48 protein-coding genes and 1 pseudogene (1 of these 49 running past the window's edge) are annotated in these 57,671 nt (G+C 31.5%); 2 read left to right on the forward strand and 47 right to left on the reverse strand.

What is annotated here, in order from left to right; all coding sequences use genetic code 11:
- The 18 genes and pseudogenes from B5D16_RS10240 to B5D16_RS10320 all read right to left on the reverse strand — a co-directional run.
- Positions 1-215: pseudogene (locus B5D16_RS10240) on the reverse strand (hypothetical protein); the annotation flags it as partial.
- Positions 216-300: 85 nt separating this feature from the next.
- Positions 301-1,434: an RNA polymerase sigma factor RpoD gene (gene rpoD, locus B5D16_RS10245; protein ID WP_078766894.1), complete on the reverse strand. Its 1,134-nt coding sequence runs from the start codon at positions 1,432-1,434 to the stop codon at positions 301-303.
- 135 nt (positions 1,435-1,569) lie between these two features.
- The gene (locus tag B5D16_RS10250; protein ID WP_078766895.1) at positions 1,570-2,454 is read right to left on the reverse strand and encodes a diacylglycerol/lipid kinase family protein; all 885 of its coding nucleotides are present in this window, start codon (positions 2,452-2,454) and stop codon (positions 1,570-1,572) included.
- 14 nt (positions 2,455-2,468) lie between these two features.
- Positions 2,469-4,307, reverse strand: a complete 1,839-nt coding sequence (locus B5D16_RS10255; protein WP_078766896.1) for an aminopeptidase P family protein — start codon at positions 4,305-4,307, stop codon at positions 2,469-2,471.
- Positions 4,304-7,285: an Fn3-like domain-containing protein gene (locus B5D16_RS10260; RefSeq protein WP_078766897.1), complete on the reverse strand. Its 2,982-nt coding sequence runs from the start codon at positions 7,283-7,285 to the stop codon at positions 4,304-4,306. The genes B5D16_RS10255 and B5D16_RS10260 overlap by 4 nt, the downstream gene beginning before the upstream one ends.
- 14 nt (positions 7,286-7,299) lie before the next feature.
- Positions 7,300-9,027 carry an ABC transporter ATP-binding protein gene (locus B5D16_RS10265; RefSeq protein WP_341465212.1) on the reverse strand — a complete coding sequence of 576 codons (1,728 nt, stop codon included), beginning with the start codon at positions 9,025-9,027 and terminating at the stop codon, positions 7,300-7,302.
- Positions 9,020-10,750: an ABC transporter ATP-binding protein gene (locus B5D16_RS10270; RefSeq protein WP_078766960.1), complete on the reverse strand. Its 1,731-nt coding sequence runs from the start codon at positions 10,748-10,750 to the stop codon at positions 9,020-9,022. Before B5D16_RS10270 ends, B5D16_RS10265 begins: the two co-directional genes overlap by 8 nt.
- A gap of 18 nt (positions 10,751-10,768) precedes the next feature.
- Positions 10,769-12,238, reverse strand: a complete 1,470-nt coding sequence (locus B5D16_RS10275) for an N-acetylmuramoyl-L-alanine amidase family protein (RefSeq protein ID WP_078766898.1) — start codon at positions 12,236-12,238, stop codon at positions 10,769-10,771.
- A 102-nt stretch (positions 12,239-12,340) separates the two neighbouring features.
- The gene (locus tag B5D16_RS12585; protein ID WP_200803982.1) at positions 12,341-12,514 is read right to left on the reverse strand and encodes a DUF6472 family protein; all 174 of its coding nucleotides are present in this window, start codon (positions 12,512-12,514) and stop codon (positions 12,341-12,343) included.
- 14 nt (positions 12,515-12,528) lie between these two features.
- Positions 12,529-13,791 carry an alpha-amylase family glycosyl hydrolase gene (locus tag B5D16_RS10280; RefSeq protein WP_078766899.1) on the reverse strand — a complete coding sequence of 421 codons (1,263 nt, stop codon included), beginning with the start codon at positions 13,789-13,791 and terminating at the stop codon, positions 12,529-12,531.
- Between the two features lie 46 nt (positions 13,792-13,837).
- Entirely contained in the window at positions 13,838-15,388 is a 1,551-nt protein-coding gene (gene clpX / locus B5D16_RS10285; RefSeq protein WP_078766900.1) for an ATP-dependent Clp protease ATP-binding subunit ClpX, read from the reverse strand.
- A gap of 216 nt (positions 15,389-15,604) precedes the next feature.
- Positions 15,605-17,389, reverse strand: coding sequence for a S1C family serine protease (locus tag B5D16_RS10290; protein WP_078766901.1), 1,785 nt, complete (start codon positions 17,387-17,389; stop codon positions 15,605-15,607).
- A 252-nt stretch (positions 17,390-17,641) separates the two neighbouring features.
- Positions 17,642-19,042, reverse strand: a complete 1,401-nt coding sequence (locus B5D16_RS10295; protein WP_078766902.1) for an LCP family protein — start codon at positions 19,040-19,042, stop codon at positions 17,642-17,644.
- A gap of 49 nt (positions 19,043-19,091) precedes the next feature.
- A complete protein-coding gene (galE, locus tag B5D16_RS10300; RefSeq protein WP_078766903.1) occupies positions 19,092-20,108 on the reverse strand; it encodes a UDP-glucose 4-epimerase GalE in 1,017 nt (338 codons plus the stop codon).
- A gap of 22 nt (positions 20,109-20,130) precedes the next feature.
- Entirely contained in the window at positions 20,131-21,447 is a 1,317-nt protein-coding gene (locus B5D16_RS10305) for a CdaR family protein (protein ID WP_078766904.1), read from the reverse strand.
- A 1-nt stretch (position 21,448) separates the two neighbouring features.
- Positions 21,449-22,309, reverse strand: a complete 861-nt coding sequence (cdaA, locus tag B5D16_RS10310) for a diadenylate cyclase CdaA (protein WP_078766905.1) — start codon at positions 22,307-22,309, stop codon at positions 21,449-21,451.
- A 46-nt stretch (positions 22,310-22,355) separates the two neighbouring features.
- Entirely contained in the window at positions 22,356-23,765 is a 1,410-nt protein-coding gene (locus B5D16_RS10315) for a hypothetical protein (RefSeq protein ID WP_078766906.1), read from the reverse strand.
- Complete coding sequence (locus B5D16_RS10320; protein ID WP_078766907.1) at positions 23,740-24,183, reverse strand: hypothetical protein; 444 nt, start codon at positions 24,181-24,183, stop codon at positions 23,740-23,742. The genes B5D16_RS10315 and B5D16_RS10320 overlap by 26 nt, the downstream gene beginning before the upstream one ends.
- Positions 24,184-24,470: 287 nt before the next feature.
- On the opposite strand from B5D16_RS10320, the gene mscL reads away from it, so the two are divergent.
- Entirely contained in the window at positions 24,471-24,875 is a 405-nt protein-coding gene (gene mscL, locus B5D16_RS10325) for a large conductance mechanosensitive channel protein MscL (RefSeq protein ID WP_078766908.1), read from the forward strand.
- A gap of 54 nt (positions 24,876-24,929) precedes the next feature.
- On the opposite strand, the gene B5D16_RS10330 is transcribed toward mscL, so the two are convergent.
- From B5D16_RS10330 to B5D16_RS10415, 18 genes are all read right to left on the reverse strand, one after another.
- Positions 24,930-25,901 (reverse strand): hypothetical protein, encoded by a 972-nt coding sequence (locus B5D16_RS10330; RefSeq protein WP_078766909.1) that lies wholly within the window; start codon positions 25,899-25,901, stop codon positions 24,930-24,932.
- A gap of 19 nt (positions 25,902-25,920) precedes the next feature.
- Positions 25,921-27,108 (reverse strand): chymotrypsin family serine protease, encoded by a 1,188-nt coding sequence (locus B5D16_RS10335; RefSeq protein ID WP_143405107.1) that lies wholly within the window; start codon positions 27,106-27,108, stop codon positions 25,921-25,923.
- Positions 27,109-27,123: 15 nt separating this feature from the next.
- A complete protein-coding gene (locus B5D16_RS10340; RefSeq protein WP_159444368.1) occupies positions 27,124-28,167 on the reverse strand; it encodes a trigger factor in 1,044 nt (347 codons plus the stop codon).
- The gene (gene atpC, locus B5D16_RS10345) at positions 28,145-28,567 is read right to left on the reverse strand and encodes an ATP synthase F1 subunit epsilon (RefSeq protein WP_200803984.1); all 423 of its coding nucleotides are present in this window, start codon (positions 28,565-28,567) and stop codon (positions 28,145-28,147) included. The genes B5D16_RS10340 and atpC overlap by 23 nt, the downstream gene beginning before the upstream one ends.
- Before the next feature lie 47 nt (positions 28,568-28,614).
- Positions 28,615-30,006 carry a F0F1 ATP synthase subunit beta gene (gene atpD, locus B5D16_RS10350; protein WP_078766913.1) on the reverse strand — a complete coding sequence of 464 codons (1,392 nt, stop codon included), beginning with the start codon at positions 30,004-30,006 and terminating at the stop codon, positions 28,615-28,617.
- 6 nt (positions 30,007-30,012) lie between these two features.
- Positions 30,013-30,939, reverse strand: a complete 927-nt coding sequence (gene atpG / locus B5D16_RS10355; protein WP_078766914.1) for an ATP synthase F1 subunit gamma — start codon at positions 30,937-30,939, stop codon at positions 30,013-30,015.
- 3 nt (positions 30,940-30,942) lie between these two features.
- The gene (atpA, locus tag B5D16_RS10360; RefSeq protein ID WP_078766915.1) at positions 30,943-33,213 is read right to left on the reverse strand and encodes a F0F1 ATP synthase subunit alpha; all 2,271 of its coding nucleotides are present in this window, start codon (positions 33,211-33,213) and stop codon (positions 30,943-30,945) included.
- 2 nt (positions 33,214-33,215) lie between these two features.
- Positions 33,216-33,698, reverse strand: a complete 483-nt coding sequence (locus tag B5D16_RS10365) for an ATP synthase F0 subunit B (protein WP_078766916.1) — start codon at positions 33,696-33,698, stop codon at positions 33,216-33,218.
- A 37-nt stretch (positions 33,699-33,735) separates the two neighbouring features.
- Entirely contained in the window at positions 33,736-33,969 is a 234-nt protein-coding gene (atpE, locus tag B5D16_RS10370; RefSeq protein ID WP_078766917.1) for an ATP synthase F0 subunit C, read from the reverse strand.
- Between the two features lie 46 nt (positions 33,970-34,015).
- Positions 34,016-34,705 (reverse strand): F0F1 ATP synthase subunit A, encoded by a 690-nt coding sequence (locus B5D16_RS10375; protein ID WP_078766918.1) that lies wholly within the window; start codon positions 34,703-34,705, stop codon positions 34,016-34,018.
- 212 nt (positions 34,706-34,917) lie between these two features.
- The gene (locus tag B5D16_RS10380; protein WP_078766919.1) at positions 34,918-36,519 is read right to left on the reverse strand and encodes a fibronectin type III domain-containing protein; all 1,602 of its coding nucleotides are present in this window, start codon (positions 36,517-36,519) and stop codon (positions 34,918-34,920) included.
- Between the two features lie 122 nt (positions 36,520-36,641).
- On the reverse strand, positions 36,642-37,979 hold the full coding sequence (locus B5D16_RS10385) for a C1 family peptidase (RefSeq protein ID WP_078766920.1): 1,338 nt from the start codon (positions 37,977-37,979) through the stop codon (positions 36,642-36,644).
- A gap of 50 nt (positions 37,980-38,029) precedes the next feature.
- Positions 38,030-38,749 carry a GNAT family N-acetyltransferase gene (locus tag B5D16_RS10390; protein WP_078766921.1) on the reverse strand — a complete coding sequence of 240 codons (720 nt, stop codon included), beginning with the start codon at positions 38,747-38,749 and terminating at the stop codon, positions 38,030-38,032.
- A gap of 129 nt (positions 38,750-38,878) precedes the next feature.
- A complete protein-coding gene (locus B5D16_RS10395; protein ID WP_078766922.1) occupies positions 38,879-39,526 on the reverse strand; it encodes a response regulator transcription factor in 648 nt (215 codons plus the stop codon).
- Positions 39,527-39,597: 71 nt separating this feature from the next.
- Positions 39,598-40,785, reverse strand: a complete 1,188-nt coding sequence (locus tag B5D16_RS10400; protein ID WP_078766923.1) for a sensor histidine kinase — start codon at positions 40,783-40,785, stop codon at positions 39,598-39,600.
- A 9-nt stretch (positions 40,786-40,794) separates the two neighbouring features.
- The gene (locus B5D16_RS10405) at positions 40,795-41,940 is read right to left on the reverse strand and encodes an ABC transporter permease (RefSeq protein WP_078766924.1); all 1,146 of its coding nucleotides are present in this window, start codon (positions 41,938-41,940) and stop codon (positions 40,795-40,797) included.
- The gene (locus tag B5D16_RS10410; RefSeq protein ID WP_078766925.1) at positions 41,927-43,084 is read right to left on the reverse strand and encodes an ABC transporter permease; all 1,158 of its coding nucleotides are present in this window, start codon (positions 43,082-43,084) and stop codon (positions 41,927-41,929) included. The genes B5D16_RS10405 and B5D16_RS10410 overlap by 14 nt, the downstream gene beginning before the upstream one ends.
- A 40-nt stretch (positions 43,085-43,124) precedes the next feature.
- A complete protein-coding gene (locus tag B5D16_RS10415; RefSeq protein ID WP_078766926.1) occupies positions 43,125-44,072 on the reverse strand; it encodes an ABC transporter ATP-binding protein in 948 nt (315 codons plus the stop codon).
- Positions 44,073-44,251: 179 nt separating this feature from the next.
- Here B5D16_RS10415 and B5D16_RS10420 point away from each other — a divergent pair, with 179 nt between their 5' ends.
- The gene (locus tag B5D16_RS10420) at positions 44,252-45,703 is read left to right on the forward strand and encodes a glycerophosphodiester phosphodiesterase family protein (RefSeq protein WP_159444369.1); all 1,452 of its coding nucleotides are present in this window, start codon (positions 44,252-44,254) and stop codon (positions 45,701-45,703) included.
- A 100-nt stretch (positions 45,704-45,803) separates the two neighbouring features.
- Here the strand turns inward: B5D16_RS10420 and B5D16_RS10425 are convergent, their stop codons facing one another.
- The 11 genes from B5D16_RS10425 to B5D16_RS10475 all read right to left on the reverse strand — a co-directional run.
- Entirely contained in the window at positions 45,804-47,270 is a 1,467-nt protein-coding gene (locus tag B5D16_RS10425) for a hypothetical protein (RefSeq protein ID WP_078766928.1), read from the reverse strand.
- Positions 47,257-47,775: an RNA polymerase sigma factor gene (locus B5D16_RS10430; RefSeq protein WP_078766929.1), complete on the reverse strand. Its 519-nt coding sequence runs from the start codon at positions 47,773-47,775 to the stop codon at positions 47,257-47,259. Before B5D16_RS10430 ends, B5D16_RS10425 begins: the two co-directional genes overlap by 14 nt.
- 294 nt (positions 47,776-48,069) lie before the next feature.
- Positions 48,070-49,395, reverse strand: a complete 1,326-nt coding sequence (locus tag B5D16_RS10435; RefSeq protein WP_078766930.1) for a hypothetical protein — start codon at positions 49,393-49,395, stop codon at positions 48,070-48,072.
- 2 nt (positions 49,396-49,397) lie between these two features.
- Positions 49,398-49,907 carry an RNA polymerase sigma factor gene (locus tag B5D16_RS10440; RefSeq protein WP_078766931.1) on the reverse strand — a complete coding sequence of 170 codons (510 nt, stop codon included), beginning with the start codon at positions 49,905-49,907 and terminating at the stop codon, positions 49,398-49,400.
- A gap of 172 nt (positions 49,908-50,079) precedes the next feature.
- Entirely contained in the window at positions 50,080-51,312 is a 1,233-nt protein-coding gene (locus tag B5D16_RS10445) for a hypothetical protein (RefSeq protein ID WP_078766932.1), read from the reverse strand.
- 148 nt (positions 51,313-51,460) lie between these two features.
- Positions 51,461-52,765, reverse strand: a complete 1,305-nt coding sequence (locus B5D16_RS10450; protein WP_078766933.1) for a hypothetical protein — start codon at positions 52,763-52,765, stop codon at positions 51,461-51,463.
- Positions 52,765-53,286, reverse strand: a complete 522-nt coding sequence (locus B5D16_RS10455) for an RNA polymerase sigma factor (RefSeq protein WP_078766934.1) — start codon at positions 53,284-53,286, stop codon at positions 52,765-52,767. Before B5D16_RS10455 ends, B5D16_RS10450 begins: the two co-directional genes overlap by 1 nt.
- A gap of 29 nt (positions 53,287-53,315) precedes the next feature.
- A complete protein-coding gene (locus B5D16_RS12780) occupies positions 53,316-54,545 on the reverse strand; it encodes a CatA-like O-acetyltransferase, family 3 (RefSeq protein WP_078766935.1) in 1,230 nt (409 codons plus the stop codon).
- Between the two features lie 162 nt (positions 54,546-54,707).
- Entirely contained in the window at positions 54,708-56,321 is a 1,614-nt protein-coding gene (locus tag B5D16_RS10465) for a leucine-rich repeat protein (RefSeq protein WP_078766936.1), read from the reverse strand.
- A gap of 76 nt (positions 56,322-56,397) precedes the next feature.
- Entirely contained in the window at positions 56,398-57,081 is a 684-nt protein-coding gene (locus tag B5D16_RS10470) for a vWA domain-containing protein (protein ID WP_078766937.1), read from the reverse strand.
- Positions 57,082-57,279: 198 nt separating this feature from the next.
- A protein-coding gene (locus B5D16_RS10475; RefSeq protein ID WP_078766938.1) for a hypothetical protein crosses the window boundary here: on the reverse strand, positions 57,280-57,671 show its 3' end. Its footprint extends 1,903 nt past the window's final position; only the last 392 of its 2,295 coding nucleotides appear in the window; its start codon lies off the right edge, out of view; the stop codon is at positions 57,280-57,282.

Raw genomic sequence — 57,671 nt, forward strand, 5'->3', positions numbered from 1 at the left:
ATTACTTTTAGTAACTTTTCTGCATCACATCTTGGACGACCTGTTTTGTAGCCTTTCCCTTCTACAAAGTATGGTGTTAGGTCGATGTGGTCCATTACATCACAAAAAGTATAAACCGGATCAGAAATATCAATTAATTTTTCGATAACTAATGGTAATTTTAGTTGTTTTAATGTATAATTATCATTGGTTTTATAATTAGTTAGTTGTAACATAACCTAATTATACCAAAAAGTAGCTATGAGCGCGAGCTCATAGCTACTTTTCTGTTAGGGGAGTTTTTTTACAGCCCCCATTATTTTATAAAAAGTCTTTAATTTTCTTACTTCTAACAGGATTCTTAAGCTTTCTAAGTGCCTTAGCTTCAATCTGTCTAATTCTTTCTCTTGTAACATCAAAAACCTTACCAACTTCTTCAAGTGTTCTTGGATGTCCATCATTAAGACCAAATCTTAAAATAATAACCTGTTTTTCTCTTTCCTTAAGATCATTAAGTAAAAGATCAATATGCTCACGAAGCATGTCTCTTTCAACAAATTCTTCAGGAGTAACTGTATTATTATCAGCAACGAAATCACCAAGGTTTGAATCATCCTCTTCACCAATAGGTGTTTCAAGAGATGCTGGTTCTCTGGCAATCTGCATGATTTCTAATACTTTATCCTCTGTCATATCAAGTGCTTCAGCAAGCTGAGATGTTGTAGGTTCTGCTCCAAGTTCAAGAGTAAGCTTTCTTTGCATCTTTGACATACGGTTAATAGTTTCAACCATATGAACTGGAACTCTGATTGTTCTAGCATGATCAGCAAGTGCTCTTGTTACAGACTGTCTAATCCACCATGTAGCGTAAGTACTTAATTTGTAACCCTTTTCATAATCAAACTTTTCAACACCTTTAATAAGACCTAAATTACCTTCCTGAACTAAATCAAGGAAACTCATGCCTCTACCAGTGTATCTTTTTGCAATACTAACTACAAGACGTAAGTTAGCTTCAATAAGTCTCTGTTTTGCAACAGGATCTCCCTCTGCTTTTCTTTTAGCAAGGGCAAGTTCTTCATCAGCTGTAAGAAGTGGTACCGTACCAATTTCCTTAAGGTACATTCTGACTGGATCCTCTGTTCCGACGCCTTCAAGCAGTTCTACTGCACTAAGATCTATGTTCTCTTCATCTTCCAATTCGGGAACAAAGTCATCTTCATCAAGTGGCTCTAACAAAGTATCGTCAACAAATTGGTCATCATCCACATCATCAATCTGAAGGATATCGATTTTATTCTCTTCTAAAACCTGATACAACCTATCTGTTTGATTCTCGTCAAGTTCAACATCCTTGAAAACTGCATCGATTTCATAGTTTTCAAGCACACCCTTTTTACTTTTTCCGAGTTCTACAAGCTTCTTAAGTTCTTCTTCGAAAAATTCTTCCTGCATCACTTGCTCCTTTCGCCGACCTCAATTTACACTTTCCCAATTGTGTATAAGGGTAGCCTTATCATAATAACCCATTTTTTATAAATTGTCAACATTTCTGTGCATTTTTTATTTTTATCAACAAATCCAAATCATTTATGATTTAATTTCAATAGCACTAGGAATTACACTTATTTCTACTTCTTTATGGTTACCCGCAAACTCACCATCAACTGTCCATGGAATCTTCTCACTAGAAATAACCTTAACATGCTTAGCTTTTCTCTTAATTACACGATCGCTTTCTTCCTTAAAACCACTAAGTACTCCAAGAACCTCATTTAAATCAGGTGGTCCCTGTATACTCTTAACAAATAATAACTCAAAGATACCATCATTAAGAGAAACATCCTTACCTGTAATTCCCTTAAATCCACCAGCTGATGTAGCATTTGTTATCATGGCATAAAGGAAATCATCCTCTATTATTTCTCCATCTACGTCTAATACAACGTGATAGTTTCTAAGTTTTGGAAGACTTCTAATACCTTCTAACAGGTACGCAGGATGTCCTAAAACATTTTTAAGATCCTGCGAAGTACTATATGAAACTTCAGTAAATGCACCAAATGCTGCAATATACACAAAGTATCTTTTGTTAAACAAACCAATATCAATAACGTATTCCTCTCCATTTATTGCAACATCCATTGCATCTTCAATAGACTTAGGAATACTTAAACTATTTGCGAAATCATTAGTACTTCCTGTTGGGATATATCCAAGAGTCGGTCTGTCTTCAATACGCATCAAGCCATTTATTGTTTCATTAAGCGTTCCATCACCACCACTACAAATAATATGGTCAACAATTTCACCATATTCAACCACTTTTTTTGTAGCATATCCCTTTTCCTGTGTAGGCACAGCTATAACATCATAACCTACCTTTGTACATTCATCAATAATCTCAGCAACATACTCAGATATAATTGTTTTTCCTGAATATGGATTATAAATAAATAATAATCTCTTACCCATAATATCCCTCCATCTTACGATAACATTCTGGTTTCCTTACCTAACCACTCCTTCTCTTCTTCATTTAAATAAGGTGAAATTTTCTCATATACTATTTTATTATAATTATTTAACATTTCAATATCAGATGCATCAAGATACTTTGTATCAACCGCATCAAGATCAACAGGACAAAATGTAATTGTTTCAAACTCCATAAATTGTCCATATTCATTCTCTTCTGCTTTTTTACAAACCAGTTCGTTCTCTATTCTAATACCAAATTCATTCTCAATATACACGCCAGGTTCTATGGTTGTTACCATACCTTCTTCTAATACACATCCATCATTTCTTTCTGGTACCTTTCTCCATCTAAAACCATTAGGTGCTTCATGAACAGATAGCAAATACCCAACGCCATGACCTGTACCACATTTATAATCCATACCAAGCTTCCATAACGAACCTCTTGCCAAAATATCAAGATTAAGTCCTGTACATCCATATAAAAACTTAGCATCTGATAAATTTAACATCCCCTTTAATGTTAATGTATAATACATCTTTTCTTTATCAGAAAGTTCTCCTAAAACAATGTTTCTAGTAATATCCGTCGTTCCTTCAAAGTAATGTCCTCCACTATCAACTAAAAGCATCCCCTTAGGTTTTAATATAGCGCAATCTTTTCCTGCCTCATAATGCATCATGGCTGCATTGCCTCCATATGCACTAATTGTATCGAAACTTAAACCAATTAAACTTTTACACTCTTTTCTAAATTCATATAATTTATCTGCTGCCGATTTTTCGGTAATTTCAATCTTACCAATATTATGTTTTAGCCAATATATAAACTTAGTTACAGCAACCCCATCATAAATATGCGCTTTTCTTAAGTTTTCAAGTTCAACTTCATTTTTAACTGCTTTGAAAGCTGTTGTAATGTTAAACTCATCAACATAATCAATTTTTAACTCTTCTAATATCTTAAGTAATCTATAACTACTCATTGATAAATCAACTAAAAGCTTATAATTACCAATCGAAGAATCAATAACTAATAACTTCTTTATGTCTTCATAAAAATCTTCATATTTCTTATGAATAATCTGGTTATATATCTCTGTTCCCTCTACATTCTTATTAAGTGCTTCTTTAACATTTGCATTTTCATTAGAATAAATGTATATCTTATCATTTGTTAAATATACAAAGCTTAAGAATACTGGATTACACTCTATGTCATTGCCTCTTAAATTAAGAAGCCAAGCTATATCACATAGGGATGATAAAACATAACCATTAACATTTTTCTTTTTCATGTAATCTCTAACTCTTTCTATTTTAGAAAGAACACTTTCACCCGAATAAGTAATTTGCAAATCATAAACTTTTTCAAAACGTAATTCACTTCTATCTTCCCAAACATAATCCAGAAGATTAATATCGCATAGAATCTCTCCGTCTCCGATTGAATCTCTAAATGTTTTTCCAAGACTTGAACTAATCATTCTACCATCAAAACCTAATGTTTTGTATTTTTTCTCAGCAAATACTTTCGCAATTAGTTCTTCCTCTTTTAAAACATCCTTCTCTCCCATCTTCATAAGAATCACTTTGCTTGTGCTAAGTTCAGATTCTGCCTGAATAAAATATCTTCCATCAGTATAAAGATATGCTTTTTCATCAGTTATAATAACACTTCCATTACTTCCACTAAAACCAGTGATGTAATAAACTTCTTTAAAGTAATCCTGTATATACTCACTACTATGAAAATCCGATGTGGTTGTATAATAAACGTCCACATTTTTATCCTTCATAACTTCTCTTAACTTTTTTATTCTATCATTAACACTTAATATTTTCATTTCTTATTACTCTTCTTATTCTTCTTACCTATTACCTTTTTCTTAGAAACCTTTTTCATCCTAACCACTTTGATTTTTACTTTTTTAATTGGACCATATTCACCATAAAAAGTATCTCCCTGTACTCTCTTATAACATCTAACCTTAATATAATATGTCTTTCCTGGTTTTAACTTTTTAGTTTTAAAAGATAGACTTGATGTTTTCTTTAAGTCAGAATAACCAGATCTCTTCTTCCTGGAAAACTGAACCTGATATTTAACGCCTCCAGTTCTCTTCTTAAGTTTGATTTTTACATAACCCTTTTTATCCAGTTTAGTTGTAACACTCTTTATTCGTGTTTTCTTAGGGAAAATCTTAAATTCCTTAATTAATGTTCCATTGTAAGAATCAACACCTTCAATAATTATTTTACCAATACCAATATTAACATTATCCTGGTATCTAATAGTATAATCATCATCTTTTGATAAACTCATACCCTTACATACTAATTGAACGGTTGGACAAATTGCTTTCCCAGTATAAACATAAGTATTTTCATAATAAACATCAGCCTGATTAATACTTATTACTTTTACACCCATCTTAGTAATTTTAACGTATTTAACCTTAAATGAATATTCTGCTTCATTACCGCATATATCAACAACTTTTACGTTAAAAATTTTTGTATCATTATTTAAGAATTCATACTCTTGGGTTAATTTCTTTTCACTACTATCTTTTATGTCTCTATTAGAATATACATGTTCATTATTTACATATAAATCATAAATACCAATTGTTGGATTAATATTTACATCATATGTATATTTCTTTTTAGACACTCTAACCACACCGATAGCATTAGCTAAACCCTTATCAACGCTCAAGCTTAGCCCATCACTATATATAACACCTTTTATTGTAAAAATGTTACTTTCTTCGCCATTTTTAAGTAAAACAGAATATGTATTAATACCATTCTTAACAAAAACACGAACCTTAAAATCATAAACATGTTCTAAATCTGTTTTTGTTATTTCAACATTTTTATTATTTATTTTAAAGGAATCTGGTATTTTACCAACTATTTGTCCTTTTATTATAAATTTACCACTATCGACTTCATCCTTCGTAAGTACTGAATATGATTTTAAATTAATGTTTTTAATCGTTGTTTTTTCCAAGTCATACTCAGACAAATCAAAATCATCACATAGTAGCAATTCACTACTATCATCTGTTTTTTCTGCTTTATAAACTGCATTACCTGCCATGTCCATAAAGAAACATTCAACATTTTTTTCATCTGCATTTAAATTATAATAATACTTTCCACTTGTATTTCTACAATCAGATAGCAAATTAATCTTTTTGATTTTACCATTTGAACACATTGTAAAATATGGATAAATCATATTATTATCATAAGCTGTAATCTCTAATTTTGAATCTTTAATGTTTAAATTAACAACCGGTGCAACACTATCAATTACTACATTAAATGTTGCTTTTTCAAAATCATCATTTTTACTAGCTCTAGAATTAATTACATATTGATAGTTTCCATCAGGATAATCACAATAAGCCATTCTTTTTTCATCATAGTATTTTGTTTTAAATCCTATAGGAATCGAACCATTAACATCATAACTTCCTAAATCATTATTAATATTTTTACCTTTTATGGAAACATTAACTTCACGTATTTTTCTATCCGACTTAATAACTGGTCTTATCTCACCATATAAGCCATTAGGAGATAATGCTATATAATCATTACTATAATAATCCTCATATTCACCATTTTTTCTTCTAGTATATAAACCTAATCTATTACCATACTTATCCATAAAATATGAATTATCAAAATCAATAAGTTTTCTCTTACCGAAATTACCTTTATACATAAGAATTGGTATTGATAAGTCAAAATCTCCATCAAACTCAATGAAGCCTTCAACATAACAATCCTCAAGTTCTGGTGTTTGAATTAACATTGTTACCTTTGCACTTGAAAATGCTGGTACTGTAACACTATCCTTAAAAGATGTTATCTTGCCATCTTTACAAGTTTTAAGTTTCTCATCATTTTCGTTTGCCATATAAAGTGGGCAATCCTTAAGTTCATAAGTAACATCTACATCACCATAATTTTTTAGTTCAATTTCTACTAACGTATCATCTTCTTTTGAACTTACTTCACCAAGTTCAACCTTTGCCTTTCCATTAACGCTTGCACATACCTTACTCTCTAAAAAGGCTTCGTCGTTTATAACTCCTGCGCCTTGCTTTCTAACTGAATATGGAATTTCTCCATCATACTCAACTTGAGAAGTATTCAATAAACAATTATTAATATAACTTAGTATTTCCTCGCTACTAAGTTTTCCATTAACCTGTTCTCTTTTCTCTTCGAGAAGTTTCTTTACATGGTTTAAAGAATCTCTAAAAGATTCATCTTCTTTATCATCAACTAGACAATCAGGTTTACATGATAATGAATTATTTGCAATTTCAAAATCTTCACTTAATACTTCATTTATTCCAGCTATAGCTGTAACATATTCAGAATCAGCATAGCTTTTTAATTCATACTTTCCAAATCTATTTGCTTTTTTTTCAAATGCAGATGATAAAAGTAACTTACCTTCATTAAAGGCTTTTTCAAGTGAAACATTTGCTGTATCTGTATTACTAGCTCCCGCATCATAACTTAATACAGCTATCTCATCATCACTTTCAATAATTTTATCGATTTCATCTGAAAGTTCATAATCCATGCAAAATGATTTAATTAATTTCTCATTTTCATTATAGTAATCACCGATATTTAACAAGGCCTTTTTAAGTACCTCTCTGTTATCCCTACTAAGATTTTCACTTTCATTATTCTGATTTTCATTATCCAACGCATACACGCCAATGCCTGTATCCATATTTCCAACTAATACAACCATTGAAAGCGCCATGCAAAGTAACTTTTTCTTCATGTCTGTCTCCAACTCTATCTACTATTATACATTTCGTAGTACATTCCACGTTTTTCTAATAATTCATCGTGATTGCCACATTCAACAACCTTGCCATCTTTCATTGCAACTATAATGTCTGCATTTCTAATTGTTGATAATCTATGAGCAACAATAAAACTTGTTCGTCCTTCCATCAATTTAGCAAATGCTTCCTGGACCTTTATTTCAGTTCTTGTATCAACAACACTTGTTGCTTCATCAAGAATAAGCATAGGCGGAACCGCAAGCATAATTCTTGAAATACATAAAAGTTGCTTCTGTCCAGCTGAAAGTGAACCACCATCTTCCTTTATGTATGTATCATATCCGTCAGGAAGTCTCATAATAAAATTATGACAGTGACTCTTCTTAGCTGCCTCAATAACTTCCTCATCAGTAGCATCTGGCTTACCAACTATAATGTTGTCTCTAATTGTTCCTTCCTTAAGCCATGTATCCTGTAAAACCATTCCAAATCCACTTCTTACGGATTCTCTTGTATATTCTCTACTATCTACATTATCGATGCTAATTTTACCATCTTTAATATCATAAAATCTCATTAAAAGATTAATGATTGTAGTTTTACCACATCCAGTTGGTCCAATAATTGCAACCCTCTGTCCACGCTTTACATCAATATTAAAATTCTTGATAAATTCTTTATCATCAGTATATGAAAAAGCAACATCATTTATGCAAACATCACCATTAAGGCTATTAATATCTAATGTCTTTTCGCCTGTCTCTTTTTCATATTCCTCATCTATTAATTCAAACACTCTAGATGCACATACCAAAGAATTTTGTAATTCAGTAATAACACCTGAAATCTCATTAAAAGGTTTTGTATACTGTTTTGCATAACTTAAAAATGATGTTAATCCACCAACTGTAACATTCCCCTTTATAACTGACATTCCAGCAATCATCGCAACAAATGCATACACCAAACTATTGACGAATCTTGTTGAAGGATTAACTAATGATGAATAAAACAAAGCTCTAAGTGATGATTCACTTAAACTCTGATTTATTTCATCAAATTCATCAATCATGTCTTTTTGCTTTGAATATGCAGTAACTAATTTCTGATTAGCTATTGCTTCTTCTAAATTTCCTGTTAATTCTCCTCTTGTTACCGACTGTTCTGTAAAAAACTTATGTGTATTCTTAGCTATAAAACTTGCAACAAAAAATGAAATCGGAGTTAACACAACAACAACTAATGTTATCTTTAAACTAATGGATATCATAAAAATAAGCGTAAAAATAATCGACACCACGCCTGTAAAAAGATTAGAAAAACCTAATAATAATCCATCCGCAAACTGATCAACATCAGCTATAATTCTACTAACTGTATCCCCCGTGCTTTTTGAATCAAGCATCTTAAGTGGTACTTTCTGGATCTTTTCATATGCATCTCTTCTTATATCTCTTGTAACATTATAAGTAATATTATTATTAATAGTACTCATAATCCACTGTAATATGCCTGATGCAATACATACTAATAGTATTCTAAAACAATATATATACACATTATCAAATTGTACTTTATTTTTCCCAACTATACAGTCTATGGCTTTTCCGCCTAATATCGGAACATATAAACTAAGCGCAACTGATAAAGATGCCGTAATAATTGAAACGAAAAGAAGACCAACATACTTTCTTATGTATTTTAAAATTCTTAATCCTGTTTTTTTATTATTCATAGTCAACCTCACTTCCATACTGAGATTTGTAAATTTCTCTATAAATCTCATTACTATTTACAAGTTCACTATGAGTTCCAATCCCCATAACTTCCCCTTCATCTAACAAAATGATTTTATCCGCATCTCTAACTGCAGAAATTCTTTGTGCAACAATGAAAGTTATAGGTTTATAATCAAGGCTCTTAATTCCCTCTCTTACTCTTTTATCCGTAATCATATCAAGCGCTGATGACGAATCATCCAAAATAAGGATTCTTGGCTTTCCAACCAAAGCTCTTGCAATTGACAATCTCTGTCTTTGACCTCCTGATAAATTCTTACCACCAGCTGTAAGTTCATAATCAAGTTTTCCTTCTTTTTCAGACACAAATTCATAGCTTTCAGAAAGCTTGAGGGCTTCAATTAATTCTTCTTCTGAAGCATCCTTCTTTCTCCAACATAAATTGTCTCTTATACTACCTTTAAATAAAACAGCTTTTTGAGGAACAATACCTATTGTTTTTCTTAATTCATCTTCATTAACTTCACTAATGTCAATTCCATTAATTGATATCCTACCTTCACTTGCTTCATAAAACCTTGGAATAAGATTAATAAGCGTTGTTTTTCCACTACCTGTTCCGCCTATAATTCCAATTGTTTCACCGGCATTTGCTATAAAACTAACATTCTTAACGGCTTCAGCTCTACCCTTATGATAAGCAAATGATACATTATCAAATTTAATATTAATATCACCATTTAAATCTTCATCGATTATTTCATCATATTCACATCTGCTTTCAATTTCAAGCACCTCTTCGATTCTGTCTCCTGATGAAATTGACTTAGTAATGTTTATTACTAAATTTGCAAACTTAACAAGCTCTTCCAAAATCTGAGCCATGTAGTTATATAACGCAACAACCGCACCCTGTGAAAGTATACCAACATCAACCCTGATGGCACCCTTTTGAATTAATACTATTGTCGCAATATTTATAATAATCAAAGTTACTGGATTTAAAAGATTTGAAATATGTCCAACATATTTCTGCATATTTGCTAGATTATCTGTTCTTTCATTAAAATTAGCAATTTCTTCCTCTTCCTGTCTGAATGCTCTAACAACTCTGGCACCAGTAATTGATTCTCTTGTCATAACTAGCACCTTATCAAGAGCACCCTGAACCTTCTTATAAAGTGGAATAGATACTAATATAATTGTGAATACTACAACTAATAATATAGGGATGGCAACAGCAAATATCAATGCAAGTTTAACATCAATTGTAAATGCCATAATCATTGCGCCTAAAACAACGAACGGTGATCTCAGTAAAAGTCTAAGTGCCATATTAACACCTGACTGAACCTGATTAATGTCACTTGTCATTCGTGTAATAAGTGTATTAGTCCCCTCTTTATCAATTGTCTTATATGAAAAGCCTAATATATGTGAGAATAAATCATGTCTTAAGTCAGTTGCGAATCCAATTGCTGCCTTCGCTGCAAAATACTGAGCTGTTATGGAAAATGCTAGTCCAACCGCTGCCAACACCAATAATAAAACTGACATTTTTACGATATATGCATTATCTCCTTTATCTATACCATTATCAATCATCATCTTAATAACAATTGGAACGTATAGCTCAAGAAGCGCTTCTAATAATTTAAAAAGCGGTGCAAGAATTGTTTCAATTTTATACTTTTTTAAATACTTTAGTAACTTAAACATCATTTATCCCATCTTTTACTATTTATTATTTTCAATAGCCTTAATTAATCCATTACAAAGACCTTTTGCATACTTATCTTTATTCTTCATAAAGTGATTAAAATCCTCTTCAACTGACATGTATGCAAGTTCGCATAGACAGCACTCAATACCATAATTTGCCTTAACCCACTTATTCTTTCCATACTGTGGATGTCTTCCATCTGTGTAAGCATTAGTTGAGATGCCACCTAACTCTCTTAACATATATAAATAATCATCACCACGTTTTACATCATATGGAGCAAATCCATATTGAGCAGCTATTGATCTTATTTCAGCAAGTTCTGTTGCACCGAATGAATGTGAATATACACCATCCTCTCTCATAAATGAACCACCAAGATTTGATGTATATGTATTAGCATCCTTAACAACACTATCAGCTAGGTACCTAGCCATGCTTGTATCAGCTTTACTTGAACAATAAATCTGAACTCCACCTTTAGACATATCAGCCTCAGAACTATTTAAATGTATTGATAAAGCATATTTTGCTCTAGAAGCACATGCTAATGTAACTCTTCCATTATCCTCATATGATGTATAAACGCTATAATCATCATTACTTTCTGAGCCATCTCTGGTAATTAATACTTTATAGCCCTGATTCTTTAAATTCTCATAAACCATTTTGGCTATTTCTAAGGATAAATCCTTTTCATAGTAACTACCATGTATAGCTCCAACGTCACTTCCACCATGTCCTGGATCAATCACAATATCGTACACATCCTCAGGTAGTTCCTTTTTATAACAATTTAAAAACATAAACTTTGAGTTTTTCTGTTCTTCAACTTCATTAGGAGTATAAATGTTTATCTCCCTATTTGACTGATCCTTTAAATTTGTAACCGTATAATATTTTATATCTTTTTCCTTAGTCTTATTTTCAAGTGGTAAGAATAAATTCTTCCCCTTCGAATCCTTAACAACTACATATAAAGCGTATGTACCTTGTTTAACGTTCTCTAAAAATAAGCCCTTATTTATAACTGACGAAGCGTTAAAGTTTACTTTTTTCCCTTTATTTTCAAAATTAATCTTTATTGCACCAGCAACTTTAGATGATATATCTTTATCTGACTTACTGATATCAATTAAACAAAGACTTGCACTTTCAACACTGTTGCTTCCTAGTTTTTTAATTCCTATACTTCCCTCAAAGTTAAAATGTGTTCCATATACATAAAACTTATTAACTTCTAGGCTATCATTATAATAATCTGCATTTTCATTAATAAATTTAAGTTCATTGCCTTCAACATATTCCTGAATACTCTCTATTTCATCACCACGTTTTGTTTCCATGCTTTGAAATTCAGCAGTTGTCTTTGTTTCCTCATTCTTATCTTTTTTATCTTTCGACTTACTATTGCAAGCGCAACAATTCGTTAGTATCAAAATACTAATAACTACTAATACAATTCTCTCTTTTATAATCTTCATGTTTATCTTTTCCTTTTATAATTATATCAACCCTATATATTTCTCCCCATGCTCTTTTTACACCTAAAAATAGCGCAAACATAAGTTTTGCGCTATTTCTATCTACATCTGATGTCTGACAACCAGATACTCGTCTCCATTTATATAATATGGACAATTTTTGAAAGAATCCGATAAGAACTTTTGCATTTCATCTTCATCAAGATCTACCATGCAAACATAGCATTCATAATCTTCATCATATTCATAATTCGCGCACTCATCACACATCGACATATAACATACTCCTTTTAGTACTCTATAATTCTTGTTTCATAAGGCTCTAATTCCACTGTACCAATTGAAGAAATTGGAACGTCCACCTTATGATGTTCACCATCAGCATTAATAGCCACTAAAACATTTCCATCCTTGCAACATCTCTTAAATAACAAATACTTGTTATCAATTATGACATTCTCATAATCACCATATATAATGGCTGGAGTAGACTTTCTAATCTCAATTAAACTCTGAATATACTCAGTTAAGTTGTTAAACTCAGGCTCAAAAATTTGAGGTCTTAGAGCTGAGTCATCAGAATTCTTAATACCAGATATTCCCCATTCACTACCATAATAGATACAAGGTATACCTGGCATAGTAAGTAATAGAGCAAATGCTGGATAAAGTTGCTCAGGATTTCTAAGCGCCGATGCAATTCTAGTTACATCGTGATTATCCACAAAGTTAAACAAATGCTTTCCTGTATATAAGCACCACTCTTCAGCACCATACTGTCTGTTAAGTGAATGTGCAATTTCAAACATATTCATATCATTAAAACTTGAATAAATACCCTTGTAACATTCATAGTTTGTGATTGAATCAAGCATATCAGGTCCCATAAGAGTATTGTAATCACCATGTAACATTTCTCCAACGAAGAAGAAATCAGGTTTAATATCTCTACAGAACTTAACTAATCTCTTAATAAAATCATGATCTAATGAATAAGCAACATCAAGTCTTAATCCATCAATATCAAACTTTTCGATCCAACCCTTTACACAGTTTAAAAGGTAATTAACCAAATCTTCATTCTTTAAATTAAATTTCACAAGTTCATAATGACCTTCCCAACCTTCATACCAAAGTCCATCATATTTATATGAATTACCTGCAAAGTTAATATAAAACCAATCCTTATATTCAGATCTTTCACGATGTCTTAAAACATCCTGGAATGCAAAGAATCCACGACCTGCATGATTAAAAACTCCATCAATTACAATTTTCATGCCCTTACTATGAATGTCCTTACAAACTTTTATAAAGTCCTTTTCAGTTCCAAGTCTAGGATCAATTTCATCGTAATGTCTAATATCATATCCATGTGCATCAGAATCGAATAATGGATTAAATAAAACTGCATCTACACCTATCTTCTTAAGGTGCTCAGTAATATTAAGCACTTTCAATATACGATTCTTAACAACCCCATCATTTTTCTGTGGTGCTCCACAAAATCCAAGTGGATATATTTGATAAAAAACACTTTCTAAAGCCCACATCTTAATCCTCCTTCTCACAATACCAGTTTTCTCTACTTTTTTAAATCTATTTAACATTACGCATCTCAATAATAGGTGCGCCTTTGTCTTCTACATATTCCTTAGTAATAATAACCCTACCAATATTATCGTCTTTTGGAATCTCATACATAATATCGAGCATAATCTCTTCAATTACAGCTCTTAACGCTCTTGCACCAGTACTTCGCTTAATAGCTCTTCTTGCAATAGCATGAAGTGCTTCATCATCAAACTGTAAGTCAACTTCATCAAGAAGCAATAACTTCTGATACTGCTTTGTAATAGCTCCCTTAGGTTCCTTAAGGACACTAACCAACATATCCTCAGTCATACCGGAAAGAGCAAATACAATTGGAAGTCTTCCAATAAACTCAGGAATCATACCATAAGTTCTAACATCCTCAACAGTTACTTTCATCAAGAGATCTTTTTCGTCATCATATTTATCTTTTAAGTCAGCCTGAAATCCCATAGATGACTGTTTATTAAGTCTTTCTTTTATAATATTCTCCATATCAGGGAACGCCCCGCCACAGATAAATAAAATATTTCTAGTATCAACTGTTTCCATAGGAACCATTGCATTCTTACTACTAGAACCTATTGGAACTTCAACCAAACTTCCCTCTAATAATTTAAGTAAGCCCTGCTGAACTGACTCTCCATTAACATCTCTGGTACTTGTACTAGTCTTTTTCGCCAACTTATCAATTTCGTCAATAAAAATAATACCAACCTCGGCTTTTTCAATATCACCATCAGCAGCATCAATTAATTTACTAACAACTGATTCTATGTCATCACCAATATATCCAGCTTCTGTAAGAGTTGTTGCATCAGTAATTGCAAGAGGAACATCTAATAATTTTGCAAGTGTCTTAACTAAATAAGTTTTACCGCATCCAGTTGGACCAAGCATTAACATATTAGATTTTTCAATTAAATCCTCATCATTTTGATCAGCTGTAATTCTTTTATAATGATTATAAACTGCAACAGACATAACCTTCTTAGCATGTTCCTGTCCAACCACATATTCATCAAGTTTCTGCTTAATTATATGTGGTGCAGGTATTTTTTCAATGTCTATTACTGGTTTTGATTTATCCTTTTTAGGTTTTCTTTTAACCTTATTTCTACCACCCATCATTGAAGATAAGTCTGATAAATTGATCATGGATATATTAGAAATGTTACTTCCATTATTATCATTTCTATCATCAACAACAGAAACATCATCACCTTCACTATCTTTAGACTCATTAGAATCACTACTTACAATATTTTGAGTATTATTAGGAATACCCATCATTCTACATAATTCATCTAACTGTGCAGGCGATAAATTATTTCCACTAATATTAAAGTTTCCCATAGGCATACCAACGCCTCCATATGTCTTATCTATATCATCAAGACTCTTTTGTAAACAATCTCCACATATGTAAAATCCACCTGGAAACTTAAAAATCTTATTCTTTTCATTCTCACTTCTTCTACATAATGAACAATATTTTACATAAACATCTTCATCATTAGTTTCTTCAATATCAATATTTTCAATTTTATCACTCATAATTATTAACCTTAATTCTTTTTTCCTTAACTTAACCTTAACTTCTAATAAAATATCAACTAATATTATACTACATATCGTAAATTTATGAAATATATATTATAGATTCCCTACTAATTACTTGAAATAAGCCCATATAATTTTCAAACCCCTGCACAAGATTTGTACAGGGGCCCATGAAAAAATTTATAAAGAGGGAAAAGAACGCTTAATTAATTATTTATCTGATCTACCATCAGACATCTCATCTTTAGGAAGTGTATTAGCATCTTTAAGTACTACATCCACTTTCTTTTCTTTATACTCTCTACCATCGAGATATTTTATTGTTACTTCTATTTTATCATTAACTGAATAATATTCAAGTATTTCTTGCAAATCTTCCATATTTTTTACAGAATCACCATCAACAGCCACTATAATATCCTTAGCTTCGATACCTGCTTCCTCAGCTGCACTACCTTTATTTACCTTAACAACATAGGCTCCAATTGGGATTCCATAATCTCTTTCGTCTTCTTCAGTAACAGTTTTTCCTTGTATTCCAAGGTATCCTCTTTTTTCTTTATCAACCTTATCCCTAGTTTCCTTATTCATAAGTTCATTAATTCTGTCTAGGGCAGAAGAAATAGGAATTGCAAATCCCATACCTTCAATACTAGCTGTTCCAGAATAACCATCTGATGAATACTTAGCTGAATTAATACCAATAACCTCGCCATTAGAATTAATTAAAGCACCACCACTGTTACCACCATTGATTGCAGCATCTGTCTGAATAAGATTCAATGTCTTATCTTCAATATTAACTTCTCTGTTAAGAGCACTTATAACACCTGTTGTTACTGACTGTCCATAACCTAACGCATTACCAATTGCAATAACACCATCACCTACTGATAATGAATCAGAATCACCAAGAGTAGCAATCTTAATATTCGATAAAGTATCACTATCCATAGTATCAAGAGGAATTGCAACAATTGCTAAATCCTTATCCGGATCTGTCCCCTTAATCTTAGCTTCTACTGATTTTTCATCTATAAACTTAACCGATAATGAATCCGCACCTGCAACAACATGGTTGTTAGTTACAATTAACAATTCACTATCTGTCTTTCCAACAATAATACCTGAGCCTGCTCCTTCCTGTTCATACTGTTCGTTTCCACCACCGAACCACCAATTAAAATCATTGTAGTTCTCAACCATCGTCTTACTTGTAATTGCTACAATTGATGGCATAACATCTGAAACAACATCTGAAACATCAGTCATCATAATGGCACCGTCTTTAACAACACCCTTATCCTTACTCTTTGAAGTTGTAAGTTTTATCTGGCTCTCAGTCTCATTATTTTTAGTTAGGGAATTAACTTTTCTATTTAATTCCTTATATTTATTATATCCTACATAACCGCCAAGACAAGTAACACCAATAAGTGCTATTGCAGCAGCTGTAAGAACAAATTTCTTAAAAATTGGCATCTTCTTAGTTGCTTTTTTATTATTTCCATTCATATTATTCATCTGATATGCATTATTATCAAATGAATTTCCATATGAATTATTAAAGCCACCATTAAATCCGCCCATATTTTCATTAGGAGTAGCTTGCGCTCTCTTAATATAATCAGCATACTGATTATTTGTATATTCTGAATTTACAGAATTATCTTTCTGTATACTATTTGTATATATCGTATTACTAGCTTCTGTATTAACAGTACCGTTATATTCACCATTAATAGTTGTATTATTAACCCCTGAATTATTAACTTCAATAGTATTATCAACTCTTGAATTATTAACTTCAGTACCATTATCCACATGGTTCATATTATATAAACCATTAGGTCCAATACTAATATTACCAGTATTCTGAGTATTTGAAACTTCCTTTGCAAGTTTCTCTGCTTCTTCGTTTATAATCTGAGAACTAATACTTTCAGTATTCATACCGACATTATTCATATTCTCTCTTTCTTTTTCATCAAACATCTTCTTATCCTCCTTGATTTTAACGTTAAGATTTAAACTTCTTTCGTTTAACTGTCTTTAGTTTAAAACCAAATTGTGTTCAATTTGTGAATACTTCGTCAAGAAAATATGTTTTTTAGATAATAAACCAAGCCGTCAAAATCGAATTATACAGTAAAACTCTAAAAAAAGCAATACTTTTTTTAGAGTTTTATGTATAGTTAATATTATATTGTTTATAAAACTATAAAGTTTCCATAATCCCAACAAATACTAGATACCCGAATCATCTTTCGCATCATCGTATCCATAATTTTGTCCTTCATCGTCAAATGACTTATATTTTGATTTTTTCTTTGTTACTTTAGGACCACCATCAACTACTTCACCCATCTGTTCATCAGTTGCTAAATCCTTAGGTAACTTTCCATCCTCCGATGTAGCCTGCCACTGCTGTGTCTGCATGTAATCAGGATAAACTCCTGTATTAGCCTGAAGATTATTACTAATATTTTCAACCGTGTATGATGGCTGATACTCTTTTTCACCATATAAGAATTCATGTAACTTTGAAACATTATATGATAAGCCTTTAATAATTACGCAACTCTTTCCGCCTAGATCACCAGTTGTGAATGAGTTAGGAAAACTCTGTGTACCAGATAACTGGAAATCAAATATGATTGGCATCATATTCATAAGTTCATCCCACTGGAAACTTGTTCCAATAATCTTTGCATTAGCCTTGTTCTGTGAAAATACCAATTCTGCTGCTTCCTTAAGTTCATTTACACCTGCATCCTTAGCTTTTTCAACAAGTTTCATAATTACAGAACGCTGTCTAGCAGCACGACCAAAATCATTATTGATAACCGCTCCACTTTCTGGATCATAAAATGCCGTTTTTCTTATACGACAGTATGTTGTAGCCTGAATACCGTTCAAATGAATATTCTCTCCATAGTTAGTAACTTTAGCTGTTCGTTTTCCAATTGATAACATTGTACTAGACATATGATGGTTAAGCTGACTCATCTCTTCTTCAGTAAGATTAACATCAATTCCACCTAATGCATCAATAATCTCTGATACGCCAGCGAAGTTAACGACAATATAATCTTTTAAATCCAAATCCATGTTTGTATTAATTGTGTTAAGTGCAGCTGTTGGGCCTCCTCTTGCGTATGCCGAGTTAATCTTATCATAAGCAGATGTTCCATCAGCACTTTGAATAGCTAAATAACTATCTCTATAAATAGAAACCATTTTTACTTCACTTGTTGTATTATGAATACTAACAATAACAATCGAATCACTGTTAGTTCCACTATCGAAATTTGCATCTCTCGCATCAATTCCGAACATAACAAAATTAGTATATTCTCCAGAATACATATATTCTGGCAAATCCTCATTTACTTTAATTTTCTTTTCATCAAATGTAGGATCAAATACTGTACTATTGTAATCTTCCTTACCATAAACACCCATTAGATACTTACCAACAGGAGTTTTTATAAATTCCAATCTTGCTTTAGGAACAAACAGGAACAATAATACGGCTATTCCAATAATTCCAATCAAAACCTCAATGGCTGTAAGCAATCTCCATAATATCTTAATTTTTTTCTCTGACATTACAGGTTTATCTGCGGTTATTTCTTTAGTAGACATTTACTCTTTCTCCGTTATTATAATTTTCCCTTATTATAATTACCCTTCATTATTTTTTATATCCATTTGGATTAGCGCTCTGCCATCTCCATGTATCAGCGCACATATCTTCAATATTATATTTAGCTTCCCATCCAAGTTCAGCCTTAGCAAGTGAAGCATCTGCATAACATTCATCAATGTCACCAGGTCTTCTTGGAGCAATTACAAATGGGATATCGACGCCACTTGCCTTCTTAAAGCTTTCAATAACCTGAAGAACACTATAACCATTACCTGTTCCAAGATTATATGCCTTAACACCTGGATTCTCCCAAATCTTTTCAATAGCCTTAACGTGTCCAATTGCAAGATCAACAACATGAATATAATCTCTTACACCAGTTCCATCAACTGTATCATAATCATCACCGAATACATTTACCTGTGGAAGCTGACCTGTTGCTACCTTTGCAATGTATGGCATTAAGTTATTTGGAATACCATTTGGATCTTCACCAATCTTACCACTCTTATGAGCTCCAATTGGATTAAAATATCTAAGTAATAAAATGTTCCATTCGTTATCTGAAACATAAAAATCTCTGAACATCTCTTCCTGCATAAGTTTTGTTCTTCCATATGGATTAGTTACAGAAAGTGGAAAATCTTCCTTAATTGGAACAGTCTCCGGTTTTCCATAAACAGTTGCCGATGAACTAAATACTAAATTCTTGCATCCATTCTTTCTCATAACATCACAAAGAACTAATGTACCTGAAATATTGTTCATATAATATTCAAGTGGCTTTGCAACTGATTCACCAACTGCCTTTAATCCAGCAAAATGAATTACTGCATCAATCTTGTTTTCAGCAAATACTTTCTCCATTCCTGCTCTGTCATTAATATCTAATTCATAGAACTTTAATGTTTTTCCTGTAATTTCCTGAACTCTCTTAAGTGATTCTTCAGATGAATTGCATAAATTATCTACTACTACAACATCCATTCCTGCTTCAAGAAGTTCAACGCATGTGTGACTACCAATATATCCTGCGCCACCTGTTACTAAAATTTTCTTCATAATAATTCTCCTTTGTTTCTCTTTATCTCTCTGTAGCTTCTGAACTTGATTCAATTTCAGAAGCTCTTTGTGTTTCTTCATTTGTTTCTTTTTTTAATATTTTAACTTTTGCCTTTACATCATTAATAACTTCATATCCATCCGGAAGAGAAAAACTTACCTGATACTCATCAATTTCCTTTGTGGAACCTGATAAATCAACATAGAAATTAATTCTATTAACATCAAACATATTATGATTATCTGGCAAAGCCTTAACGTTAATGATTATCTTTGATGATAATAATGCTGCCTGATATCCTTCAGGAACATTTGTCCACTTAACATTTTCTTTATTAAGTTCATACATCTTCGTTACCATTTTCTCTATGGTAATTACAACCTGAAACTTTCTATTCTCAGAATCATAAATCTTCACACCATCTGGAAGATATTTTTCAAGATCAACCGTTATAGTCGTTGTTCTAATTTTTCCTGAAATATCAAACGTTCCCTTAGGAAGTGTAATATTCTCACATTTTGAAACATCATCCGGTTTACCTATTACCTTAAGTTCAGTGGCTGAGTTTTCAACATCTGTCACTGTACAATCCTTATCAGGCTCACCCTCAATATTATAATTAATCAAAATACTCTTAGTCATGAGAATCTCAATTTTAACCTTAGTCCTTTGTGATGACATGCTAACTTTTGAAGGGTCTATTTCCTCGCCATCAGCCTGGTATAATTTAATATCATACTTACCAACAATGTCTCTTGTTGCATCACTAACATCAACATCAACACAAACCTTGTTTATAAGATTAAGCACTGATGCTCGACCAGTTATATCTATTTTATCTCTACCTATAATCTCCTGACCAATCTCATATCCAGTAAATGGTTGTCCCTCTGTATTGATTGTAACATCAAATTCCTTAGTAACAACACTTTCTACTGAAACCTGAATAGTTTTGGTTTTCTGATTAATAATTACATAGTTCTGATATGCAGCATTTTTAAATTCTACATATACTGGAACAGAATATACCTTTGACATCTGTGACAAAGGTGCCTTAGCTATAAAATCACTACTTGATAAATTTGATACCTTTGATCTTTTACCTGTAATAGTAATCTGTGCAACATTCTCTCCTATGAGATTATATTCTAAATTCTGTCTAGTTAAAGCTTCCGGATCAGTCACTTCTATTGGTATTGCGTTAATAGTTTTTGTTATTTCTGGATCATTAACATTAACTACTGCAAGCCAAACTAGAAATGCAAACACAAGAGAGCCTAACTTAAACAGGATATTCTCGGTAAGAATACCTTTTACAACTCTTAAGAATTTCTTCATTCTACTTCCTGTGTCCTTTCCAAATTTTAAACTTTTTATTATTCTTCTTATTCTTCTTTCTAACCTTAGGCATAAGTTCTGTCTTAAGATTTTCACCAGTCTTACAAGCTACAAGATTACCACCCTTAGCAAGACTAACTCGTCCTGTTTCTTCTGATACAATTATTGTATAGCTATCAGTGACTTCACTAATGCCTAACGCTGCTCTATGTCTTGTACCAAGTTCCTTGCTAATAAGCATATTATCTGAAAGTGGTAAATAACATGTTGCAGCTATTATTCTATCATTCTTTATAATAACAGCTCCATCATGTAGAGGTGTATTATGTTCAAAAATATTAATTAATAACTGACTACTTATCTTAGCATCAAGAGTAATTCCTGTATTTACATACTCATCAAGTGCAATATTCTTTTCAATAACAATTAATGCACCAGTTTTATTCTTTGCCATTTCAAAAGTAGCTTTAATTATTTCATCATAAACATCTGAATTTATAATGTTTGTAGTATCATCTGGTTTAAATATACCAGTAAACAATCGTCTTTTTCCTAATTGCTCTAATGCCTTACGAAGTTCAGGCTGGAACACAATTAAAATAGCAATAATACCAACACTTAATGTTTTATTCGCTATCCATAATATAGTACTCAACTGGAATATGGAGGCTATAATTATAAATAAAAGTAAAAATATAATACCTTTAAGAAGGGACCATGCTCTTGTCTTTTGAATCCACATGGTTATTTCATATACTATAATTGCAAGTATAATAATTTCCACAATGTCAGTATTATACAATTTAGGAATTTCAAAATACTTTAGTACAAAATGTCTAAAATGTTCAAAAACATATCCCATATTTGGCCTCCTTTCCTATATATTCCAAACTTATTAATTTATAAAATTACTTATCTTTATTTTCGTCCTTATTTAAACCTGTTGGTCTTGTACTAGGTCTGTTAATACCTGTTGTTGATGGTCTTGATGCTCCAGGTCTGCTAGCACTTGATGGTCTCGAAGTAGTAGTTGAACTAGTTGGTCTACTTACACTACTTGGTCTTGATGTAGTTGTGCTACTTGGTCTTGTAGTTGTTGGTCTGCTTGCACTTGGTCTACTTGTACTTGATTTACTAACACTGGTTCTTCCAGCAGTTGGTCTACTTGTACTTGTAACAGACGCTCTTGCACTACTACCCTGTCTACTAGTATCTATAGTACTTCTTCTTGAAGGTACTTTACTTTCAACATCTTTCTTTATGTCTTTTGCAGCCTTAATATCATCTATGATGTCTTCATTTTCATCTTCTACTTTTTCATATGCTTTCTTTATTTCATCAGCATCTGACTTACCAGGTAAAACAACACTTCTTCTCTTTGTCTTTCTAGTATTAATATGTTTAACACTTACTTCAGGTGTTGTAACTGTAATCTTAGGTACAGCCTTAACATAATAATAATATTCATCATCCTCAAACTGAGTATGTTCTGTTCTTGTATAATCAACTGAGAATACAAGGAATTCAAATATATATGCTAAAACAATTGAAACCATTGTTCCTACAACAATTGAAACAACAGGTGTCTTAACTGCATTTTCAACAACTGTGTTACCAACAAGGAATACAGCAAGGTTTGCAATACCACCACCGAGAATTGCAATTGCCCATGAATAATTAACTGACATACGCTTAACTGTATATACAATAATAATTACAAGTGTAAATGCTATAACAGTTAAGTACATCTCGTTATTACCAAGCAATGAACCAATAATCATTTTAAACTTATCTGTAACTGAATCTGCAGACATATTGTTAATAAGTGCAGCATTCTTGCTAATATAACTAAGTAAATAATAAATGATAGTACCGCATGCTACCGAAACAGCTGAAATTGGAGACAAACAAAGTCCAACAGCTATTGGTATGAAATATGGAATCTTTATAAAGAAAAAGATAGATGTTAATACCAAAAGAATACTATCATTCCCTGAGAATCGATAATATAAGATGAACATTACTATCATCATAACCATGATTACTAACGCCATCTCCATAGATAGGGCATAAACATGAGCTACAATAACAATAGATAATATAATTGTCATCAAACTAAATGGTAAAAATGAAGCAAGTAAAGCAACTATAAGCATAATTGGTTTAGCTCTAAAAAGAGCCATATAACCTATCTTCTCACCTAGCAAATTCATCGAGAAAAATATAATAAGGAACTTTCCTAGTGCTGAAAGATAAACATCATAGTCATTATATATCTTTTTGCATTTTTCCTTAAGCACCAAAATGTTCATTAGCATTGTCTTCACCTCCGTCATCATCACCGTATTTTTCTTTTTCGTACATTCTTCTTAGCTGTTTCAATCTACCATTATATTCTTTTAAATGCTTTCTAATCTTCACAAATTTAACTAAATATGCCAAATACGCAATAAGCATATTTAACACCAAAAAAACTACATATCCGATTAGAATGTCCTTACCCATCTTAAAGAAATTAAGAGAAGTAAGATTCTTCATAAGTTCATCCGACTTATAAGCAATCACTAATGCCACAACTAAAGCATACGCTATTGTGATTGCAAAAAAAGATCCAATCAAATGTAGTCCTATATAATCACTTTTAAAATATTTACTTAATGGAATTTCCTTCCTTCCCTCTTTCTGTTCATACGTTGCTAATTTTGTCATTAAAATGACCTTATCTCTATTAAGCATAATAGTCTCCTATCATATGTGCATACTTTCTAAAGATTATATCACATCTCAAACCTTAATTCTACAGGAAATTTCTTAATGTTATCTTAATATTCGTCATAAAAACGCAATAATTTTGTTCGTCATTTTATTAAAAATTAAGCAACCATTTTCCAATTACACTTTTTATTTTGCCTTGATTTTTCTCTCTTGATAATTTATAAAAATTTATATATAATAAAATAAGTTATGAGAAATCGGTTTCGTATATTTCACATACGCAAAAAACTTAATAGGAGGATTGGGCAATGAATAAGTTTCTTGAAGAATTCAAAGAATTTGCTCTTAAGGGGAATGTTATGGACATGGCTATCGGTGTTGTTATCGGTGGTGCGTTCAAGTCAGTTGTTGACTCACTTGTTAATAACATCATCAACCCTATAATTGGTTGTTTCTCAGTAGGCGGTCTTAACGGATTATCTTTCAAACTTGGTAAAGCACAACTTTATTACGGTGCATTCATTATGGAAATCATTAACTTCCTTGTAATTGCATTTGTACTTTTCACAATTATCAAGGCATTTAACAAAGTTTCAGATTTCAGAAAAGCTCCAGAAGAAGCTCCTGCTGCTACAACAAAGGTTTGTCCTTATTGTAAGAGTGAAATTCATATAGACGCTACAAAGTGTCCACATTGTGCTTCAGATCTATAGAGTTTTCTGAATAATATAAAAAGGTGATTTGAATTATCAAATCACCTTTTTTATTTATTCCAATACATGTTTTTCAGCATACACTATATCTATAATATCACTATATTCTTTTAATGCATCTTTCAACTCTTCTTTTTTATTTGCTGTAATTGTATCGTTTACTTCAATTACAATTTTACAACCATCTACTGATACATTATTAACATCTTCATTCTCCATAAGAATATTATTAATTTTATCCGATATAGCTTTCAATTCTTCAACAGAGTATTTACTTTTTTTGTATATTATTAAATCCTTATCTATTATCTTTTCAATATTTGCTTTGTATTTTTCTTTTTCATCTTTCATATATATGATTAAGTACAACTTATCATCAACAATTTCTTGCGAATAGCCTCCATACCACTTCTCATTATTAAAATTCTGAACCATCGCAATACAAGAATTAATCGTTTTTTCTCTGTTATATGTCTCTAAATAATCCTTGTTTATATCAATTTTCAGATTAGTTATAAGCCAATTATCAAACTCATCATATCCACTTTTAAAACGAACATAATTTTCATCTTCATCTACACTATCAACAAAAGCTACCATATCTTTTGTTAACGGATTATAATGTATAACATTGTAATTACCATATTCATCATATATATATATATCACGTTCTTTAACTTTCTCACACTCTTCCAACTCAATATCATCACCTTTTTTTTCTCCTATTTTCATCTCACCAACTTTTTCATAAAAATACTTTATTTTATCCTCATCAATTATATCCACATCTGGGATACTAATCCATGAAGTATCAATCGATTCATTAACTTTTACAACAATCTTATTAATTTGTTTATATGAGCAAATATTTCTCGATTTCCAATAATCAAAACCATCTCTTAATTCGTTCGTTTCTTTATTTGTTATTTCTTCATTTATATTCTCTTCTTTTTTTTTTCTACATCCGCAACAACTACTCACCACTCCCAAAACTAAAAGTATTAAAAATACATTTTTTTTACCCATATGTTCTTCCTTCCGAATATTAGTATAATTCCAACTTAAATTTATCCAATATATTCTGTATTTTAATAAAAACTCCCCCACTTGCAGCATGAATTCCCACCGGACAATACGGTTCTTTCATTGCAAAAAAAGGCTCATAAATTACTCCCCCACTATCACCTGGAGCACTCTTATACTTGGCCACTGCTACATCATTATATTTTATATCATCTATTTTTATAGTGGTACTTTTTTTCTTTACTTTTCCACTTGTCAAATATGTTTTAGCACCAGATTTATATACTATCTGTCCCTCTATTGGATTGTTCGGTACACAGTTTAATTTAACTCCAACCGTATCTCCTTTTTCATTTTTATACTTCACCTGTCTAGCTAAATCATAATTAGAATTTGTTAACTCTACAAAAGCTGCATCAATTTTTCCCGATTGTTGCGTAATATGTACTTTACCTATTTGCTTTTCTTGTCTCTCATCGGCATATATTTTCAATCCCACCTTATATCCCACATGTCCAGCAGTAACAAAACCATTTATCGTTCCAAAAACAGAACGACTTCTAGCTCTAAAACCTATACTTCCACAAGCAGGCTGGCTATCTTTATCTCTATAATGTATCATTTCCCCACTTCTTAATTTCTTTTTTTCACCTGTAATTTTACTTTCTTTACTAATCTTAACGCAATCACTATCTATAACATTTTTCTTAAATTCATCAAAATATTTGTTTGATAAACTAATAAATCCAACCTCAACAACATTATTCTTTTCATCTATACCTACTGAGTTAATATAGTTATATTTATCCATTTTATTTATAATTATTTTTTTAACATCATCTAGTTCTTTATATGTATATTCAACATATTTTATTTTTTTTACATCTTCTAACACGTTAACAGCGAGTACATCATCCACTTTTTTTGTCAACATAACAACTAGTTCGTCATTATCATCAATATAAGCACCAGCATATATTTTTTTTAACACATTATCTTTATATAATTTATCACTGATTTTATTCCAACTCTCTATTGACTTTTTATATCGTTTTGATACGCAAGGTATTTCCTCCTTTTTTTCTTCCTCAATCAAATTTTTAAAAATTGTTAATGAATCATCTTTTTCAATCCCATATGCATCACTATAATCAAAATTACAACAAACAACTGCCAATATCATACATACTATTATTATTCTTTTTATCATAAAATATACAGACACTTAATCATTTATTAAATAATTCATTACTTTTTCTCTAATTATCATATAAACAATTTGATTTTTTGTGTCATCCTCCTTAAAATTTATTTTATTTTTTTTAGCATATTTATTAATTTCATCTTCCGAAACCTTTATACCTTGCTTATCAGCTATTTCACAAATTATTAAGCATTCTTTTATTTCATTCTTTGCTTCATCACAACACTCCTCATAAAACGTCTCTTTTTCTTCATTTAATTCATAAACACAGTAATCTTCAATACTATCATACCCATATGCATATGCAACTTCTAAATATTTATGATATATATCTAATGCATTTTTTGCAACCACATCATCTGAAATTTCAAATTGTGAATTATTCATTATTTCATCTATAATCATATTTTCATTTCTATTTTTTAATTCATTTTTTTCGTTTTCATAACAATTATCATATATCCATTTATCAAATTCTTTAACACTTTCCAACCCTTCATTCCTATAATTTTTCTTTATAAACTCGTCATCTATATCAGGTAAAATATACTTTTTTATTCTATTAATAATTATACAATACTTTATATCTCCTATTACATAATTCAACTCTTCGTTTACCTTATGACCAATTAATTTTTTTTCTATATTTTCGTCAAATTTTCCTAATCCAATTTTAATTACATAACCTTTATCTTCATCAATTACTTTTCCTTCAACAATTTGCTTTATATCAGCATCAACGTAACACCCATTACGAACAATTAATTCATTACTATTTTCAAATTTACCAAATTTTTCTAATTCTAACAGCTTATACTCTTCTATATCTTCTTTAGAAATCTTTACTTTAGATTTTTTTATTTTTTTATAACTTCCTAGTTTTGTTATCTTACATTTTGAATATCCTTGAGCATCTAATACACTCTGATATTTATTTACTTTCTTATCTTTACACAATAACAGGAGTAATCCTATAAAAAAGATCACCCCCATAATTATAATAGATTTTCTTCTATATCTCATTTTTCTACCTAAAACATGATTATTTAAAACTACCACCAACATAGTTAGAAGCCTTAAGTCTTGCCATAGCTCTAGAAAGAGAAGCTCTTGAAACATGATACTCTCTAATACTCTGCTTCTGCTGTAACTGTTCACGAGCACGTTCAAGGGCAGCCTGAGCACGGAATCTATCAATGTCTTCTGGTCTTTCAGCCGAATAAACAACTAAATCAACCATCTTTTTTCGAACTCTGATAACACCATCCGATGTTACAACTCTTCTATAATCTTTTTCACCAGGCACTCTAAATCTAACTTCGCCTATATCGATAACCCCTATAAAACCCTCATGATTGGCAAGTACGGATCTATCACCATCATCCATAGGGAATGTGATAATTTCGCACTCACCCTCATAAAAGAGTTTATTACAGGATACTATTTTTAAAGAAAATGTCTTCATACATATCCTCTTTCAATCATTAGTTATGTAAACCAACGATTTATAATTTATTTAATAGTTGCTGCCTTAGCTACAACATCTTCAATCTTACCAACATTAAAGAATGCAGCTTCTGGATATTCATCCATCTCACCATTAAGGATAGCCTTAAATCCTTTAATTGTATCTTCAACAGGTACATAAACACCTTTAATACCAGTGAAGTTTTCAGCTACACTAAATGGCTGTGATAAGAATCTCTGAATCTTTCTAGCACGATAAACTAACTGCTTATCTGCATCTGATAATTCTTCCATACCAAGAATTGCAATGATATCCTGAAGTTCTTTATACTTTTGTAAGGTCTCCTGAACTGCTCTTGCAACCTTATAATGTTCTTCACCAACAACATCAGCCTCTAAGATTCTTGAAGTTGATTCAAGTGGATCTACAGCTGGATAAATACCCTGTTCAACAATCTTTCTTGAAAGAACTGTTGTAGCATCAAGATGTGAGAATGTTGTAGCAGGAGCTGGGTCAGTTAAGTCATCGGCTGGTACATATACAGCCTGAACTGATGTAACAGAACCCTTCTTTGTTGATGCGATTCTTTCCTGTAACTGGCCAAGGTCATTTGCTAATGTAGGCTGATAACCTACGGCTGATGGCATACGTCCAAGAAGAGCTGATACTTCTGAACCTGCCTGTACAAAACGGAAGATGTTATCAATAAATAATAACACGTCCTGCTTCTGAACATCTCTAAAATACTCAGCCATTGTAAGGCCTGTTTCAGCTACTCTCATACGTGATCCAGGTGGCTCATTCATCTGACCAAATACTAATGCAGTCTTATCAAGTACGCCTGATTCCTGCATTTCCTTCCAAAGGTCATTACCCTCACGGGAACGCTCACCTACACCAGTAAAGATAGAATAACCGCCACCTTCTGTTGCTATATTATGTATAAGTTCCTGAATAAGAACTGTCTTACCTACGCCGGCACCACCGAAAAGACCAATCTTACCACCCTTAGCATATGGAGCTAAAAGGTCAATAACCTTGATACCAGTCTCAAGCATTTCAACTACAGGACTCTGTTCTTCAAATGAAGGTGGGTCTCTGTGAATACACCAATGTTCTGCTTCATCAAGTGATTCTTTATCATCTAGAGTTTCACCAAGTACATTAAATAATCTACCAAGTGTCTCAGTACCAACTGGAACGGTAATACCACTTCCTGTGGCAATAACTTCCATATCCTTATGAAGTCCCTCACTAGCATCAAGCATAATACATCTTACGATGCTATGACCTATATGCTGCGATACTTCCATAACTCTCTTTTTGCCATTAACATATACATTAAGAGCATCTTTAATAGCAGGAAGTTTACTGTCTGGGAACTCTACGTCTACAACAGGTCCTGAAACCTGTATAATCTTTCCCTTATTTTTCATAAGTGACTACCTCGCTTGCTTCTTCTTTTTATTTCTTAAAGCTTTAGCTCCGCCTATTACCTCAGTAATCTCCTGTGTAATAGCGGCCTGTCTTACTCTGTTATATTCAATGGATAATTCTGATAACATAGCCTCAGCATTATCTGTTGCTGATTTCATAGCCATCATTCTGGCATTCTCTTCACTAGCTGAACCTTCAACAAGTGCCCCATACATAAAACCTGTAACATAGTTATAAACAAGTTTTTCAAGTGCTCTCTTAGGAGATGGATAAATAGTGTACCAGTCAGAATTAATCTGATCAGCCTTAGCCTGTTCTATATACTCCTGAGTAACGAACTTACTAGTCTTAAGTGGCAGCAAATGCTCCACCCTGATTCCTGAACTAACAGAATTAATCATCTGAGTAAAAATTAGAACAACTCTGTCTACTTCCTCTTCCTTATATAGTTCAACTATCCACTCTGCAATAACTCTTGCTCTATGGATTGAAGGATTATTAGCAGAATATTCAAAGCCCTCTTCAAGTTCATAACCCTGGCTTCTAAAGAAATGTCTTCCTAATTCGCCTACAACAAGTAATCTGTGTGGTCCATCATCAGCTTCAATAATCTTAACGCTTTCTTTTAAGATGTTATGATTATAAGCACCTGCAAGACCTCTATCACCAGTAATTACAACATATGCAGTTTTTTTATATGTTTCTGCTCTATCCTTAGGTCTGTTATCAAAATATAAATGTTCAATATCTGGATAATGAAGCATGATATCAGAAAGTTGCTCCTGCAAACTTTCAAAATAAGGCTCTGTGTTCTCCAAATTCTGCTTAGCCTTTCTAAGCTTAATTGAAGACATCATGTACATAGCCTTAGTAATCTTCATGGTATCCTGAATACTGTGAATTCTACCTTGAATTTCCCTAGCGTTAGCCATATTTTACTTCGCCTCCGCGTCATCTTTCGTACTCTCAGAAGCTTCCTTAGCATCTTCAGCGCTTATTTCTTTATTAACTTCTTCATTAAGCTTAGCATCCTCTGCTGCAATTTCAGCTCTAATAGCTTCATCCTCTGCTGCAGCCTTAGCCTTTTTTTCCTTAATGATTTCTTCACGCTTCTTAGCTTCTGCTAATGCTCTTTCTTCTTCGAGTTTTTTATTCTCCTCATCCTTAATACGCTTACGCTCTAAAGCTTCTTTCTTAAAGCTTTCACACACTGAAAGAATCTGAGAAACTGTTTCATCATCAATGCTCTTTTGAACATCAATTGTATTAAGAATGTCTGTATAATCATTTCTAAAATGATTTACAAGTTCCATACGGAATTTAAGAACATAATCAATAGGAACATCAGTAAAAATATGATTATTAATAGCAACTAAAGTTACTACCTGCTCTGGCATACTGAAAGCTGTTCCTAAAGGCTGTTTTAATAATTCCATAATTGCACGACCATGATTTAACTGATTTAAAGTTGTTTCATCAAGGTCTGAAGAGAACTGTGTAAATACTTCCATTTCTCTATACTGTGCAAGGTCTACTCTGATGCTACCTGAAGCCTTCTTCATAGCCTTAGTCTGTGCAGCACCACCTACACGGGATACTGAAAGACCAACGTTAACGGCAGGTCTCTGACCTGAGAAGAATAACTGGCTTTCAAGATAAATCTGACCATCAGTAATTGAAATTACGTTAGTAGGGATGTATGCAGATACATCACCTGCCTGTGTTTCAATGATTGGAAGAGCAGTAATTGAACCACCACCTGCTTCCGGTGTTAAACGAGCTGATCTTTCTAACAATCTTGAATGTAAATAGAATACATCACCAGGATAAGCTTCACGTCCTGGAGATCTTTCAAGAAGAAGTGAAATCGCCCTATATGCTACAGCATGTTTTGAAAGGTCATCATATACGATTAAAACATCCTGTCCTCTATGCATAAAGTACTCAGCAATTGCTGTACCTGAATAAGGTGCAATATACTGAAGTGGTGCAGCGTCGGCTGCTGTAGCAGATACAATAACTGTATACTTAAGTGCATCTGCTGCTTTAAGTGTATTAACAATCTTAGCTACCGATGATGCCTTCTGACCAATTGCAACATATACACAGACTACATCCTTATCCTTCTGGTTTAAGATAGTCTCAAGTGCAATTGAAGTTTTACCAGTCTGTCTATCACCGATAATAAGTTCTCTTTGTCCTCTACCAATTGGGAACATGGAATCAATTGCTAAGATACCTGTTTCCATAGGTTCTGAAACTGATAATCTGTCAACGATACTTGGAGCAGGCATTTCAACTGGTCTATAACCTTCAGACTCAATATCACCCTTTCCATCAATTGGAGCACCAAGTGCATCAACAATTCTTCCAAGGAATTTTTCGCCAATTGGAATACCAGCCATACGACCTGTTCTAACAACACGGCTTCCTTCAAAAATCTCTGTGTCACCACCGAAAAGGATAACACCGATTTCATCACGACGAACATCCTGTACCATACCCTTAACACCACAGTCAAATATTACAATTTCACCATAGCAAGCATGATCAATACCATCAACGTTAACGATACCATCACCAACCCAGTTAACAATACCAATTTCCTTATCCTTAGCCTCAAGTTCAAATTCACTTACGCTAGTTCTAAGAATTGAAATAATGCTTTCCTGGCTAAATGAAGCGTTCTCAAGCTTTGACATATCGCCAATAATTTTATCCTTAAGCTGTTCAATACGGCCCTGTTCACTCCAGTCATATTCCTTAGTTCCAACTTTAATGATAAAACCACTCTTGATTGACGGATCTTTAGTCATGTCAATCTCGATATCGTTATTTCCACATTCTTTTTTAATAAAGGCAGCAATACCATCATATTGCTCCTCTGTAGGTTCTGTTACATAAATAAGCTCAGCTCTGTTTATTGCATCGCTATTTGCTAAAAATGTATCCCTATATTCTTTTATAATGTCATCAATTAAATTAAAGTCATTACTATCACATAATATTTTTAAAAATGCGCGGATTTCCTTTGGGAATATACGGTCAATAACCATTTGCTTCTTAGTTACTAAAACCGTAGGATCACAAAGTTCCACCTTAATCTGCGGTACAGCTTCTAAAATATCTCTAGTCTGTAATAAAGCATCTTTAGGTATTCCTGAATTATACAAATCCTTCGCATAAGCTATTGTTGCCTCTGTCACTTTTATTCACCTGCTTTTTTCAAAAATTCATCGTAAAGTGCCTTATCCACTTCACTACCCTTCTGCTTTCCTACAGCCTTTGAAGCTGCAACTAAAGCCATCTGAGCAATTTCTTTCTCTGTATCCTTAAGGATCTGTTCTTTCTGGCTTTCACCTGTTGCTCTGGCTCTTTTTCTAATTTCATGAGCATCTTTGTTAGCTCTTTCTATAATCTTATTATACTCGGCATCTGCTGTCTTCTTTGCCTTTTTAAGAGTTTTTCTACGTTCCATTTCAAGTTCACTCATAGAAGCATCGTATTTAGCCTTAATATCTTCTGCTTCCTTCTTAACTTGCTTTGCCTCGTTAAGCTCTTTATCGACTTCTTCCTGTCTCTTGGCTATAATTTCAAGGACAGGTTTAAACAAAAGTACTTTTAATGCCACTGTTAAAATAAGTAGGTTTATAACTATAATAATTAAATTTTCTGGCGTAACATTTAACATTACAATAGTTCCTTTCTACAATATTTTTGGCTTTAATCTATTTCATCTGTCCTGGAAGCATTACAATAATCATAAGAGCAATAACGAAACAGTAAATAGCTGTTGCTTCTGCAAGCGCACAACCTAAGATAAGCATGTTACGAATTTTGCCTTCTGCCTCTGGCTGTCTAGCTACTGCTTCTGATGCTTTACCTGTAGCAATACCGATACTAATACCTCCACCTAATGCTCCTAAAACTGCGATACCCGCACCAATTGCGATAAGACCCATTTTTTTAATCTCCTTTGTTAATCAAATTTTTCATGTCAGTACTGTGTTACTCTATTTCCTCGCTAATATAAAGGGATGTTAAGAATACAAATACATATGCCTGTAACAATCCATCAAAAATGTCAAAATAAACACAAAATACTGCTGGTACAATGATAGGAACTACACATTTTAAAAGTTCCATAATAACAAATGCACCAAGAACATTACCAAACAATCGCATGCAAAGCGAAAGTGGTCTAGTTACCAACTCTAAAATATTAATAGGTGTTACGATTATGATAGGCTCTGTAAATTTATGGAGCCACTTTTTAACACCTAAATGATAAATCCCTGCTGCTTCAACAAGTAAAATACTCATAAGCGCAAGTGCAATGGTAACAGTCAAATCCTTAGTTGGTGATTTGAACCCAAATATACCTATGGTGTTAGATAACCCAAGGTAAAGTAAAACTGTAGTAAGATATGGAACATAAGCTTTACCCTTATGACCAACCATGCCTTCAACAAGACCTGTAAGCTTAGTTACAATAAGTTCAGCAACAGCCTGTCTCTTACTGATATTATGCACCTTTAAGCCTCTGCCTAATATAAATGCAATCAATATCAGAACGGCCATGATAATCCATGTTACTACTACCGCCTCAGAAATATGAGCCGTATAACCGAAAAAATCAAATGAAAAGACTTCTTTACACTCAAGTTCTTCCATGAGTTTTTCGTTTAGATTATTCATCCGCTCACTTCCTTTCTTCTGTCAAAATTTGGGAGGATTTGTCAACCCTTTTTTAATAGTATAGTGCTTTTCCCTACGTACACAAAAACTATATCCCCAATGTAAATTAGTATACTACTATTCTTTTGTTAATTCAAATACAAAGTTCACAAAAAATTGACACTATACCACAAAAAAAGATGCATCTTTTACAAGATGCATCTTTGCATGTTTTATCTTCCACCATTATATGAGAAATGCATATAATCTCTGGTATATTCAGTTGCTGAAAAATTCCATATACATCTGTCAAATCCATATCTCTTTAAAACATTGACAAACTTGCCCTTCATAGGGATGGAATATAAGTTTTTCTTAGGTTTCCAGAACGAACCTGCCTGTACTTTACCATTAGTAATCATATAGTTTTCATTAGCATTAATGTCAATTGCAAGTCCCTGATTATGTTCAGATGTTGAGCCCTTGCCTCTCCAGCTAAATCCGCCAACATCATGAATTGGTCTTCTGCTTTTTTCATCAAGCTTATATAAAGTTCTAAAAATCACCTTAACAGTTGGAGCAATGGCCTTATTAACTGTTAATCCAAACTTTCTTTTATACCATCTAGAAGGTGTTTTATCCCACACCTTAATTGTAATGTTTTTCATATGTCTCTTTGCAATAAGTTCAGACTTATAATAAACATACTTTTTCTTTTTAAAGATACGACGGTATTTGCTGGCTGTCGATTCATTCTTATAGCCATAGTAATCGCAATACTTACCCTTAACGGATTCACTTCTGTACTCAACACCATTCTTAATCATGTATGCTGAAACCTTAAAGAAATACTTTTTACCATTAGTAAGATTATTAAAGCAGTAACTACATATTCCGTTATTTGCTGTCTTAGTAGCTAGTGCGTATGTGCCCTTACTACCCTGTTTATAATAAACATAGTAACCGCTAGCATTCTCAACCTTTTTCCAAGTGATTGTAATAGTTCTTGCCTTTAATGACTTAGCTGACAAAATCGTTGCAACGTCAATTGTAGCGTAACCTGTAACAATATTACTGTAATTTGAATATGAACTTCCACCATTTAATACAGCTCTAATCTTATAATAGTAAGTCTTTCCAAAAACTGTATTTGCGTCAATGTATTCATACTCAGTCTTACCACTTATGTTCTGAACCGTCGAAATCAACTTATACTTTCCATTATAGGATTCACTTCTGTATACCTGATATGATGAAACCAAAGCTCCATTCGCATAAATCTGATACCATGAAAGCCTGATTCTATGATCATCTACAGTATTAACACTTAAGGATAACTCTGTATTTGGATTTGTTAGTTTAACTGGATTATAAGCATATTCAACAAATGCTCCATCAAGTTCATGATAAACTCTTCCTCCAACCTCATCAAAGTATCCACTAATTCTCAATTTGTAATAATAATTATTACCCGCAAGAAGTGAACTATCCACATAGCTCATGGCTTTTACACAATTACTATTAAGGGACGTGAGCCTACTGTAATTTGATGTATCACCAACAGATCTATATATTTCAACATCAACACTATGAGTAGTTATGTACTCCTCTTTTTCAGCGTCAATATTCCACTTAAGTGTGGCAGAACTCTCACTTGCTACAATTGATAAATCCGTAATTTTAAAATCAATCGGCTTATATTCATCCGCGTATTTTTCACTTTCAGTTTCAGATTCACCAGCCCACTCATCCGCATAAATGCAATTACTGCTAAATATCATACTGATACCCATAACTACAGCAAATGCTTTCTTTAAATACTTTTTATAATTCATATTATTAACATTTAGTCAAAAATCCAATTATAAATTATGACTAAACATATCGTCCCTCCTAACATATGTTATTCTTAAAACAATAACAATACACCTTCTTACCATACTTAACAAATAAAAACTTAAGCAAGACTTCCCATAGGATCCCATGGTTCTAAAACAATAGGTTCCTTCTTAAAAGCTTCTGCCTGCTTTTTATTTAAATACTTCTTATCAAGAAGTATCTGATAAACATACTCACTAAACCACTCATCATCCATGACGTAGTAGCCATCAAATCCAACATCCTTTCCCCAGGAGTTTTCAACTTTCCACTTAATAGGTTTACCTTTTTCATCAAGATCAACACCAGTTATAACCATGGCATGAGTCATTAAACTTTCACCAAAATCAAGTCTTTCTTCCTTTGTCATACCAAACTTAGTTGAAAATAGTTCTTCAATACAAAGAGCATCCATTGTTAAGAAGCCCTTCTTTCTTTCAGAAAATTGGCCAACATCTGAACCAAACCAGATAACCTTATTATCTTTAAGTTCCTTAATTGCAATCTTCTTTAACTCATCAATTGGAAGATTTAAATACTTAACAGGATAATCCCCATCTGCAACAGAACCTAGATACTTTACAGTATATGTTTCATAGAAAGGCTTATCCTTAGTTGGTGCATTAATAACTGTTACCAAGTCATTAAGTGGCATTCCAACATACTCCTTATAAAAATCCTGTGGAGTAATATCCTTAACCTTAATAAACTTTCCATCCTTATCCTTAGTCTCCCAGGTAAATTTAACCGGTGGCTTACCAAGGCTAATGCAAAGCATTCTATAGATTGTATTTAACATTTCTTCCTTAGCATCTCTTAAATCCTTAACAGTCTTGCCTTCTGCCTTCATCTTTCTAAATTCACAAGCAAACTCACGAAGCTTTGTAGTTAAGTACTTATCCATCTCCCTTGTCATACTTGATACTTCTGTTTCAGGCATAACATCCTTAGGAACAACTCCGTACTTAGCAACTAAACTTCTAAACATATCCCACTGACCACCGTCACCAAGAGGTGCCATAAGTAAAAATGCAACCTCCCTGCTAGTAACAGGCATATCAATAGTTTCAATCATGTTTTCAAGGAAAAGATTACTCTTTTCTAACTTATCATAAAATAATGGATAGTTCTGGCTAAGCTCCATATTCTCAATATTTAACTTATCCATAACCTGTAATCTAAATGTGTTAAGCGCAGCGAACATCCAGCATCTTCCTGACTGCTTCTGATTACAAACATCTCCTGCCTTAACTTCAATAGAGAATGCATTTTGATTATTATTATAAACATCCCTGTTAAGTGCAGCCTGATTAATACCATTATTAGTCACTGCATTCATTGCAATTTTATTAGCGATATTACTATCAAAATCCTTCTCAAAGCTTTCCAACTTTTTTAAACTAATTCCTTTTTTCATTGTGTCTCCTTTGCTTTGTTTAAATTTTATAACATCACTCAAATCAAATTCTAGTCTTCCTTATCCCCTGTCCATACATATGTTGGATCAGAACGATACTTCTTTAAGAAATCTTTTCTATACTCTTTAAGACTTAGCTTGTTAGCACCACCTGCATAATTTTCATCCTTATTCTGAACATGGTCATTCTCCCAACCACAGATCTTACAAATATCGTATTCCTCCCTAACGATATCAAGACCGCAACAAGGACATGTTTCAAATAAAGCCAACTCAAGATTTAAATTAATTCTCTTATTTGACTTATTTCTATTATCAAGGGGTACAACCCTAAAGCCATTTCTTCTGCAAAATTCAATTGCATCAACGCACTTTCTATTTAGAGCAAATTCAATGTAATTTGCTCCATTTCTTCTAGCGTATCTAATAATCTTTTCAAGAACAATTTCACCTGCGCCCATTCTCTTATAACCTACTTTAGTCGCAAGCATCTTAATATCCCATCTAAAATACTCATCAGGAACAACCGCTCCTGTTGAAACAACAATTTCATCATCTTTATCTATAACTAAAAAAACCTGACCACCTTTAGCAATAATGCCTTCTATGTGATCCCTGCTATAATAAAGTTCATCCTTACTATTAAAAGAAAAATACTCATCAATCCATGCCTTGTTTATAAAATAAACTTCTCTAACAGCATCGTCCATTGAATCTACATACCCCTTTTCAATGGCCTCCTTGATTGAATATGCCTTATAATTACCCATAATAAAAACCTCCTCAAGCAAATATAACAATACCTATACAAAAGTTAATTATACTATTATTTAATTTATAAATCAATTTTAGGGTTACAAACCACATAAAAATGGAGATGCAATATACATCTCCATTTACTATTTATTATTCAGATAAAAAATTGCAAGATTAGTCCTATCTCTAATATCAAGCTTTGCTAAAATATTACTAAGATAGTTTCTAACAGTACCTTCTGATAAGCAAAGACTTGTTGCAATCTCCTTATTATTCTCCCCCCTTGCAACACATTTTACTATTTCAAGTTCTAAAGAAGTAAGCTCAGCAAATGCCTCTCCACTAGATTTAACATCTCTTTCAACATCAGTATCTGCCTTAACCTTACTCATGGCAACAATCTTTTCAGTTACTTCTTTACCAAATACCATGTTACCTTCAAAAACAGTTTTTAGAGAAGGCACAATACCTTCAAAATCCTGCTTTATGATATAACCCTTAGCTCCAATGGATAAAGCCTTATCAATATACTCTTCATCATTAAATGTTGTAAGATATAAAATCTTAGCATCCTTATTTTTATTAAGGATTTCCTCGCCAGCATCAAGGCCCGATAAACCATCCATTCTAATGTCCATAAGAAGAACATCTGGTTTATATTCATCAAAAAGCTTAATAGCCTCCTCACCAGAATTGCCAATTGCAAGTACTTCTATATCCTTATCACTTTCAACAATCATCTTAAGAGATGTTGCAACTAACTTATCATCATCAACAATTATGATTTTCATATATACCCTCACACAATAATTATTTATTTCAAATTATTAATAACTAATAAAATATTTATTTTCATATTCATTTACTTAATCGGAATTGTAACAAATACCTTGAAACCATCATCATCCGTAATTCTAACTAAACCATCCACAGATTCCACTCTGTTTCTTATACCTTCAAGTCCCATACCAGAACTATTACTAATATATGATGACAATGCATTATCTCCACTAGAATTTTTACGTATTCCCTTACTGCTTTCACCATCATCCGCCATCTGATAATAATCATGAATTATTAACTGATACATGGAAGGATGCCATATAAGTTTAATATCAACATTAGAATTAACACTATACTTCATAATGTTGGATATAGCTTCCTTACAAACTCCAATAATTATATACTTAATCTGTCTATTCATGTTTTCATCAATATCAAGATCTAAGTCCACCTTAAACTTATCGTTAAGTGGCTTAGCCATGGTTTCAATCTGAGCCCTTACATCAATTGACTCATCATGAAGATCATGCACAGAACTTCTAATATTATTCATGGCTCCATCTAATGTTTCACGAACACCTTCAAGTTGTTCATGAAGTGGTTCTTCCTTATAGATTGAAAGAAGTGCACCCATTTGAAGAATGGCTCTTGATAACATATGACCTACGTTATCATGAATCTCTCTAGCAATTCTATTACGCTCTGCAAGCTGAGCCGAGTGTATTTGCTCATCCCTGGCAACAACTAATTTTGCATTCTGCTTTGCCAGCTGTTCCTGTTTAATATGAGTATCATCCCTAAGTTCAATACACTTTCTTTTAAGACTGTTAATCTTCTTTGTATTTGCTGCAAGATAAAATGAAACAAGCATTAATATACCAATGTATACTATATTCAAATCTGAAATATTACCATCAGAAGAAATCTGATATGCTAAAGAAACATATACAATTACTGATAATAATAATCCAACTATATTCCTACTAAATGCTATATCATATAAAATCACAGGAATTACCACAATTAATCTTTTATCGCTTAAACAAGCTAAAATAACAATAATATCAAGAACTACCCCGATGTATTCAAGACTACTATCATATTTAAAAAATTCTTTATAATCCCCGTCGTTTAAAAGATAAAGTTCAGCGCCACTAAGAGCTACCGAAAGACATATTGTTAAAACCAAATAATTGCCATGCATTATATTTAACATGGCAATTACTGATAAACAATATATAAGAATTTTATCGAAAAACCTATTCATACCTCAATCCTAATTTAAACTTCGATCATTTTTAATCTTTAGAACTGCAAGGGAAATACCTAAGAATGCAAGTCCAATTGCTATTTGCATAAGGTAAGCTTGAGCAACACTAGAAATAGGAGCTCCATCCACTATCCTATCAATAGCTGAACTATACCAATAATTAGGTGTAAATCTACCAACTCTCTTAACTGATTCACTTAAGTACTCTGCTGGTACAAAAGATCCTCCTAAAAAGGCAAATGTAAGAGAAATACCATTCGCTATAACCATAACAGCATCGTTGAGTTTTCCACTACAAACAGTTACTAAAAATATTACCATATTACAAACTATAGTATAAATGAATAAGTTAATAACTTCAAGTATTAAGGCCCTTGTGGAAGGTATCTGTTTGTAACCAAAATAAACAGATGTTACCAATAATACTATATAGATTAATGTTGATAAACAGATACATCCCATTACTAAACCAAGACCTCTTTCTATAGGTGTTATTGCTGAAACAAGAGTTCTGTTTTTAACTTCTTTTTCATTAAATGCAAGCATTGCATATAATACACTTGAAAAGAGTGTAATCATAACTACATATGGGAGGAAATTAAATGAAATAGCAAATCCTTCAGCATCTGTTTTTTCTTCCTTAATGTTTACAAAGTTAGTACTGTCCATGGCTTTCTTTGCCTCGTCTAAAGCCACCTTAACGTCCTTACCTTCATTAATCTTTTTCTGAACAATTGATAAATACTCATTAATCTGGTTATTTACAAATAAACCAAGTGGAGTTGATTCATTATATAAGTTAGTAATGTTAGCATCCTTACCGTTTAAGATGTTCTCTCCACTACCTTTATTAATTACAACTTTTGAAACTATATCCTGATAGAAAAGACGATCCTTATATAAATCTTCCCTATGTTTTGTTTCATCAACATTATGAATACTCTTTAAATAATCAACAATACCTCTTGATATTTCAGAGTCATCTTCATCTATAACTGCAATATTTAAGCTTGTACTTTCAAATTTTACTGTCGTACTTGTATCTGACTGTCCAGTTAAAAATATTATCATAAAAATGCCTATACATACGGCAACAATAAGTCTTGATTTAACTGCTAAAGCCACTCTAAAGAATTTTTTAAATACTTGCATAGCCTCTCCTTCCTCTGAAAATCATTCCAATTGCTATAAATATAATTGAATAAGTAAACATTGTTACAATTGTTCTTGTATATTTTTCATTTGCTCCATACATATTAAGTGTATAGAATGCATTTGTGATAATTGAAGATGGGTTAATTCTATTAACTAATGGGAACTTCTTTTCCATAACAATATACATATCCCCCTTCATAAGTCCTGCTAAGAATCCACCACCTGTTACAAATCCAATTAATATTGCATTCTTAACATTTTCAGATGCATTTCCTACACATGCTACCATATATCCAAGGGAACATCCCATAAATGCAGCAAACATTGATGTTATAAAAATATACTGAATACCACATCCAAAATTAACTTTAAGAATATATACGTAATATATAATTGATAATATTAAAATCACTACCTGTAAGAAGCTCATTGCAAGCATTGAACACAATGACTGAACCACTCTGTTTACTGGTGATGATTCAACTCTAATTCCTATTGCACTATAATTTGCCTGAGTCTTAACTACACTTATCATTACCCCACTTGAAGTCATTATACTAATCATTGCAAGGATATTATAAAAATACTGAATATATGGATCTTTATTATTTCCTTGTAAACCAGAGGTTTTTACGTATTCCTTAATGTCTATACCTTCCCTAAAAGCAGTAACTATCGATGTTAAAATACTCTGTTTAATACCATTTTTCTTAATTTCCATTTTTATGTTTTCATAATCATATGGATTAATGATTGCATCGATCTTATCATCAGTTAAAAGCTTTTCTGCTTCCTTTTTATCAACATTTTTAATGTTAAACATTTTTGTTCCATCATCATATTCTATTTTTGATAATGTATCATTCATCATGTCATATGCCGTTGGCATGCTTTTAACATAGTCTGAATTTAACTGATCTTCTGGCATTGTTTTTTTCAACCATTCTTTGTGAAGTTCTTCTGTATTATCCATCTTCTCAATGACTATGTTCATTGGTTCGTTTAATTCCTCATCATATAAATGACCAAGGGCTGCGAAAAAAACTGTTCCAAGTAAAAATGGGAATATTAAATTCCAACCTAGGAATGCCTTATTCCTTAATCCTTCTTTTAATTTATAATAAAACAATCTAAGTAACATATCCGTTCTCCTTAATTATCTTAGTATCATTTTGATACTATTATTCTCCATCACGAAGTTCCTTACCTGTAATTTCCAAGAACACATCATTAAGTGTTGGAAGCTGTGAATAAATTCGATCATAAGAAATATCATGATCTGATAAATATTCAACTACATTTGTTATATTATGCTTACCACCGCTACACTTAATAACAAGCTGATTATTTTCATGGGCCACACTGTAAATATGATTGTAACTAAGAAGATTCTTAATGTGTTCTTCATCAATCTTCTTAATATCCACATATATTACTTCTGTATTCTTAATCTTTCCCTTTAATTCTTCCTTAGTTCCAAGAGCAACGGCCTTTCCACTATCCATAATAAGAATTCTTGAACAAATCTGTTCAACTTCTTCCATGTAGTGTGAAGTGTAAATAATAGTTGCACCCTGTTCATTAAGTTTTTCAATTCCCTCTAGGATATTATTTCTACTTTGAGGATCTACAGCAACTGTAGGTTCATCCATAATAATAAGTTCTGGCTTATGAGCAATTCCACAAGCGATGTTAAGTCTTCTAAGCAAACCACCTGATAATTTCTTTGGATAAAACTTTTTAAAATCCCCAAGGCTAACAAATTCAATTGCTTCCTCTACGTACTGCTTTCTCTTAGCCTTATCATTAATATAGAGTCCACAGAAATAATCAATATTTTCATATACTGTAAGTTCTTCAAATACTGCAACTTTCTGGCTTACAATACCAATTCTTCTCTTTATATCATTTCTCTTTGGGCTCATTTTTTCACCAAAGATTTCAATATCGCCCTTATCATATCGTAGTAACGATAAGATACAGTTAATTGTAGTTGTTTTACCAGAACCATTTGGTCCAAGTAATCCGAATATCTCGCCCTTCTTAATTTCCATATTGAAGTTATCAACAGCTATAAGCTCCTTATATCTTTTTACTAAATTATTGATTTTTAAAACTGTTTCACTCATATTTATATCCTTTCATGTTTAATAATCCTTATGTACATCAAAACCGATGTATCTTTCCTTCGTTATACCTATAATACCTCACCCATACAATCAAAACTAGTGAAGTATGTAACTACTTAAAATGACATTTGTCATATGTTATAATGTTGGTAGGTATTTTTCACAAGGGGGATATGCATATGAAATTTAAAAGATTAGAAAAAACTATACTATGTCTACTACTTATACTTTCTATAAGTACGCCTACTTATGCATTTGCTGAGAATGTAATGCATCAAACTATTAAAACCAGCCATCCGAAAAAGGCTACAATTAAAACGTATAAATATAAGAATTTCAAAAAGATTCCAACTGAAATTTCATTAAAGAAAAAGCAATCCATAAAGATAGAAATCAAAAAATATAATAATAAAACTCTAAAATTTAAATCAACTAATAAACGAATTCTATCTATTAGCAAATACAATGTCCTTAAGTCTAAGAAAAAAGGAATTTGCGAACTTAAGATTTATATAAAAAAGAATAAAAAATGGAAAATCAAAAGGACAGTTACCATTTATGTCGGCTATTCTAAAAAAGAAATTAATCAAGAGAAAGACGATAAGGTAGTTCTTCCACAAAGAATAGTTATTGATAATGGAAATTCCACTGTAAATGTTAGAGTTAATAATTCCATTTATCTACCAATACAAATCTATCCAGAAAATGCTACTAACACAGAACTAGAATTTAAAATTGAAGATCCAACAATTGCTAGTATTGATACTAAAAACTTACTTTACGGAATTAAACTAGGACAAACGAAATTAACATGCTATTCAAAAGCTAATAAGAACATAAATGCAAGTATAATTGTTAATGTTTGTAAAATTAATTCTAATAAGAAAAAGGTAATTGCTCATAGAGGTTACAGTACTAAAGCTCCTGAAAATTCAATTGCAGCTTATAAGTTAGCATGTAATTACGATTTTTACGGAATCGAATGTGATGTTCATAGAACAAAAGATGGTGTATTTGTTTTAAATCATGATGAAACAATGAAAAAAACATATGGTGTTAATCTGAAAATTTCTGATTGTACCTATGATGAAATAAAAGATTATAAAATAAAAAATGCAAATAATGTTGATGAATATCCTAATGAAACCATACCAACAATTGATGATTATTTAGAAATAATTAAAAATAGTGATAAGGTTGCAGTAATAGAATTAAAAGGTCAATTATCTTACGATGATTTACTCGACCTATCAACCATAATTGATACTTATAACATTGATACACGTTTAGAATTCATATCATTCAAACCGGACTTATTAATAAACATGAGAAAAATATATAATAGTAAAGATTCAATTTATAAACCCAATTACACATTTCTATCCATATCAGCTAACATAGCACAGACTGAACTTGGTGATTATAAACCTTTCGAATGGGCCATCAAGGAAAATATGGGATTTGGCTGTTATTCATATTTGATTTCTGAAGATATTGTTAAAGCACTTCATAAGCATAATCTCGGTTGTTTCGTTTTTGAAGTAGATAGTTTTTATACAGCCTATGATTTATTCTATAACCTAGATATCGATGCAATTGCGTCTAATACTGCAGAAATATTAGATAACTAAAAATATACATTATAAAAGCTCATATGTTAGAAATTCTACACATGAGCTTTTATTATTCCTCTCTTTTTTCGTTCCTTTCCGTTTATAAATATTTCATGTTCTATTCTTTAACCTCTTTATAAATAACATGTTCATCTTCTATAAGCACCTTAAAATCACCTTTTTTATATACCTCTATCTTATCTTTTAAAACAAAGCCATCATTATATTCACGTGCTAATTCTTCATTTGATTCAGTCTCAACATAAACATTTTGCGCTATCTTTTCTGCTTTATAATCCTTATCAACGCCAAAAGATGTTTTAATTTGTCCATTGCATTCTTTTTCATGATCATACTCAACAAATTCTTTTCCATCATAAAGTCCTTCTGCAGTCACTTCTACATTCTCTTTATAAAACTTCACATCTTTAATGCGCCATAAATTATAATTTGTATCTACGTAATATAATATATTTTCTCCTTTTTCATATGTTGGTAAAATATATAGATATTTAATATTCTTAATAGCTTCTTCAGATTTCTTATCTATAAGTTGTATTACACTTCCTTGAATCAAATTTGAATCCTGAAAATATTTATCTTCTACCCCAACCTGTTTTTTCATTGTCATTTTCTGCCTAAATGCAATAACAATAGTATCAACTTTTTTTAATCCAATAAACTTACTGTACGAATACTTATTTCTTGCATATTTGTGACTCAAACTATTATATATCCATGTTTCAGGTTTTTCGCTTAATCGTACTCTAAGTAAATTGTCTCCCTGAAGATAATATACATAATCATAGGAAGCAAACTTATTACCATATTCATCACAAAGTCTTTTAGCTATTTCTAAGCCTCCATCTTCAACTTCGCTTAAAAATTCTTCCTTAACACTTTCCATATTCTTTTTTGCATCTTCAGCAGTAATAACTATAAAATCCTTTCCTACAAGTTTGATTTTTTTAGCATTTTCGTCACTGGATTTCAATTCAAAAGTTTTTTCTTCATATCCTTTTTTTAATTTTCCATTCGAATCATAGCATTCATCAATATATTTTTTATAATCGTTATTATTTATTACACCGTTTTTATTAGCTACTTCACTATGGAATCCATATAAACTTGATATTTGTTCACGATACACTCTCTCATACTCTTCTTGTTCGTTCTCATCATAATAATAATTAAATTCAAATAGATTACTTTTTGTTTCGTCTTTTGTCTTTTCAGTAGTAGCATTCTTAAGAGCAACGTTTTCATCATTTATACCATTAAAATATTTTTTACCGAAGAATAGCATCGAAGATAGAATTGCAACAACCATTATAGAAGCAACACATTTCATGATTTTCTCGTATTTGCTGCTCTTTTTTCTTACTCTAACCAAATCGGATGAATCTAAAACAATTGTTGTAACATCACGATTTTCAGTAGCATCAGAAGAAGTACCAAAAGAGTTCACTACCATTTCTTCCTGATCTTGCATTCCTCTTTCCATGCATCTATCATATATTCTGCTTTTCATAAAATCTGACATTCCAAGATTTTCATATGCTTTATTATTTTTATCTAGACTCATAAGGCACATCTCCTTCCTCTCTATTATTTTCAATGGCTATTTTCAATTTTTGCCTTGCTCTTTGAAGTCTCTTCCTAACCGTAGCTGAATTAATATTTAGAATATCAGCAACCTCTTCAACTGAATAACCTTCAAAATAATAAAGGACTACAACACTTTTATAATCATATGATAAATTTGAAACCTTTAAAATATCTTCAATATCCTCGCTTTCAACATCCTGATGACCTACAAAGTTCTCCTCTACATCCTCATAAGATATATATGAATGAATCTTTTTATATCTAAGCATGTCCTTACATTTGTTCTGGGAAACTCTAAGCAACCAAGCTTTCTTATGCTCACTAGAATCAAATGCTCTATTACTAATCATATATTTATAAAATGTTTCCTGTGCCGCATCCTCTGCATCATGTTTATTTCTAAGCATCAGGAAACAAGTCTTAAATATAAGATTTCCATATTCTTCAATTGTCTGTTCTAAATCATTATCTCTACTATCCATACTTGCTCCTTTATAATACTCATTAAAAAAACACGTATTTTTTAACCCTTTCACTATATATACGATTCGTATGCAGCAAATGTGACCGCCTTCAAAAAAAATTTTATCTTCAGCTTTTATCTTCACATATTTTAACACGAAAAAAAGCTGTGGTCACCCACAGCCTTTTTCCTGTTCTTTTCCTTTTCATGTTTAAAAATCGTTCAATTCCTCTTTATAATTGTTCTTCCCCTCTTTATAAATTATTCTTTATGAAGTAAGGTTCTACAAGTATATAAAAGCACAATACACTATTTATTTTCCATTTTCGTAAATAATAAAACTATCATCTTGATGCTTCATAATCTTCTTTTCACCATAAACATTTTCATTACATATAACCTTTAACTTGTTAGTTTTATTATCTACTCCCTCTATTAAACCTCCAGAAGAAATAGTTGTTTCATACGCTACAGGTGAAGGACATCCCATATAATTTGAAACACCTTCTTGTAAGATTTTATATAATTCATTACCAGTAATTTTTTCACCAGCATAATTTGTAATATGAATATCCTCTATCTTACATAAATTATCATTAATATCAACATAGTACATAGTTATCTTACCATTGTCATTTACAAAGTATTTTTGATATACAATAAGCTCTTCAAATTTTTCATTACCCTCATCTGTAATTTCAATACAAGTTGGTTTAATAACATTAGCATCCTCAAAATTATGTTCAAAGAAACTCTTCATTCCACTTGTTATGGTATAAACACGATTACCAACTTTTTGAAGTTCATAGTAATCACATGAATTATCTTTCCACACTTCAACTCTGTTGGTTAATTTCAACCTGCAAAGAGTACTATTCTGAATATAATATACATATTCATACTCAGCAAATTCATTCTGTTCTTTTGTCAATTCTTTTTCATCAAAATCAAACTCCTGATCATCAGAACCACTATTATAAATATAATTTAATGCAACCAAATGATTCTTTGCATTCTTCAACGCCTCTTTTTTAGAAATAACAATAAAACTTTTTCCTACAACCTTACAAGTTTTTTCATCTCCATTTTCATCTGTATAAGTAAACTCACGTTCCTCATAATCCTCTAAAATTTCACCATTGTTATAATAAAGTTCATTTTGTTTTTCTACAGATTCTTTATACCATTCATTATCTGTACTTTCAAAAGCATTATGAATACTATCAATACCTAAAACATCATAATGATCTAAATCTTGCCCTTTAACATTTGAGCGGTGAACATACTCTGACTTGGCTGTTTCGTTAACATTCTTTAATGGAACACTTTGTTCATAATCTTTATCTTCCACATTGTTATAGTATTTCACTCCAAGAGAAACAAAAAATGCCAAACATCCAACAGCTGCTACAGCCACCGCTCCTTTTACAAAATACTTAATACCTCTCTTATGCTTTCTACTCTTAATTCTCTTTGAAGCATCCCATACATTTGAATTTTTCTCATCTACTTCTTCTGCACCAGTTCTCTCTAATAAATCAATTTTATAAAAACAATTATCAATTAAATCTCTTTTAAAATCATCAGACATTCCTAAAACGTCATAAACATCATTATTTCTATTCTCTTTAATACTCATATCTACTTCACTCCCTCTCCGAAAAATCTATCATATGTTATCTTCAACTTTTCCCTGGCTCTCTGTAATCTTTTTTTTACAGCCGCCGGAGTGATTTCTAGAATATTAGCTGTTTCTTCAACTGAATATCCTTCTAAATAATGAAGTATAATAACACTTTTGTAATCATAACTCATATTAGTTAATTTAATAATCTCTTCCGCTTCTTTAGTTTCTATATCTCTGCTCCCAACTATACATTCAGCTATTTCATCATAAGCAACATATGTGTGAATCTTTTTATATCTAAGCATGTTTTTACAAATATTATGACAAACTCTTAAAAGCCAAGCTTTCTTATGTTCCTTATTTGCAAAATCATTATCTGTAACAATATATTTATAAAACACATCCTGAGTTGCATCTTCTGCATCATGCTTATTCTTCAAAATAAGAAGGCTTGTTTTAAAAATCAAATTACCGAATTCATTTATTGTTAATTCAACATCGGCTTTTCTATCACTACTATTCATCCCCACTCCTTTGGCTTTTCAATCTAATCAAGTACGCGTTCTTAATCTTAATTTTGTTTTGTTATATATTATACACTTGAGGTAGACATCTGGTGACAATTTTTTTACAAAACAACAAAAAAAGACCGCAGCATAAACCACGGTCTCTTTTCATAAATGAACTATCCCTAAATTATTTATAGTCCTTCCCTCTATATAAAATTTTTTCATCACTCATTAATACGTTTGTATCATTAAATCCATCTATACTCTTAATATACATCTTAGAGCTATCATAATAACTTGCATTATAATCTATATCTTCATCAACACAAACATGCTCTGCTAGTTTTTCAGTTTTAAAATTCTTGCCATCCTTTAAAATATATGTACATCCTTTATCATTTAAAAATTTCGAACCCAAATCTGAATAATCCACATCTTTTAAAGCCCATAATGAATCTTCATCATCTATAAGGTAAATATTTGAGCTACTATATTCATCTATATTTGAATTATCAAATTGATTAACAACATCTTTTACATATAAAACTTGTACTTCTCCTCCAACATCTATTGTTAAATTCATAATTGGAATCATATTACAATCATAAAAATATTCTACATCAGGAATATTATTATCAATTTGATTTTCAAATTTCCCTGGGTTTTTAGGATATATATATACTTTTTTATCTTTCTTTTTTAATTGATCTATCTCTATAAACGAATACTTTTCCGTATTGAAAAACTCATTGCAATCAGTTCTGCAAAACTTATTTCCTTGTAGATAATAAACAAATGAACCTTGTTCAGGATTAAAGCTAGCTACTCCATTCCCTTCTTTATCATTTTGTTCATATTCTTCTCTTGAAATTTCAACAAAATCTCTACCTACAACTTTTTTTACCTTATTACTCCCCATCAATTTATCTTTCAAAATTCGGATTTCATATCCTTCATCGGTTTTAAGATTTCCATCCTTATCATAACATTCTGGATATAATTCCGGAAATTTACTTTCATCATAATCACCTACAAATTCAACTTTGCCATTTTCATCTATCCCTTCTAATCTCTCACCTCCAGCAAGAAACTTATCATCATTAGCAACCTTAACCGTCACCTTATTATTAATATTGTTAACTCCAGTCTTAAGAATTCCTAGTGAAGTAATTATAGCAAATGAAGCCACTCCCATTTTTATAAATAAATCAATCTTTTTATGTACCTGTTTTTCTATGGGTAAACAATCATCTCTGCGTTTACGATATGCATCTATGTTTACTATTTTTTCATCAAATTTCTTTAACTCATCTGGATTATTTAGCATTTCCTTATAATCATCCAATACTCTCTTCTTAAATTCTTCAGACATCTTATAATTTCTATATGCTAAATTATCCTTTCCTTCTCTAAAACTCACATAACTCGCCTCCTTTCCTTTAATCTTCGAGGCCGCTTATTAAATCTTCTCTCATCTATAAATCTTTATTCTTACTCTTTTACTATATATACACATAAGAAAGCAAAAGTGTGACAAAAGAAAAAAAGCTGCAAGCTGCAGCCTTTTTCTAATAATCAATACCTTTATATTTAACGCCTTTATCTTTCTTTATGATATTATCTTCACTAAAACCTTCTAAAGGTTCAACATATATATCGTTTGAAGCAAATCTTTTCTTTTCATCAAACTTAACATTCCTTGCTAGTTCATACTCTTTATAATTTTCACCCTTTTTATAAGTATAAGTAATACTAGCATCCTTTAATCTTAAAGTTGAATCATCTACATCTTCAAGTACCCATAAAGTATTTTCTTCATCAATGAAATATAAATTCAAAATGCCCTTTGAATTACCTTCAGCATCTTTTTCATAATCATACCTAGAAGATGAATCTAACATATATTTATATTCAGTATCTTCACCATCAATAAAAGCATACTTTGTAATAGTCTTCATATTAAAATCCATAAAGAACTCATCCTCTGGAAGTGGATCTTTATCCCTATCACCATATACTCCACGATCCTTTGTAAAGACCATAACCTTACCGTTAATCTTTTTAATATCCTCTATTTCCTTATAAGCATAACACTCTGTAGAGAACTCTAAATTCGCACATGTTCTTAAAAATTTGTTACCTTGCAAATAATAAATATACGTAAATCCATCCTTGTTAAACGGTTCAGCTCCCAACATAGATTCCTTATAATTTGCAACATATTCCTCATTAGTCATCTCTATAAAATCTCTACCTACAAGAATTTTAGAATATTTCTGACCTTCATATTCAAAACTTAGTGTATGATATTCATATCCATCTAATAACTTGCCGTTCTCATCATAACACTCCGGATATAGTTTTGGATACTTCTTTAATTCTTCATCATTCATAGATTCTATTGACTCTTTTGACACACCTTCAGTGATTGTCATATCATCAGAATCTGACTTTTCATATTTTCCAAAAACAGAAGTTTTTCTTTCAGTTTCCTTTGCAACCTTTTTGTTTACTTTATCTCTATTTCCATATGCATCCATACCAAGTTTAACTGCACCAACGGAAGCGATTATAGCAAATGAAGCTACAGCGACTCTAATGAAGCCATCGTAAGATTTCTTATTATCTTTCGTCAAGTTAATATTTCTTCTCTGCTCTAATTCATCAAAACTTACAATATTTGAATCCATAGTATTAACTTCAGACTCCACGCTATTTTGAACGTTATTTTGAACTTCTTTAGCGCTACTTCCATCTACTGTATTCTGACTGTTTAACATTTCCATGTAGTTATTTAACATTCTGCTTTTAAAATCATCAGACATCTTATAATTTTTATACGCTAAATTATCTTTACCTTCTTTTAAACTCATTAGATTTCGCCTCCTTCCACATAAATTTTTTCATAAGTAATTTTAAGTTTCTCCCTAGCCCTTTGAAGTCTCTTTCTAACTGCTGCCGGTGATAAGCCAAGAATTTCAGCCACTTCTTCAGCATTGTAGTCTTCAAGATAATAAAGAATTACAACACTCTTATATTTATAATCCAAATCTGCGATTTCAATAATCTCTTCTAAATCACTTTCTGGAATAAAACTCTCTGTGACAGAAACAAATCCTTCCTCTATGTCAGCATATGATATATGTGAATGCATGCTCTTATAACGTAACAAATTCTTACACTTATTCTGCGATACTCTTAAAAGCCAAGCCTTAATATGTTCTTCCGAATCATATCTGCAATCCGATGTCATATATTTGAAAAAAGTCTCCTGCACAACATCCTCTGCATCCTGCTTATTCTTAAGCATAAAAAAACACGTTCGCATCAATAAATCGCCATATGTATTTATAACTCTTTCAAACTCTCTCGCCTTATCTACATTTGACTCCATAATTACTCCTTAATTTCGGTAATATAAACTTATAAATAAAATCTACTGATTTCGTTAAATTTCAATATATCATACGCACCTTCATATGTCTGACAAACCATATCTCCCTGAACTTCCTTAACAACCTTACTATCTAAATCAACTGAAAGTGGCCAATAAGAATCTTCAGGCTGTGCATAATTTGGATCAGGATAAACCGCTGGAACATCAAGTTTTTCAACGATTTTTAGGTAATTCATAATTACCCTAATATTATCATCAATACATGGTCTAAACCATATATTATTTCTTCTATCACACTTATATTCAATATCATGCTCACTGCAATATTTTGCAAATGCAGTGCTATCAAACCAGTCTTCAGAACTACCATTTACATAGAACCTGTCATACAAAGCTCTTTCATAGTTGCTTGCACTTAACGAATTCCTAAGTTTATTTGCATTCTCTGCATTAAATGTATATATCGAAACTGTAAATTTATCTTCCGTATGCTCATTTGTATCAGGATTAATCTTTAAATCTTTAATATCCTGGCAGTATAAAAGCATTGAACCATCTTCTCTATCCTTTAAGATAAATTTACCATCAATAACTTCCATCTTATCATAGCCCCTGCAAAACTCAGCAATCTCCTGCTCTAATAATTTAAACACAAGAGCCACTAAGTATCCATCTGCTATCGCATGATTCATGCGAACACTTACAGGCATTACAAGTTTCCCATCTTCTTCTCTATATCTTCCCCAATTAATTATTGGTGCAAAATATAAGTATCCATCCGGAAGTTCTAAATTAAGCGAATCATAACTTATCCATGATATGTAAGATGCTTCAAAATTGTTTGGATGATTTGCTGAATCTAGATTATATGATTTTGATTCTTTCGCTTTTTTAATATCCTCAATAACCGCTTTATAAAAACTTCTATAATCCTCATGATACTCAGAATAAACTGGTGTACAAGTTTCACTATCCTCATGAAAAACATAATGAGTAGGATTCACCTTATCATAACATATAAGTTCATCTTTTTCATAAATATATCCCATCCTATAATCTTCCCTTGAGTTTAAAACTTTCGTTAAAACATAAAGAAAATCAACATAAAACTTAGAATTTGTACACTCTGATCTTTTCACCAACTCCGTAACATCAATCCTTGCAGTCATCGAAGTTGAGCACTTACAATCCTTTGTAAAGTGTTCATAAACACCTTTTCTATAATACCTCTCCTTATCAATTACTTTATAGTCCATATAACACCCTCCATTATTTAACATACATTATATACTAACCCATAAAATCAATTCTCTATCATTATACCATATATTAGCAAATTAATATTAACAAATATACATTAACCATAAAAGAAGTGGCCAATACTGACCACTTTCCTTAAAGAACTTCAATCTCCACATTTACATCACTATTTTTTTACATCTAGCATATTTTAATAATTTCTTATAAGCCTTCTTTTTCTTGTTTGGCGCACTGATTTTTATTGTACCTTTACCCTTCTTAAAGAAAGCTTTCTTACCAATCTTTATTAACTTATTTGATTTAATTACGACATTACTTAACTTCTTACAATTATAAAATGCTTTACTTCCAATCTTAGTAACATATTTTCCGATTGTAACAGACCTAAACTTTTTATTATTCTTGAAAACATTTTTCCCAATTGATGTAATCTTATATTTTTTTCCATTATATTTAATTACGTTTTTAATTTTCAATTTTTTTATTTTATTATTTGTAAATCCTATCACTTCAACTTTACCATAATTATTTTTGGTTATAGATTCTTTAAGAATTTTATAAATAAAATTCTTATCCTTTACAATTCTTTTATCCGATGTTTGCTCATCAGAAGTATGGTCAGTCGAAATTGTGTTTTTATTTGCTTCATTAGTTATTTTTTCTTCAATAATTTCAAACTCAACTGTTTTCTCACCTGTATAAAAGCCAATACCTTTTATATGAATTTTAGCATTTCCTACTTCTATGTTATTTTCATATGTAACTTTATAATCCACACCTTCAAACAATCCGCCTAATTTAACTTTTGGAGTATGAGCTTTACCATTATATTTAAAGCTATTATCTGATAGTTTTACATCATACTTATCAATTAAAATCCTTTTTATTTGTGATTCATCGGTGTAATACTCATAAATTATATTCTCAAATTTTGACATATCAATATAGTCACTTCTAGAATTATAATTTCCTATCAAACCTTCTTCATCACCATCTGCGTCCACAAAAATAAAAGTACTATTTTCAATATATACATTAGGAGTAACTTTATAACCATAGTAACTTATAGCTGGATATATTTCAACTGCATCATAATAATCAAACTCATTAAGACTTTCTCCTGTATTTATGTAAATGCTTCCTCCGGAAATTTCTAATTTATCAAATATTTGTATTGCTGGGGCACGCTGCAATTCTTTTAATTCATTAGGGATTCCAAAACCTCTAAATTCTAACCAGCAGCACCGCATATCTACATGACCAGATTTTAATATAAAGTCATCTAATATCATATTTGAATCATATATATTTAAATACGGACCATCAATAATAACACTCCCTCGATTATCTACCAGAAAATCATCTTCATATTCATTTCCAGCTGTTGTAAATCCATTAGTCATGTTTATACTACCATCACCAATTAATTTAACATCTAAATTATAGATTTTAACCCCATACCTTAAACTCGTTAATTTATTATTATTTTTAACGATGATTGTAATATCTTTATGTTTTCCATGTGAATAAATACCCATATCTGTACATTCGAAATTATCCATCGTTAAAATATTACGTTCCTCGTCCCACGAAAGTCCTTTAACATTACTTGGATCAGTATATTCGGCTATTCTATTAAAATTATCAGATTTTCTTATGTAAAACTTAATATCATCTTCCTCTTCTGCTTTTACTATTTGCGTTCCTGTCAATGTAGCAATAGTCACTAATATCATCAGCAAAAATAATTTTAACTTCTTAAATTCCTTCATTTTTTTACACCTTTCTATATTTATATCTCCGAAACATAAATATTATATCGTATATACGATTTATATGCAAAAAGTTTTAATTATGACTTTTCTTATTTCTGATATTATAATCATTTCTAACCTCTTCATCCCAAGCACTTTCATTCATACACTTCTCCACCTCTTTAACACTTCCAGCTTCCATAACAGAGCAAACAGCCTTTGAAACTGAACCATATACGTGACCTATACCAACACTGTCATTTATATAATTAATAGCTCTATCTTTCCTAATCCCAAATCTATTTGCTTCTTTTATAGCATCAATATTTGCTCCAATAAATATAAACTCCCAACCATATTTTTCTTGCTTACGTTTAATCATTCTACTAACTTTTTCATATGAATACTTACGAGAAGCATTCTCCATACCATCAGTTGTAATAACAAATATAGTCTTCTCAGGTCTCTCTTCATCAATCATATGTTTATGAATTCTTCCAATATGATGAATTGCCCCACCAACTGCATCAAGAAGAGCTGTACACCCTCTAACATAATACTCTTCTTCTGTCATCTTTTTAACCTTACTAATATCAACTCTATTATGCAATACTTCACAAACATCATCAAACAAAACTGTAGAAACAACTGCTTCCTTACCAGTAGCCTTCTGCTTTTTCATCATTGAATTAAAACCACCAATTGTATCCTTTTCAAGTCCACTCATTGATCCACTCCTATCTAAGATATATACTATCTCTGTTAAGTTCTTACTCATAATTATTCCTCCTTAATTATCATTAAAACTAAATTTTCATATTGTTCTTTTAACTTTTTCGTTGCAACTCTTTGTTATGTCTTAATAATAAACTAATATAAGAGGAATATGGTAAACTCTAATGCGACCATTTAAACACAAAAAAATCTGCGGAATCATCCACAGATTTTCTTGTAAGTAAATCAATATATAATAATATTATTTCACAACAATATTCTTATATTTCTTAAATAACTTCTTATATTTTTTCTTCAGTTTCTTAGGTACAAAAATCTTAATCTTCTTACCACCCTTTTCAGCAAATACCTTCTTTCCAAGTTTAAGTTTTTTAGCTTTAATAACAACCTTCTTTAACTTCTTACTCTTATAAAAAGCTTTATTTTTAATACTTACAACTTTATAATCGAAACCACCAATCTTAACAGTTGGTTTAATTGTAATCTTCTTAGCATTTTTCTTTTTAAGACCAATTACACTAAGTTTTCCAATTACTGTTCCATCTTCACTTGCTGCTCTAACAACCTTATATTTCAATACCTTGTCAGAAATAATACTGCCCTTCTTTGGACCATATTTCTTTGCAATACTTG

This window comes from Eubacterium uniforme (genome assembly GCF_900167115.1).
GTDB lineage: Bacteria > Bacillota > Clostridia > Lachnospirales > Lachnospiraceae > Eubacterium_S > Eubacterium_S uniforme.

Bases quoted from the DNA above. Each gene is read 5' to 3' on its own strand.
- B5D16_RS10335 (WP_143405107.1), bottom strand. From the start codon at position 27,108: ATGATAAAAAGAATAATAATAGTATGTATGATATTGGCAGTTGTTTGT.
- B5D16_RS10340 (WP_159444368.1), bottom strand. From the start codon at position 28,167: ATGTTGGTGGTAGTTTTAAATAATCATGTTTTAGGTAGAAAAATGAGA.
- B5D16_RS10330 (WP_078766909.1), bottom strand. From the start codon at position 25,901: ATGGGTAAAAAAAATGTATTTTTAATACTTTTAGTTTTGGGAGTGGTG.
- B5D16_RS10385 (WP_078766920.1), bottom strand. From the start codon at position 37,979: ATGAAAAAAGGAATTAGTTTAAAAAAGTTGGAAAGCTTTGAGAAGGAT.
- B5D16_RS10450 (WP_078766933.1), bottom strand. From the start codon at position 52,765: ATGAGTTTAAAAGAAGGTAAAGATAATTTAGCGTATAAAAATTATAAG.
- B5D16_RS10410 (WP_078766925.1), bottom strand. From the start codon at position 43,084: ATGTTACTTAGATTGTTTTATTATAAATTAAAAGAAGGATTAAGGAAT.
- B5D16_RS10320 (WP_078766907.1), bottom strand. From the start codon at position 24,183: ATGCTTAATAGAGATAAGGTCATTTTAATGACAAAATTAGCAACGTAT.
- atpE (WP_078766917.1), bottom strand. From the start codon at position 33,969: ATGGGTCTTATCGCAATTGGTGCGGGTATCGCAGTTTTAGGAGCATTA.
- B5D16_RS10375 (WP_078766918.1), bottom strand. From the start codon at position 34,705: ATGAATAATCTAAACGAAAAACTCATGGAAGAACTTGAGTGTAAAGAA.
- B5D16_RS10250 (WP_078766895.1), bottom strand. From the start codon at position 2,454: ATGGGTAAGAGATTATTATTTATTTATAATCCATATTCAGGAAAAACA.
- B5D16_RS10440 (WP_078766931.1), bottom strand. From the start codon at position 49,907: ATGAATAGTAGTGATAGAAAAGCCGATGTTGAATTAACAATAAATGAA.
- B5D16_RS10435 (WP_078766930.1), bottom strand. From the start codon at position 49,395: ATGAGTATTAAAGAGAATAGAAATAATGATGTTTATGACGTTTTAGGA.
- B5D16_RS10425 (WP_078766928.1), bottom strand. From the start codon at position 47,270: ATGAGTCTAGATAAAAATAATAAAGCATATGAAAATCTTGGAATGTCA.
- atpC (WP_200803984.1), bottom strand. From the start codon at position 28,567: ATGAAGACATTTTCTTTAAAAATAGTATCCTGTAATAAACTCTTTTAT.
- B5D16_RS10405 (WP_078766924.1), bottom strand. From the start codon at position 41,940: ATGCAAGTATTTAAAAAATTCTTTAGAGTGGCTTTAGCAGTTAAATCA.
- B5D16_RS10315 (WP_078766906.1), bottom strand. From the start codon at position 23,765: ATGCTAATGAACATTTTGGTGCTTAAGGAAAAATGCAAAAAGATATAT.
- B5D16_RS10275 (WP_078766898.1), bottom strand. From the start codon at position 12,238: ATGAAGATTATAAAAGAGAGAATTGTATTAGTAGTTATTAGTATTTTG.
- B5D16_RS10265 (WP_341465212.1), bottom strand. From the start codon at position 9,027: ATGAATAATAAAAAAACAGGATTAAGAATTTTAAAATACATAAGAAAG.
- B5D16_RS10465 (WP_078766936.1), bottom strand. From the start codon at position 56,321: ATGAAGGAATTTAAGAAGTTAAAATTATTTTTGCTGATGATATTAGTG.
- B5D16_RS10380 (WP_078766919.1), bottom strand. From the start codon at position 36,519: ATGAATTATAAAAAGTATTTAAAGAAAGCATTTGCTGTAGTTATGGGT.
- B5D16_RS10470 (WP_078766937.1), bottom strand. From the start codon at position 57,081: ATGAGTAAGAACTTAACAGAGATAGTATATATCTTAGATAGGAGTGGA.
- B5D16_RS10430 (WP_078766929.1), bottom strand. From the start codon at position 47,775: ATGGATAGTAGAGATAATGATTTAGAACAGACAATTGAAGAATATGGA.
- B5D16_RS12780 (WP_078766935.1), bottom strand. From the start codon at position 54,545: ATGGACTATAAAGTAATTGATAAGGAGAGGTATTATAGAAAAGGTGTT.
- B5D16_RS10455 (WP_078766934.1), bottom strand. From the start codon at position 53,286: ATGGAGTCAAATGTAGATAAGGCGAGAGAGTTTGAAAGAGTTATAAAT.
- B5D16_RS10365 (WP_078766916.1), bottom strand. From the start codon at position 33,698: ATGTTAAATGTTACGCCAGAAAATTTAATTATTATAGTTATAAACCTA.
- galE (WP_078766903.1), bottom strand. From the start codon at position 20,108: ATGAAGAAAATTTTAGTAACAGGTGGCGCAGGATATATTGGTAGTCAC.
- rpoD (WP_078766894.1), bottom strand. From the start codon at position 1,434: ATGCAGGAAGAATTTTTCGAAGAAGAACTTAAGAAGCTTGTAGAACTC.
- clpX (WP_078766900.1), bottom strand. From the start codon at position 15,388: ATGAGTGATAAAATTGAAAATATTGATATTGAAGAAACTAATGATGAA.
- B5D16_RS12585 (WP_200803982.1), bottom strand. From the start codon at position 12,514: ATGTCGATGTGTGATGAGTGCGCGAATTATGAATATGATGAAGATTAT.
- B5D16_RS10290 (WP_078766901.1), bottom strand. From the start codon at position 17,389: ATGTTTGATGAAAAAGAAAGAGAGAATATGAATAATGTCGGTATGAAT.
- B5D16_RS10415 (WP_078766926.1), bottom strand. From the start codon at position 44,072: ATGAGTGAAACAGTTTTAAAAATCAATAATTTAGTAAAAAGATATAAG.
- B5D16_RS10420 (WP_159444369.1), top strand. From the start codon at position 44,252: ATGAAATTTAAAAGATTAGAAAAAACTATACTATGTCTACTACTTATA.
- B5D16_RS10400 (WP_078766923.1), bottom strand. From the start codon at position 40,785: ATGAATAGGTTTTTCGATAAAATTCTTATATATTGTTTATCAGTAATT.
- mscL (WP_078766908.1), top strand. From the start codon at position 24,471: ATGAATAAGTTTCTTGAAGAATTCAAAGAATTTGCTCTTAAGGGGAAT.
- B5D16_RS10305 (WP_078766904.1), bottom strand. From the start codon at position 21,447: ATGAAGAAATTCTTAAGAGTTGTAAAAGGTATTCTTACCGAGAATATC.
- B5D16_RS10270 (WP_078766960.1), bottom strand. From the start codon at position 10,750: ATGTTTAAGTTACTAAAGTATTTAAAAAAGTATAAAATTGAAACAATT.
- cdaA (WP_078766905.1), bottom strand. From the start codon at position 22,309: ATGGGATATGTTTTTGAACATTTTAGACATTTTGTACTAAAGTATTTT.
- B5D16_RS10395 (WP_078766922.1), bottom strand. From the start codon at position 39,526: ATGAAAATCATAATTGTTGATGATGATAAGTTAGTTGCAACATCTCTT.
- atpD (WP_078766913.1), bottom strand. From the start codon at position 30,006: ATGAAAAATAAGGGAAAGATTATACAGGTTTCAGGACCTGTTGTAGAC.
- B5D16_RS10390 (WP_078766921.1), bottom strand. From the start codon at position 38,749: ATGGGTAATTATAAGGCATATTCAATCAAGGAGGCCATTGAAAAGGGG.
- B5D16_RS10295 (WP_078766902.1), bottom strand. From the start codon at position 19,042: ATGTCTACTAAAGAAATAACCGCAGATAAACCTGTAATGTCAGAGAAA.
- B5D16_RS10260 (WP_078766897.1), bottom strand. From the start codon at position 7,285: ATGAAGAAAAAGTTACTTTGCATGGCGCTTTCAATGGTTGTATTAGTT.
- B5D16_RS10255 (WP_078766896.1), bottom strand. From the start codon at position 4,307: ATGAAAATATTAAGTGTTAATGATAGAATAAAAAAGTTAAGAGAAGTT.
- atpG (WP_078766914.1), bottom strand. From the start codon at position 30,939: ATGGCTAACGCTAGGGAAATTCAAGGTAGAATTCACAGTATTCAGGAT.
- B5D16_RS10280 (WP_078766899.1), bottom strand. From the start codon at position 13,791: ATGTGGGCTTTAGAAAGTGTTTTTTATCAAATATATCCACTTGGATTT.